Consider the following 57,359-nt stretch of genomic DNA (forward strand, 5'->3'; position numbering starts at 1 on the left):
TCCAAAGTCCTTGCAATTGACTGATGTGAAGAATGCTGATACAGAAAAGGTGAACCAGGCGTGAAGACGATTAAACTGACACATCCGCACTCTTTAAACAGTACTGAACTTCCACCGCTTGCGATGGCCCTTGGCTATTTTGACGGGGTGCACCGCGGGCATCAGGAAGTCATCACCGCTGTCAGGAAACTGGCTGATGAAAAAGGATTGAAAAGTGCGGTCATGACGTTTGATCCCCATCCTTCGGTGGTGCTTAGAAAAAATACGCAGCATGTAGAAGCCATTACGGCAGTTTCGGACAAAATCGAACTGATCGAGGATCTGCAGATCGACTATCTTTTTATCGTGAATTTTTCAGAAGCTTTTGCCGCTCTTTTGCCGCAGGAGTTTATTGACCAGTATATTATCAATCTAAATGTGAAACATGTGGTAGCCGGCTTTGATTACTCCTACGGGAGACTCGGAAAAGGCACAATGGAAACCATGCCGTTCCACTCGCGCAGCGCTTTTAACCAGACAGTGATCAGCAAGCAGACAGACCGCGACCGCAAAATCAGTTCCACCCTTATCAGGGAGGTTCTGAGAAACGGAGACGTTGAATATGCCTGCACGCTTCTGAACAGGCCGCACAGGGTAAAAGGAACCGTTATTCACGGGGATAAGCGCGGAAGAACAATCGGCTTCCCGACAGCCAATATCGAGCTTGACAATGCTTATATCATTCCCCCGACAGGTGTGTACGCTGTTCAGTTCGAACTCGACGGGGAACGCTATAACGGAGTCTGCAACATTGGCTACAAGCCAACATTTTATGATGATAAAAAACTCAAGCCCAGCATAGAAGTTCATATTTTCGAGTTTAATAAATCGATATATGGGAAGAATGTAGCTATATTCTGGTATAAACGGATCAGGAGCGAGCAGAAATTCGGTTCAATTGACGAACTGATTACGCAGATTGGAAAAGATAAAGCTTCCGCTGAGCAATTTTTTCAGAAACTGCAAGATTAATGCTTGCCTTCTGGCCGGAATAATAGTATTCTAATACTTGTAACTTTTATAACCATTGCTTGGCAAAACGATTCACCAACGTTTGCTCGGTAATTGGGGTTTTTAAATGAAGGAGGTGAATAGGATGGCAATCACTCAAGAACGTAAGAATGAAATTATCGCTGAGTACAGAACACATGATACGGACACTGGTTCTCCAGAGGTTCAAATCGCTATCCTAACTGAGGATATTAACAATCTTAACGGACATTTGCGTGTTCACAAGAAAGACCACCACTCACGTCGCGGTCTTTTGAAAATGGTAGGTAAACGCCGTAATCTTTTGACGTACCTGCGCAATAATGACGTAACTCGTTATCGTGACCTGATCAACAAGCTTGGTCTACGCCGATAATCTTTTGAAAAAGCGGGAGAAATTCCCGCTTTTTTAGTGTACGAAAATAAAAATATCAGGATTTGCACGTGATCTATTTACATACCGGAATAACATTGATATGTTGAATTTAAATCGTTCATAATAATACATACATGTATGTTGTGACATATGATGAGAGGAGTTCATTTTTATATGGGACAAGATAAACAAGTGTTCTCCATTGACTGGGCAGGCAGAGAACTGACTGTTGAAGTCGGCCAGCTTGCAAAGCAGGCAAATGGAGCGGCCATGATCCGCTACGGAGATACTGCCGTACTGAGCACGGCAACTGCATCAAAAGAACCTAAGACTGTCGACTTTTTCCCGCTGACTGTCAACTACGAGGAGCGTCTTTACGCTGTCGGTAAAATTCCGGGGGGCTTTATTAAAAGAGAAGGACGTCCAAGCGAGAAAGCGATTCTTGCAAGCCGCCTGATTGACCGTCCCCTTCGTCCTCTGTTTGCAGACGGATTCCGCAATGAAGTTCAGGTTGTCAGCATCGTCATGAGTGTGGACCAGGACTGTTCATCTGAAATGGCAGCCATGTTCGGATCTTCTCTGGCACTGACGGTATCAGACATTCCGTTTGAAGGCCCGATTGCAGGCGTTGTAGTCGGCCGTGTGGACAGCCAGTTTGTGATTAATCCAACAGTAGAGCAGATGGATAAAAGCGATATCCACCTCGTTGTTGCCGGAACGAAGGATGCAATCAACATGGTTGAAGCAGGTGCAGATGAAGTGCCTGAAGAAATCATGCTTGAAGCGATCATGTTCGGCCATAATGAGATTAAGCGCCTCATTGCTTTCCAGGAAGAAATTGCTGCAGCTGTAGGAAAAGAAAAATCGGAAGTAAAGCTTTACACACTTGATGCAGAGCTTGAAAAAGGCATTCGCGAAATGGCTGAGAAAAATCTGCTTTCAGCAATTCAGGTTCAGGAGAAGCATGCCCGCGAAGAAGCAATCAATGAAGTCAAAAAAACAGTGGTTGCACACTTCGAAGAGCAGGAAGCTGAAGCTGACACTTTAAAGCAGGTAAAAGAGATTCTTTCTAAATTAGTGAAGCAGGAAGTCCGCCGCCTGATCACAGAAGACAAAGTGCGCCCGGATGGCCGTAAGGTTGATGAAATCCGTCCTCTTTCTTCTGAAGTCGGCATGCTTTCCCGGACACACGGTTCCGGCCTGTTTACCCGCGGACAGACTCAGGCTCTGAGCATCTGTACATTAGGTGCACTTGGCGACGTTCAAATACTTGACGGCCTTGGCCTTGAAGAGACGAAGCGTTTTATGCACCATTACAACTTCCCTCTGTTCAGCGTAGGGGAAACAGGATTTATGCGCGGTCCCGGACGCCGGGAAATCGGACACGGCGCACTTGGCGAAAGAGCCCTTGAACCTGTGATTCCGTCAGAAAAGGACTTCCCTTATACAGTCCGTCTCGTATCAGAGGTTCTGGAATCAAACGGTTCTACCTCACAGGCAAGCATCTGTGCTAGCACGCTTGCCATGATGGATGCCGGTGTGCCTCTGAAAGCACCTGTAGCAGGTATTGCGATGGGTCTTGTCAAATCAGGAGATCATTATTCGGTTCTTACTGATATTCAGGGCATGGAAGATCACTTAGGCGACATGGACTTTAAAGTGGCCGGAACTGCAAAAGGTGTTACCGCACTTCAAATGGATATCAAAATTGACGGACTTTCCCGCGAAATTCTTGAAGAAGCGCTTCTGCAGGCTAAAAAAGGCCGCATGGAAATCCTTGAGTCAATGCTTGCAACGATAAAAGAGCCGCGTACAGAGCTTTCGCCATATGCACCAAAAATTCTGATGATGGCCATCAATCCTGATAAAATCCGTGATGTCATTGGACCAAGCGGAAAACAAATCAATAAAATCATCGAAGAAACTGGCGTGAAGATTGACATTGAACAAGACGGAACAGTCTTCATCTCTTCAACAAACGAAGAAATGAACCAAAAAGCGAAACAGATTATTGAAGACATTGTCCGCGAAGTAGTCGTAGGACAGCTGTACTTAGGTAAAGTAAAACGCGTTGAAAAATTTGGTGCGTTCGTTGAAATTTTCAATGGCAAAGACGGTTTAGTACACATTTCTGAACTTGCAGAAGAGCGCGTCGGAAAAGTTGAAGATGTTGTTAAAATCGGTGATGAGTTGCTTGTCAAAGTAACTGAAATTGATAAACAGGGTCGCGTCAACCTTTCAAGAAAAGCCGTTCTCCGTGAACAGAAAGAAAAAGAAAAGCAAAATTCTTAACGTGTAGAAGCCAGAATATCGAGTCTGGCTTCTTTTTTCTTTTTTGCGTCAATGCGCTAATTAGGCTGAGCAAGGCGATTCCGCATTTCTGGTGTCCAGCTCCATCGCCTAGCTCCTCGGCCAGAACGGCTCCGATGTAAAAAGCAAAACCGGCTTTTTTCATCGGATCCTTTTCTGTCCTTCGGAGCTGAGCAAGGCGATTCCGCATTTCTGGTCTACCTAGTCCCCCTCATACATACTTTCTAGTAAAAAGGGGGAAGACAAACATGAAGAGGTTCCGTTTGCTTGGGATAATCATGCTGATGCTGCTGACAGCAGCTGTCATACATAATCCGTTTACGTCTGCATATGTAACGACGATGAAACAGGAAAACGTCGCTGCTGTTAAGCAGCAGGATGAATTGTATGAAACGATTGCAGCCAAAATGAAAGACCATGAAAAGCCTGCCCAGGATGCAGTCATACATACCGTCTGGAAAGCTACACCGGGCTATAACGGGCTGTCTGTAGATGCAGAAGCCTCGTACCGGAAAATGAAAAAAAATGGCGTCTTTGATGAAAAGCTTCTTGTTTATAAACAAGTCAGCCCCCGGATTCACTTGAACGATCTGCCTCCAGCGCCTATTTACAGAGGCCATCCGGATAAGCCGATGGTTGCTTTTCTGATTAACGTTGCATGGGGAAATGAATACTTGCCGGACATGCTGCGCGTTTTAAAAAAGCATGGGGTAAAAGCTTCTTTTTTTCTCGAAGGAAGATGGGCTGAACAGAATCCTGACCTGGTCGCACAAATTTCAGCCGGAGGCCATGATATCGGCAACCATTCCTATTCCCATCCTGATATGGCCAGACTGACTTCAGACGAAATGAAGAGGCAGATAGCAAGGACTAATGAAATCATCAAAGGGCAGACAGGAAAACAGCCTGTCTGGTTTGCGCCGCCAAGCGGAAGCTTCAGGCAGGAAACCATTGAAGCAGCCGCAGAATATAACATGAAAACCGTCCTCTGGACCGTAGATACGATTGACTGGCAAAAGCCTGCGCCGAATGTTTTAGTTGAACGTGTCATGAAAAAAGTCCATAATGGGGCTATGATTCTCATGCACCCGACAGAATCTTCTTCAAAGAGCCTGGAAACGCTGATCACATCCATTAAGCAAAAGGGCTACAGCTTTGGAAATGTAACGATGCTGATGGACGAAAAGCGGATGCCGGCACCTGAATGATGACAGAGGAGTGCATAATGCGGATCCTTGGAAGCATTGATAGGAGGAACAAGCTTGATAAAAAAATATACATGCCAAAACGGCGTAAGAGTTGTGCTCGAAAATATTCCCCATGTGAGATCAGTTGCGATAGGGGTATGGATCGGCACGGGATCAAGAAATGAAAATGAAAAAAACAACGGCATTTCACACTTTCTGGAGCACATGTTCTTTAAAGGGACAAAAACAAGATCAGCACGGGAAATTGCTGAATCCTTTGACAGCATCGGCGGACAGGTAAACGCTTTTACTTCTAAAGAATACACCTGCTATTACGCCAAAGTGCTTGATGAGCATTCAGATTTCGCGCTCGAAGTGCTTTCTGACATGTTTTTCAACTCCACTTTTGATGAGATTGAACTTAAAAAAGAGAAAAACGTCGTTTATGAAGAAATTAAAATGTATGAAGATACGCCTGATGATATCGTTCACGACCTTCTCAGCAGGGCTACCTACGGCAATCATCCCCTGGGATATCCGATTCTCGGAACGGAAGAAACTCTTGCAAAGTTTGAGAGCGACACATTAAGAGACTATATGGAGCAATACTATACTCCTGAAAATGTGGTCATTTCTGTTGCCGGAAATATTTCTGAGAGCTTCATTAAAGAAGTTGAAAAACAGTTCGGATCATTTGAAACATCGAAAAAAGGAACTGAAATTTCAGCTCCTGCCTTTATGACCGAGAAACTAGCACGTAAAAAAGATACCGAGCAGGCTCACCTTTGTATCGGTTTTGACGGCCTTCAGGTCGGACATGAAAAGATTTATGACCTGATCGTGCTGAACAACGTGCTTGGAGGCAGCATGAGCTCGAGACTCTTCCAGGATGTAAGAGAGCAAAAAGGTCTCGCATACTCCGTGTTCTCATACCATTCATCCTATCAGGATAATGGAATGCTGACCATTTATGGAGGCACGGGCCGGGCGCAGCTTGACGTCCTGTTTGAAACCATTCAGGAAACGCTTGAGGTCCTCAAAAGAGACGGCATTACGCAAAAAGAGCTGACAAACAGCGTAGAGCAAATGAAGGGCAACCTCATGCTCAGTCTTGAAAGCACAAACAGCCGCATGAGCCGAAACGGCAAAAACGAGCTCCTTCTCGGACGCCACAGAAGCTTGGATGAAATGATTGAAAAAATTAATGAAGTAACAGCTGATAACGTAAATGCTCTTGCAAAACAGCTGTTTACAGATGAGTATTCCGTTGCGCTCATAAGCCCTGACGGAAAGCTTCCGTCTTCTCTTCGTTAACTTCCCGGACCTGCCTTCAAAGCAGGTCTTTTTTGTGTGTGAGGGGATATATATGTTAAAAAGGAGGCTTCCTGAACATGAGACTGAGCGAGCTGAGCGGAAAAGAGATCGTCGATGTTAAGAGGGCGGAAAGACTAGGCATTCTGGGGCAGACCGATCTTGAAATCAATGAAAAAACCGGACAAATAACCGCCCTTGTGATTCCGTCTGTAAAATGGTTCGGATTCAGAAAACAAGGTGACGAAATAAGAGTTCCGTGGACCCACATTAAAAAGATTGGCTCAGATATGATCATTCTGGACATAGAAGATCATCAGATTAAGCTTCTTGAGTAAAAGCGATCGCTGCAGATCGCTTTTTTTTATGCGCTCAGGCCGCCAATTAATGCTCCTAAGACTATCACCCTGCATGGCGTTTTGACATAAGATGCTTAAGTAAGTTCACTATGAGTTTATTTATTTGAATATAGACATCGCGAAAAAGTAGGTGAAAGGGTCGTATGTTAACAGGACTTAATATAGCAGTCATTGGGGGAGATGCCCGGCAGCTTGAGGTGATCAGAAAGCTTACAGAACTGGATGCAAAACTGTTTTTAATCGGTTTTGATCAGCTGGACCATGGCTTTACCGGTGCCGCAAAGCTTAAGCTTGCCGAACTGCGGTTTGAAGAAATAGATGTGATCATTTTGCCTGTTCCCGGAACAAACCTTGAAGGCCATGTCGATACCATTTTCTCTAATGAAGAAGTCGTGCTTACGGAGGAGCTTATTGCAAGGACGCCTCCGCACTGCGTCATTTATTCCGGCATCAGCAATTCATACTTAAACGGAATAATTCAGGATACGAAAAGAGAGCTGGTTCAGCTGTTTGAACGGGATGATGTGGCCATTTATAATTCCATTCCTACCGTAGAAGGAACCATCATGATGGCCATACAGCACACGGATTTTACCATTCACGGTTCGAAAATAGCCGTTCTCGGACTCGGACGCGTAGGCATGAGTGTAGCACGGACATTTTCAGCTTTGGGGGCTAAAGTAAAAGTCGGAGCCAGAAAATCATCGCACATTGCACGAATTATTGAAATGGGGCTGCAGTCCTTTAAGCTTGAAGATCTTGAGAAGGAAGTAACAGATGCCGATATTTGCATCAATACGATTCCCCATCAGATTGTAACGGCAAAAGTAATTTCAAAGATGCCTCCTCACACACTGATCATCGACCTTGCTTCAAAGCCGGGCGGCACGGATTTTAAATATGCTGAGAAAAGAGGTATTAAAGCACTGCTTGCACCGGGACTTCCGGGGATTGTCGCCCCAAAAACAGCCGGTCAGATTGTTGCGAACGTCCTCGCATCATTGCTTTTAGAGGAGTTTTCTAAACGAAAGGGGCCATCATCATGAAAGTACAAGGCAAACGCATCGGATTCGGCCTTACTGGTTCACACTGCACCTATAACGCTGTTTTTCCGCAGATAAAACGGCTGATTGACGAGGGAGCGGATGTGATGCCTGTCGTTACTAACACGGTAAAAATGACAAATACAAGATTTGGCGAGGGAGCCGAGTGGATCAAAAAAATCGAGGAGCTTACAGGCCACAAAGCCATTGATTCCATTTTAGGAGCTGAGCCTCTTGGCCCGAAGATTCCTCTGGACTGCATGGTTGTCGCGCCGATGACAGGCAATTCCATGAGCAAACTCGCAAATGCAATGACAGAATCTCCTGTCCTTATGGCAGCAAAAGCAACTCTCAGAAATCATAAACCGGTTGTTCTCGGCATTTCAACAAATGACGGTCTTGGACTGAACGGTGCAAATTTAATGAAGCTGATGGCTGCCAAAAATATTTTTTTTATACCGTTTGGCCAGGATGCACCATTTCAAAAGCCGAACTCGCTTGTTGCTAAAATGGATCTGCTTTTGGAAACAGTAGAGGCAGCACTTGAGCATACACAGTTTCAGCCGGTCATTATTGAAAAATTCCGGGATGACGAATAAGCCTCTTCCTGCTAGAATAGAAGGCAAGAAAAATCATGGTTGTATAATGCATACACCTGGTCTATGATAAACTAATACACAATATGATATGAAGTTATTCCGGAAACCGCCGGATATTCGCGGAAGGGGCTATGATTGATGAGTACAAATGGTTATCACGTTGCTGTCCTCGGTGCAACAGGCGCTGTAGGCCAGCAAATGCTAAAAACGCTTGAAGAACGGAACTTTCCGGTATCAAAGCTGACGCTGCTGTCGTCAGAACGGTCTGCAGGCAAAAAAGTCCTCTTTAGAGGAGAAGAACATATTGTTCAGGCTGCATCTCCCGAAAAATTTGAAGGAGTTCAAATTGCTCTTTTCAGCGCTGGCGGAAGCATTTCCAAAATTTTTGCTCCTGAAGCTGTGAAGCATGGTGCAATCGTTGTGGACAATACGAGCGCATTCCGCATGGCTCAGGATGTTCCTCTTGTTGTGCCTGAAGTAAACGAAGAAGACTTAAAATCGCATAAAGGCATTATCGCTAATCCCAACTGCTCAACGATTCAAATGGTTGCTGCGCTTGAGCCGCTGAGAAAAGCTCACGGATTAAACAAAGTAATCGTATCCACTTACCAGGCAGTTTCAGGATCAGGCGCTGCTGCGATTGAAGAGCTGAAAACACAGTCAGAGGCGATTCTTTCCGGAAAGGATTTCACACCGGAAATCCTTCCTGTTAAAGGCGATAAAAAACATTTTCAGATTGCATTTAATGCGATTCCGCAAATTGATAAGTTCGAAGACAACGGATTTACGTTCGAAGAAATGAAAATGATGAACGAAACAAAAAAAATCATGCATATGCCGGAGCTTGAAATTGCTGCAACATGCGTAAGGATTCCGGTCGAAACCGGACACTCTGAATCTGTCTATATTGAACTTGATTCTGATCATGTTGGAGTGTCTGAAATCCGCGAGCTTTTAAAAGAAGCTCCTGGAGTAACGCTTCAGGATGACCCAAGTGCACAGCTGTATCCGATGCCTGCTGATTGTGTCGGCAAAAATGATGTGTTTGTAGGGCGTATCCGAAAAGATCCGGACCGTGCAAACGGCTTCCATTTATGGATTGTGTCTGATAATCTTTTAAAAGGCGCTGCATGGAATTCTGTGCAAATTGCAGAAAGCCTTGTTCAGCTGAAGTTAGTATAAGAAGGTTCAGGAGAGAGCAAGGGTACATAATGCCTGCTCTCTTCTCTTACGTATAGAGTCGGGGTGTTAGGATGAAATTGATCGTACAAAAATTCGGCGGGACGTCAGTAAAAGACGATCACGGCCGGAAAATGGCTTTGAATCATATAAGAGAAGCGTTAAAGGAGCAGTATAAAGTGGTCGTTGTCGTCTCGGCAATGGGCAGAAACGGTGATCCGTATGCAACAGATTCCCTTTTAAATCTGCTTTACGGAGGCAGTGCATCGATTTCAAAGCGCGAACAGGATATGCTCCTATCGTGCGGGGAAACGATATCTTCCGTCGTATTTACGAGCATGCTGAAGTCAGAAGGCATTGCAGCTGCCGCTTTAAGCGGGGCGCAGGCCGGCTTTTTAACAAATGAAGACTTTACAAATGCAAAAATTCTCGACATGAAATGCGAACGCCTGAGAAGAGAGCTTGACCGTCACGATGTGGTTGTCGTCGCAGGTTTTCAGGGAGCGGCAAAATCCGGTGACGTCACAACAATCGGCAGAGGTGGAAGCGACACATCTGCAGCTGCACTTGGAGCAGCTCTGGATGCAGAATTCATCGATATTTTTACAGATGTAGAAGGGGTTATGACGGCTGATCCAAGAATTGTTGAATCCGCAAAGCCGCTGACCACGGTCACGTATACGGAAATCTGCAATCTTGCTTATCAGGGTGCTAAGGTCATCCATCCAAGAGCGGTGGAAATTGCCATGCAGGCGAAGGTTCGAATCAGAATCCGCTCCACGTACTCATCCGGTCCGGGGACACTCGTGACCTCCCATCATTCTGAAAAGCTCGGCAGCGACCTGCAGGAAAGGCTGATTACCGGCATCGCCCACGTTCCGAATGTGACACAGCTGAACGTTACGGCGAAAGAGGGACAGTACGAGGTGCAGACAGAAGTATTCAAAGCAATGGCGCGCGCCGGCATCAGCGTCGACTTTTTCAACATTACACCAAGCGCAGTCATTTATACGGTTTCTGAGGAAGTAACGGATGAAGCAGTAAGAATACTGAAAAGCATGGGATATGCCCCTGCTGTTAAACGCCACTGTGCCAAAGTTTCCACAGTTGGCGCCGGCATCGCAGGAGTACCCGGAGTGACAGCGAAAATTGTGACGGCCCTGTCGGAAGAAGGCATTCAAATTCTCCAGTCGGCAGATAGTCATACAACGATTTGGGTATTAGTAAAAGAGGAAGATATGATCAGCGCCGTCAATGCTCTGCATAGCGCATTTGATCTGTCTGAATAAAAGACAGAAACTTAGAAAGAAGAAGAGGAGTGGCACAATGATTGACTTTGGCAGTATTTCAACAGCCATGGCAACACCATTTGACAAAAACGGCAACATTGACTTTCAGAAGACTACCCAGCTTGTTGATTACCTGATCAATAATGGGTCAGATTCACTTGTTGTGGCAGGAACGACAGGAGAATCTCCTACTCTGACATCCGAGGAAAAAATCGCACTGCTTAAGCATGTCGTTCAAGCTGCCGGCGGCAGAATTCCTGTTATTGCAGGTACAGGAAGCAATAACACCAAGGACTCCATTGATCTGACAAAAAAAGCGGAAGCAGCAGGCGCCGATGCCATCATGCTTGTCGCGCCATATTATAATAAACCAAGCCAGGAAGGCATGTATCAGCATTTCAAAACGATTGCAGCATCCACAAAACTTCCTGTTATGATCTACAACGTTCCCGGAAGAACGGTTGTCAGCATTTCTCCTGCTGTGATTGCAAGACTTGCTGAACTTCCAAATGTCGTTGCTGTAAAAGAAGCTAGCGGCGACCTTGAAGCGATGGCAGAAATCATTTCATCAACGCCTGAAGATTTTGCTGTTTATTCAGGAGATGACGGATTAACTCTTCCAGCACTTGCAATTGGAGGCAGAGGGGTAGTCTCTGTAGCGTCTCATATCATCGGAAATGAAATGCAGGAGATGATCTCCGCATTCAGAAGCGGTGAAACTGTGCGTTCAGGTGCTATTCACAGAAAACTGCTGCCGGTTATGCAGCAGCTGTTTAAAGCGCCAAGCCCTGCACCTGTGAAAACGGCTCTTCAGCTGAGAGGCCTTGACGTCGGACCCGTCAGACTACCGCTTTTGGCGCTCACTGAAAGTGAAAGAAACGAACTTATTGCCGTCCTGTCTAAAATAAAATAAGCATGAAAAGATCGAGTCTGTAACCAGGACTCGATCTTTTTTGGGTCTTTTCGCAGAGTCTGCTGCTTCAATCATGAAGATTTCGTCTGCGCGTCAGATTATTTCCTTGTATTCCAATTCTTTCTTCAGTTATAATAGGCATTAGTTGTATTGGACGGGTTCAGGGAGGATTACCAATTGAATAAACAGACAGAAACCATCAAGATCATTGCCCTAGGCGGAGTTGGAGAAATAGGCAAGAACTTGTATGTCATTGAAATCGATCATAACATCTTCATCGTCGACGCTGGATTGATGTATCCAGAAGCCGGGATGCTGGGGATTGATATGGTCATTCCTGACATTACATACTTGCGGGAAAATGCAGATCGGGTAAAGGGCATCTTTTTAACCCACGGTCACGACGAGAATATTGGCGGAGTTTTCTATGTTCTCAGACATTTGTCCATACCGGTTTACGGAACGAAACTGACTCTTGCACTGGTTTCCCAGAAAGTAAAAGAACTTAACCCTAAGCAAAAAGCAGAATATGTCGAAGTTGATTCATCAACTGTTCTGGATTTTGAAGGAGTCAAGGTTTCTTTCTTCAGAACCATACACAGCATACCTGACTCTGTCGGTGTCTGCTTCCATACTTCACTTGGAGCGATCGTGCACACAGGTGACTTTAAATTTGATACAACTCCTGTTTTAAATGCACGCTCTGATTTAGGGAAAATGGCCATGATCGGCGAAGAAGGCGTTCTTTGTCTTCTTTCAGACAGCACAAATGCAGAAAGACCCGGGTTCACAGCCTCTGAAACAGGCGTTGGACAAGAGATATCGGACGCTATGTACAGTGCAAAAGGCAGAACAATTGTTGCCATCTATGCATCGAATATCAACCGGATTGTTCAAGTCATTCATGCAGCCGCTGAAAATAACAGAAAGCTTGTCCTGCTTGGAAACTCAATTAAAAATGTTTATGAAATGGCAGAAAAATTAGGATACATCACCGAAAGTGAGAATATCATCATACCCGTCCAAGAGATCGATACCTATCCTAAGCATGAGGTTGCCGTCCTTACTACAGGTCATCAGGGAGAACCGTTAACAGTTCTTAACCGCATGGCAAAAGGCGCCCATAAACAATTAAAAATTGAAGCAGAAGATACAGTTATTATTTCTGCAACTCCAGTACCGGGAAATGAGCTCCATTTTTCAAAGACAGTTGATTTGCTTTACCGCGCAGGAGCAAGCGTAGTATTCGGCCAAAAACAGATTCATGTATCAGGACATGGAAGCCAGGAAGAACTGAAACTAATGCTGAACATCATGAAGCCGAAGTATTTCATGCCTGTCAATGGCGAGTTTAAAATGCAGAAAGCTCATGCGAAGCTTGCCGTATCTGCAGGAATTGAAGAAGAAAACATCTTTCTTGTTGAAAAAGGCGATGTGGTCGAATTCAGCGATCATAAAGCGAAATCTGTTTCGAAGGTTCCTGCAGGAAACGTTCTGATTGACGGCCTTGGAGTCGGAGACATTGGAAACATCGTTCTCAGAGACCGGAGACTTCTTTCACAGGACGGCATCCTGATTGTCGTCGTTACACTGGACAGAAGCAAAAAAACGATGATATCAGGACCTGAGATCATCTCAAGAGGCTTCGTCTACGTAAGAGAGTCAGAAGAGCTGATCCTAAAAGCATCGGGCATGGTAACGGAAATCGTTGAAAAAAGCATGCAGGGCACAGGCATCGAATGGTCAGCCCTCAAGCTTAACATCCGCGAATCGCTGAACCGCTTCCTCTTCGAACAGACAAAGCGCAGACCGATGATTCTTCCGATTATTATGGAAGTTTAATAAAAGTATATTTCAGCCATCTAATAATCCGAACTGGGTATAACTAGTTCGGATTTTTTCTGTGTTAAAGACTGTTTTACCTGAATATATTCAGTTGCTTAAAGCATTTATCAGTTATGGGCCTATATGTGATGCAGCTTTCCATCTGGTCCTTCATTTGCTGGGTCGTTCTCCTTAGTGCCTGTTTAATGGTTCTAAACTTCTTGGTAAGTGCCCTCAACCCGAGAATCCTTCTGCTTAATGGTTTTAATCTTCTTAATGAGTACCCCAACAGTGGACTGCAGCGGAAGGAACTTGACTCCTGCGGGATGAAGAGGGAATGGGAGACCCCGCAGGCTGGCCGAGGAGGCTCCCATCCCTCCCCGCGGAAAGCAAGTTCCTGGAGCGAAAGGGAACGGGTAAGACTTGAAATCTATATTCACCCTGGAGCAGAAAGGAACTGGAATTAACGGTAAATCAACGTTCACAGGATAAAACTATAAACATTCAAAACACGGCTTCCGCTTTACAGAAGAATGTTTTCCCCTCTTCCTGCTCATAATAAAAGCATTCATAACAGGAAGGAAGAATGCAGATGAACCGCTACATACAGGAAAATTCCGAACAAAATCCGGATAAACAGGACGGAAAAGAACCAAGTCTTGTCGAAAAAATCCAGCAGCTCGGATCAACAAACGTTCCTCAGCTCTCACAGGATTCACGAATACACTGCCTGACCATTATCGGACAGATTGAAGGCCACATTCAGCTGCCGCCGCAAAACAAAACAACGAAATATGAACACGTTATTCCGCAAATCGTCGCAATCGAGCAAAACCCTAAAATTGAAGGCCTCCTGATTGTGCTGAATACCGTTGGAGGGGATGTTGAAGCCGGCCTCGCAATCGCTGAGATGCTTGCTTCCCTATCAAAACCGACTGTATCCATCGTTCTTGGGGGAGGTCATTCCATCGGCGTTCCGATTGCCGTTTCCTGCGATTATTCATTCATTGCAGAAACCGCAACGATGACCATCCATCCCGTGAGGCTGACAGGCCTTGTCATCGGTGTCCCGCAGACGTTTGAGTATCTTGATAAAATGCAGGACAGGGTCGTGAATTTTGTGACAAAGCATTCGAATATCTCCGAAGAAAAATTCAAAGAGCTGATGTTTTCTAAAGGCAATTTAACCCGTGACATCGGAACAAATGTAGTCGGAAACGACGCGGTTCAGTACGGACTGATTGACGGAGTGGGCGGAGTCGGCCAGGCGATCATGAAGCTGAATGAACTGATAGGGAAGGATAAAGGCACTGAAGAGGAGAAGATGCTGCAATGATTTTATACACTTCTATGCCTGAGGAGCTTATTTTCCCGGCAGAGGCAAAAGAGTACAGCGCATTTTCCTTTGTTGAATGCAACGGCGTGCAAATGCAGGTGAGACAGACAGAAGGAAATGAATATGAAGTTGTCCGTATCCTCAGCACCAATCCGGAAGACTATTTAAATGAACAGTACTCGCCGGGACAAAAAATTACGATGTCATTCTCGTTTTCTCCATAATATGCTATACTTAAGCTACACAAACATGTCCGCAGCCCTCAGTTGGCTGCTTTCTTTGTTTGCAAGAGGGTTGAATGCCCTCAGCAAATTTTCTGCACAGGTGATAATGAAATGGCCAAACAAAAAAGAAGACAAAAGAAAAAGAATGACAACTGGCGCGAAACACTGAAATTTGAGCTGATTGGCCTCGGAATCCTTGCGATAGCGCTAATTGCGATATCAAGCCTTGGATTTGTAGGCAAGACGGTGGTTTACGTGTTCAGGTTTTTCATCGGCGAGTGGTTTATGGCCGCTCTAATCGGCATGCTGATCCTGGCGGGTTTTATCATGTGGAATAGAAGGTGGCCGCATTTAGTTTCAAGACAGATGGTCGGACTTTACTGTCTGCTTGCAGCCATTCTGCTGCTCAGTCATGTAACGCTGTTTCAAATGCTCACCAAAAAGGGAGCACTTACTTCTCCAAGTGTCATAACAAACACATGGGAACTGTTTTTCATGGAAGTAAACGGACAAATCAGAACGCCGGATCTTGGAGGGGGCATGATTGGAGCCATCCTTTTTGCAGCTTCCTTTTATTTATTTGCGGCAGCAGGTTCAAAAATTATTTCGTTCATACTGATTCTTGTCGGGATTGTTCTGATTACAGGAAGATCGCTTGGAACTACGCTCGGAAAAATAGCCGTGCCATTTTTCCGATTTATGAAAAATCAGGCCATTGCTTTTATGGAGGACATGAAGAATCTTCCGCAATCGATAAAAAATGCAAGACAGCAGGAAGAAGCAAAACCGAAGAAAACCAAAAAACAGCGCAGGCATGAGGAAGAAGACGATGCTGAGGAAGAAGAAGCAGAAATAGTACATGTAGAACCCATCATCTCAAGTTTCGCAGACAAAGATGAACGCGAGCCTGAGCCGGCTGTACATTTTCAGGAGGAAGCGAAGCCTGAACAGACGAGAACACCTAAAAAGAAGTCAGATGCAGATTCTTCAGAAGAATTGTCGGGACCTCCCATTACCTTCACAGAGGTAGAAAACAAGTCGTATGCACTTCCTTCACTTGACCTGCTTTCACAGCCGAAGGTGAACAGCCAGCAAACCGATAAGAAAAACATTTATGAAAATGCACGGAAGCTGGAAAAAACCTTTCAAAGTTTTGGGGTCAAAGCTAAAGTAACGCAGGTTCATCTTGGACCGGCAGTAACCAAGTACGAAGTCTATCCTGATGTTGGCGTAAAGGTAAGCAAAATTGTGAACTTAAGTGATGATCTTGCTTTGGCGCTTGCAGCGAAAGATATCCGGATAGAGGCGCCGATTCCAGGCAAATCAGCCATCGGGATAGAGGTGCCCAATTCCGAAATCGCCATGGTATCCCTCCGGGAGGTGCTTGAATCAAAAGCGAACGACCGCCCGGATGCCAAGCTTCTTATGGGTCTTGGCCGCGATATTTCAGGAGATGCTGTTCTTGCTGAAATGAATAAAATGCCTCACCTTCTCGTTGCCGGATCAACCGGAAGCGGAAAGAGTGTCTGCATAAATGGCATCATTACAAGCATTCTGATGAGAGCAAAACCGCATGAAGTAAAAATGATGATGATCGATCCGAAAATGGTCGAGCTTAACGTTTACAATGGCATACCCCATTTGCTCGCACCTGTTGTGACAGACCCGAAAAAGGCATCACAGGCACTGAAAAAGGTTGTAAACGAAATGGAGAGAAGATATGAACTGTTCTCTCATACAGGCACGAGAAACATTGAAGGATATAACGAATATATTCGCCGGTCAAACCTTGAAGAGGGAACGAAGAATCCGGAATTCCCGTATATTGTCGTCATCGTTGACGAGCTTGCGGATTTGATGATGGTTGCATCGTCTGATGTAGAGGACAGCATTACCCGACTGTCGCAAATGGCGCGTGCTGCAGGCATTCACCTGATAATCGCCACCCAGCGGCCGTCAGTGGATGTCATCACCGGTGTCATTAAAGCAAACATTCCATCAAGGATTGCCTTCAGCGTGTCTTCTCAGACCGATTCACGCACAATACTCGACATGGGAGGCGCTGAAAAGCTTCTCGGCAGGGGGGACATGCTTTTCCTTCCGGTTGGTGCATCCAAGCCTGTAAGGGTACAGGGAGCTTTTCTGTCCGATGAAGAAGTGGAAAAAGTCGTTTCGTACGTGATTTCCCAGCAGAGAGCGCAATACCAGGAAGAAATGATGCCGTCTGAAACAGCGGAAGTAAAAGAAGAAGTGAATGATGATTTGTATGATGATGCTGTTCAGCTCGTTCTTGAAATGCAGACGGCTTCTGTATCCATGCTGCAAAGACGGTTCCGTGTCGGCTACACTAGAGCGGCAAGACTGATTGATGCAATGGAAGACAGAGGCGTTGTCGGACCATACGAGGGAAGCAAGCCGAGAGAAGTCCTCATTTCAAAAGACCATTATGATGAAGTGAGTTCATAAAAGAAAGGCAGCCAATGCCTTTCTTTTTTTTGCTCTTTTTGATTTCAAAGTGAAATGGCAAACGGCAATCCAATCTAAAATAGGAAATAACGAATAGAAAATAACGAATCTTTTTTGTGAGCATTTCTCTATAAATGACGTACAGCTAGTGAGAAAGTGCTATCTCTTTTTCGACAAATTTATTAATTTTCTATTTATTTATTTTAAAATACATGGTATATTATTTTCGATTAGAGAAAGGGTATAACATCAGATGTCTGATCTCTTAATTGGAACGATTGGACGGAGGCTAAGTATGACTATTAAAACAGATAACCGTCATTTATATTTGCAGGTCATAGATCGAATTAAAGAAGATATTGAAAATGGAACATACGTAGAAAAAGAAAAGCTTCCTTCTGAATTTGAGCTTTCCAAAAAGCTTGGAGTAAGCCGCGCGACCCTCAGAGAAGCGCTCCGCATACTCGAAGAAGAAAACGTCATCATCCGCCGCCATGGTGTAGGGACGTTCATAAACTCCAAACCTCTCTTTACTTCAGGCATCGAACAATTGAACAGTGTGACTCAAATGATTGAACAGGCCAATATGCTGCCTGGCACCATTTTTCTTTCCTCACAAGTCAACAGTCCGACAGAAGAAGATGTTAAGCGGTTTAAATCCCGTGCAAGCGATGACATTTTTCTTCTTGAGCGGGTCAGAACAGCAAATGGAAAACCGGTCGTTTATTGTCTGGATAAAATTCCGAGGCATATTCTTCCGGCGTCGTTTATCCATGAACAGGAATCATTGTTTGAACTGCTTGATGAAGAAGCAGGACGCTACATTTCTTATGCGGTCACACACATTGAACCAATCGGTTACCACGAAAAGATTTCCCCAATTCTGGAATGTGATCCTGAAACCGCGCTGCTTTGCCTGAAACAAATGCATTTCGATGAAAACGATCAGCCCGTGCTGTATTCACTTAATTATTTCCGCGCAGACCAATTCAGCTTTCACGTTGTAAGAAAGCGCTTGTAAAAACGTTTGCAGCTATAAGGAGGTGGTTCCAAGGTCGAAGGTGTTTCAAAGTTCTTATAGCAAATGATTTTAAATGAATAATAGGGGGAAGAAAACGTGAAAAAACGCTTTGGTTTAACAATGTCGCTTGTCCTTGCTGCCGGTACTCTTCTAAGTGCATGCGGATCATCTGGAGAAAAAGACAATGCAGGTGAAGACAAAAAAGAAGGCTTCTCGGTTGCGATGGTAACGGATACAGGCGGTGTTGATGATAAGTCATTCAACCAGTCCGCATGGGAAGGCATCCAGTCATACGGTGAGGATAACGGGCTTAAAAAGGGACAAGGCGGATTTGACTATGCACAGTCTCAGAGTGACGCAGATTATGAAACGAACTTAAACAAGCTTGTCAGACAAAAATTTGATCTTGTTTACGGAATCGGATATTTGATGACTGATGCGATTACAAAAATTGCAGACCAGCAAAAAGATGCTAATTTTGCAATCGTTGACAGTGTAGTGGACAAGCCAAACGTAGCAAGCATCACATTCAAAGAGCATGAAGGCTCATACCTTGTAGGTGTAGCTGCCGGACTTTCAACAAAATCAAACAAAGTAGGATTTGTCGGCGGAATGGAAGGCTCACTGATCAAGAAGTTTGAAGTTGGTTTTGTTGAAGGCGTAAAAGCAGCTAATCCTGATGCAGAAGTCATTGTACAGTATGCAGGTACATTCAGCGATGCGGCAAAAGGACAGCAGGTTGCTGAAATTATGTACGGCCAGGGCGCTGACGTAATCTACCATGCAGCAGGCGGAGCAGGAAACGGCGTCTTCACTGCAGCTGTTGACTTAAAAACGAAAAGCCCAGATAAAGATGTATGGGTAATCGGTGTTGACCGCGACCAGCATGAGCTTGGAGAAGGCGACGGCTTCAACGTAACACTTACATCAATGGTTAAAGGCGTAGACGTTGCTGTTAAAGACCTTGCTGAAAAAGCTAAAGGCGGAGACTTCCCAGGCGGAGAAATCATTGAATACGGCCTGAAAGAAAATGGCGTAGGAATTGCTCCGACACAGGACAACCTTTCTGAAGATGTCATTGCTAAAGTAGATGAGTACAAGCAAAAAATCATCGACGGTGAAATTACTGTACCATTCGAATAAGCAGGAACCTATAACTCTGATAAAAAGGCTAGGCATATTCTAGCCTTTTTATTAGCCTGTAAAGTCGCCTGACTAAAAGTCTATAAGCTTCATGAGAGATTTATAGATTTTTAGTTGGTGATTTTCTAAAGCAATAAAAGGAGTCAATGAATAGAGAGAAAACATAAATTCCTGACATCAATCATCACAATCATCAATGAGCTTCATGGGAAAAGGAGTGATCATGTTGGAATATGTCATTGAAATGCTCGGAATCCGTAAAGAATTTCCGGGAATCGTTGCGAACGATAACATTAATCTTCAAGTGAAAAAGGGCGAAATCCATGCGCTGCTTGGCGAAAACGGCGCTGGTAAATCTACACTGATGAACGTACTGTTCGGTTTGTATCAGCCTGAAAAAGGCGAAATTCGCGTAAAAGGCAAACCAGTCAGCATTACAAACCCAAATATCGCGAATGATCTAGGAATAGGTATGGTACACCAACATTTTATGCTTGTCAATAATTTTTCTGTTACAGAAAATATTATTCTTGGAAACGAGCCGACTCAATCAGGAAAAATAAATTTAAAAGATGCTGAGAAGCAAGTGAAAGACATTTCTGAGAAATACGGGCTCGCTGTTAACCCTTCTGCTAAAATCAGTGATATTTCTGTCGGCATGCAGCAGCGTGTTGAAATTCTGAAAACGCTCTACAGGGGTGCGGAAATCCTTATTTTTGATGAACCGACGGCCGTTTTGACGCCTCAGGAAATCAAAGAACTGATCAGCATTATGAAAACGCTGATAAAAGAAGGCAAATCCATCATACTGATTACACACAAGCTGAAAGAAATTATGGAAGTCTGTGACCGTGTGACTGTCATAAGAAAAGGCGAAGGCATCGGCACTGTCAATGTAAGTGAGACAAACCCGAACGAGCTTGCATCTCTAATGGTCGGCCGCGAAGTTCTTTTTACGACTGAAAAGACGGAACCGAAACCTGCTGCAGAAGTTCTGAAAATAGAAAATCTGACAGTAAAAGACAGCCGGAACGTCACGGTTATTGACTCTTTGAATCTGTCTGTCAGAGCAGGGGAAATTGTCGGCATTGCTGGTGTCGACGGAAACGGCCAGTCTGAATTGATCGAATCCATCACCGGGCTCATGAATTCTGAATCAGGCTCCATTCTGCTTAATGGCAAGGAAATCCGTAATCAAAAACCGAGAAAAATTACTGAGTCAGGTGTGGGACACATTCCTCAGGACCGTCATAAACACGGACTCGTTCTGGATTTTCCAGTCGGTGAGAACATGGTGCTGCAAACATATTATCAAAAGCCTTTCTCTAAAAGAGGTGTTCTGAATTTTAAGGCAATTTACGAAAAAGCTGAGAAGCTGATTAAGGAATTTGATGTAAGAACACCCGGCAGTTCAACGCTTGCCCGTTCGCTTTCTGGAGGTAATCAGCAAAAGGCGATTATCGGACGCGAAGTTGACAGAGATCCGGATCTCCTGATCGCTGCACAGCCGACGAGGGGACTTGATGTCGGAGCGATTGAATTTATCCACAGACGCTTGATTGAGCAGCGGGATAAAGGAAAAGCGGTCCTTCTCCTTTCTTTTGAGCTTGAAGAAATTATGAACGTCAGTGATAAAATTGCCGTTATTTATGAAGGGAAAATCGTTGCGATTGTGAATCCGAAAGAGACAACTGAACAGGAACTTGGTTTGCTCATGGCAGGAAGCAGCCGCAGGGAAGCAGGTGCCACAACATGAATTTAACACGCTATTTCAACATCATTGTACCCGCCATTGCGGTTTTGCTTGGTCTAATTTGCGGTGCAGTCATTATGCTTATAACCGGATATGATCCGGTTGCAGGATACGCAGCTTTATGGAACGGTATATTCGGCGAAACGTATTACATCGGCGAAACAATCCGCCAGCTGACTCCTTATATTCTTGCAGGTCTTGCTGTTGCTTTTGCTTTCAGGACAGGTCTGTTCAATATCGGAGTAGAGGGACAGCTGATTGTTGGCTGGTTTGCAGCTGTATGGGTCGGGGTAGCATTTGAGCTGCCGAAGATCATCCACCTGCCGCTGGCAATACTCGCTGCAGCTCTTGCAGGGGCGCTTTGGGGATTCATTCCGGGTCTTTTAAAAGCCCGGTTCAAAGTGCATGAGGTTATTGTAACGATTATGATGAACTATATTGCGCTTTATTTAACGAACCATTTGATTCAGTATGTTCTTTCAGATAAAGGGGATAAGTCAGAAACCATCTTCGCGTCTGCTTCACTCAGCTCGCCCCTTTTTCAGGAACTAACGGATTATTCAAGAATGCATTACGGGATATTCCTTGCATTAATCGGTGCTCTTGTTATGTGGTTCCTGCTTGAGAAAACGACGAAGGGCTACGAGCTCAGATCTGTAGGCTTTAACCAGAATGCCGCACAGTATGCAGGAATGAACGTCAGCAGAAACATTATCCTGTCCATGGTTATTTCCGGTGCATTTGCAGGGATAGCCGGAGCAATGGAAGGTCTTGGGACGTTCCAGTATGTATCTGTGAAAAATGGATTTACCGGCGTAGGATTTGACGGAATCGCTGTTGCGCTACTGGGAGGAAATACTGCAATCGGCATCATTTTCGCTGCAGCGCTTTTCGGCGGACTGAAAGTCGGGGCGCTGAATATGCCGTCTGAGGCAGGAGTTCCATATGAGCTTGTTGAGATCGTCATCGCTCTGATCATCCTGTTTGTTGCTTCAAGCTACTTTATCCGCTGGATACTGCTGCGTTTCAAAAAGGAGGGGAAATAAGTGAGCATACTTCACGTGTTAGAACTCATCATCCCAACGGCTTTATTTGTTGCTGCTCCGCTTATTTTCACGGCACTTGGAGGCATGTTCAGTGAACGTTCAGGCGTTGTCAACATCGGTCTTGAAGGATTAATGGTCATCGGAGCATTTGTCGCCATCGTATTCAATCTGACATTTGCCGATCAGTTCGGGGATGCAACACCGTGGCTTTCTATTCTTGCAGCGCTTGCAGCAGGTGCTCTGTTGTCTGTGCTTCATGCAGTAGCATCCATCACATTCCGGGCAGATCAAGTAGTAAGCGGGGTTGCCATAAACTTCCTTGCTATCGGCCTGGCTCTATTCTTAGTAAAGCTTTTTTATGATAAAGGCCAGACAGACCGGATTACAGAAAGCTTCAATAAAATCGACATCCCAGTATTAAGTGATATCCCGGTTATCGGACCTCTTTTCTTCTCAAATGGCTATATCACAACGTATATTGCCATCTTCACGGCTTTTGCTGTTTGGTTTGTTATGTACAAAACGCCGTTTGGACTGCGCCTCCGTGCTGTCGGTGAGCATCCAATGGCGGCAGACACGATGGGAATTAACGTTACGAAGATGCGCTATATCGGAGTCATTCTGAGCGGTGCGTTCGCAGGTGTGGGCGGAGCCGTTTATGCAACCATTATTGCCCGCGACTTCAGCCACGCAACAATCAGCGGCCAGGGCTTCATGGCGCTTGCTGCCCTGATCTTCGGAAAGTGGCATCCGCTTGGCGCCATGGGAGCGGCCATCTTCTTCGGACTGGCACAAGGTTTGAGCGTTATCGGAGGACAGCTTCCTCTTCTTGAGGACATTCCGACCATGTATCTTCTGATCACACCTTATGTGCTCACTATTCTTGCGCTCACAGGATTCATCGGACGCGCAGATGCACCGAAGGCACTTGGAACACCTTATGAAAAGGGTAAAAGATAGGAACAAAAGTGCAAGTGCCCTGATTTGTTCTGACAGAGGATCTGGGCGCTGGAGCTGGACGGGGATAACTTTGTCATGTCATCCACAGTCTTATACTTTTTTAAAATCCTAAACCGAACAACAATAGCGGTCCCGCCACACGGCGGGGCCGTTTTTGCATGAATGCAAATTCTGGACAGCGGCACACTAATGGCAGTAAGGCGGGATATCATTTCCTTAATTATCCTAAAGTTGATATAATTACTAGAATGGTTCCATACGCTAATGTAGAAAACAGGTAAAAATATAAGAGAAACTGCTTGTTAGGAGGGTCATTATGAGTTATTTAACTGAACAAATCGAAACAATCAACGGCTTGACGCTTCATACCGTTCAAACGGATAAATTTAAGACAAATTCACTTGTATTTAAAATGCTTGCCCCGCTTAATGAAGAAGACGTGACATTCCGCGCGCTCCTTCCTTATGTCCTTCAAAGGGGGACAAAAACGTTTCCGACAAGCACAGAACTCAGAAAGCACCTTGATGAACTTTACGGTGCAACACTTTTTGTGGACCTGTCGAAAAAAGGCGACCATCATATTATTTCCATCCGCATTGAAGTTGCCAATGAACGCTTTTTGTCAGATCAGACTCCGCTTCTTGAAAAAGCGATGAAGCTACTGTCTGAGATTGTGCTTTCTCCTGTTGTAAAAGATTCCTCCTTTCCGGATGAGATCATTACTCAGGAAAAACGGACGCTTAAGCAGCGGATCCAGGCGGTCTATGACGATAAAATGAGATATTCCAATTTGAGGCTTGTACAGGAAATGTGCAAAGATGAGCCGTACCGCCTTCATGTGAACGGAGAGATTGACCATCTTGACCGCATTACATCCGGGAGCCTTTATGAGTACTATAAAAAAGCATTAAAAGAAGACAAAATGGACCTCTACGTTACCGGTGACGTCTCGAAGGAAGAGGTAAGCAAGTATACAAAGCAGTTTTTTGTGTTTGGTGAGAACGCCCACAAATCAGCTGAGAAATCCATCACCGAAAAAAGACAGTCTGAACCAAATGAAGTGATTGAAAAGCAAGACGTGAAGCAGGGCAAGCTGAATATCGGCTACCGCACCCATTGTACTTACGGGGATAAAGAATACTATGCACTTCAGGTTTTTAACGGGATTTTTGGAGGGTTTTCCCACTCAAAGCTGTTTATTAATGTCCGCGAAAAAGAAAGTCTCGCTTATTATGCCGCCTCAAGAGTCGAAAGCCACAAGGGACTTCTGATGGTCATGTCAGGCATTGAATTTGCAAACTTCGAACGGGCCGTAACCATCATTAAAGAACAAATGGAAGCGATGAAGAACGGTGATTTTGAAGAGAAGGAAATTGATCAGACAAAAGCGGTTATAAAAAATCAGCTTCTTGAAACAATTGATACGTCATACGGAGCTGTAGAAGTGCTGTATCACAACGTCATTTCAAACATTGACGAGCCTTTTGACAAGTACCTGGATGGAATCGAGCATGTAACAAAAGAAGATATTGTTGCAGCTGCGGGGAAAATTGAACTTGATACGGTGTACTTCTTAACGGGAAAGGAGGAGGCTTAAATGGCAAAATCCATAAAGTTTGATCAGCTGCAGGAAGAGCTGTTCTATGAAAAAATGCAGAATGGCCTGAACGTGTATGTTCTCCCTAAAAAAGGATTCAATAAAACCTATGCGACGTTCACTACGAAATATGGTTCGATTGACAATGAATTTGTGCCCCTTGATCAAAAGGACATGATTTCTGTTCCGGACGGAATCGCTCATTTTCTTGAGCATAAACTTTTTGAAAAAGAAGATGGAGATGTTTTTCAGGATTTCAGCAAGCAGGGAGCCTCTTCAAATGCCTTTACATCGTTTACAAGGACAGCTTATTTATTTTCAAGTACTTCAAATGTTGAGAAAAACCTTGAAACCCTTGTTGATTTTGTTCAGGATCCCTACTTCACGGAAAAATCTGTCGAGAAAGAAAAAGGCATTATCGGCCAGGAGATCAACATGTATGACGATAATCCCGACTGGCGTCTGTATTTCGGGCTCATTCAGAACATGTTCCACAAGCATCCGGTCGGGATCGACATTGCCGGGACAGTAGAGTCAATTTCTAAAATAACGAAAGACCTTCTGTATGAGTGCTATCACACGTTTTATCATCCAAGCAATATGCTGCTGTTTGTCACAGGCCCTGTTGATCCGGAAAGCATTCTGTCGCAGATCCGGGATAATCAGGACAAAAAAGACTTTAAGCCGCCGGCTGAGATTAAACGGGCAGAAGTGAATGAGCCTGATACGGTCGCCAAAGCTTCGGAAAAGCTGAAAATGAATGTGCAGTCTTCAAAATGCCTTGTCGGACTGAAAGCAAAGCAGGCTGACCGCTCAGGGGAAGAGCTGATGAAGCACGAGCTGTCCATGAACCTCATTTTGGATATGGTGTTTGGAAAAAGCTCTGAGAAGTATACGGAACTGTATGAAAGTGGTCTGATTGATGATACATTCAGTTATGATTATACAGAAGAAAGCGGGTTTGGCTTTGCCATGATCGGCGGCGATACAGACCGTCCGGATGAGCTTGCAGACGAAATTAAGGAGACGCTGCTCAAGGCTAAGCGCGAAGGTATACCTGCAGATCGTCTTGAAAATGCCAAAAAGAAAAAAATCGGCTCTTTTCTGAGAGCAATTAATTCACCGGAGTACATTGCAAACCAGTTCACACGCTATTCATTCAATGAAATGAATCTGTTTGATGTTGTACCTGTTCTTGAGCAATTGACAAACGATGATATCCATTCTACGCTGAATGAAGTGGTCGAAGAAGCGCTGTTTTCTGTCTGCCAGGTTGTACCGAAATAAACATCCTTTTTGAGGGTGTTTTTTTCTCGGTCAAGATAAGAGGAAAGAGGAGAACGATGAAAAAAACGGCATTGATTACGGGAGCAAGCGGAGGAATCGGTCTCGCGACAGCAAGAAAGCTTGCTTCTGAAGGATATGATTTAATCTTGCATTATTACCGGAACAAAGAACCTCTGGAGAGGCTTAAGGAGGAGCTGCCTGTACAATGCAGGATTGTACAGGCAAATCTGTCGCACCCAACAGGACCTGACACGCTTATGGAACAGGAAATTGCTGCAGACCTTCTTATATTGAACAGCGGAAAGAGCCGGTTTGGCCTGATGACTGATCTGAATGATGATGAAATTGATGAACTCGTTCAGCTTCATATCACAAGCCCCTATAAAATTGCACAGAAGGCAATCCCTTCAATGGTGCGCAATAAAAGCGGAAATATTGTAGTGATCACGTCGATATGGGGTGAGATTGGCGCCTCATGCGAAGTGCTCTACAGTATGGTGAAGGGCGGGCAAAACTCGTTTGTAAAAGCCTTGGCGAAAGAGCTTGCTCCATCAGGCATCAGGGTAAATGCGGTATCTCCCGGTGCAGTCAAAACGAAGATGCTCGATGAATTTTCAGAAGAAGAGCTGGATGATTTAAAAGAAGAAATACCCCTTGGACGGCTCGGGCGGCCGGAAGAAATTGCGGATGCTGTATCTTTTGCTGCGTCAGAGCGGGCAAGCTACATAACCGGTCAGATTCTTTCGGTTAATGGAGGCTGGCACGTGTAAATTTTTCGTTCCGTTTCCGCATAAATTCATGAAGCAAAGACAAACTAACACTGTATTCCATTTAATTAGGAGGGGTTAGAATGTCTGTTTTAGATAACTGGGATCAGTGGAAAAACTTCCTCGGCGACCGTCTGCACCATGCTGAGGGCGACGGAATGAAACAAGAAGCTGTAGGCGACCTTGCTTATGAAATCGGCGATTACCTTGCAAAACAGGTAGACCCGAAAAATGATCAGGAAAAAGTTCTTGCAGATCTTTGGAGCGTTGCTTCTAAAGACGAGCAGCATGCCATTGCGAACATGATGGTAAAACTTGTCCAAAATAACGGCACAAGATAAGAGGGGACGCAGGTCCTCTCTTTTTTTTCTGCCTTTTCTTCAAAGATCAGACGCCTTTGTAGGTCTCAGTACCCTTTTTTTATTGTCAAGGAATTATTCTTTCCTCTTTTGGCAAAATGCTTTATGATATGGATATAGGTGCGACAGACCTTGTTTTGAAGGGGGTCCATAATTGGATATGCAGGAATGGTATTTAGAATATGAAATTCAGAAAAACCGTCCCGGGCTCCTCGGTGACATATCATCGCTTCTCGGGATGCTTTCCATTAATATCGTGACGATAAACGGTGTGGACGACAGCCGGAGGGGACTGCTGCTTAAATGCACGAATAACGAGCAGATTCAGCGGCTTGAATCCATTTTAAATACGATGGACCATATTAAAGTGACAAAATTAAGAAAACCGAAACTGAGGGATACACTTGCTGTCCGTCACGGAAGATACATACAAAGAGATGCGGATGACAAAAAAACGTTCAGGTTTGTCAGAGATGAACTTGGCCTGCTTGTTGATTTCCTTGCAGAGCTGTACAAGCAGGAAGGGCATAAGCTGATTGGAATCAGGGGCATGCCGAGAGTAGGGAAAACCGAATCTATTGTGGCATCAAGCGTGTGTGCGAATAAAAGGTGGCTTTTTGTGTCGTCCACATTGCTCAAGCAAACGATCCGCAGCCAGCTGATTGCGGATGAATACAGTGTGGACAATGTGTTTATCATCGACGGGATCGTGTCGACCCGCAGAGGCTCTGAGAAGCATTTGCAGCTTGTCAGGGAAATTATGCGGCTTTCAGCAACAAAAGTAGTGGAGCACCCTGATATGTTTGTGCAAAATACAGAGTATACACTAGATGATTTTGACTATATAATTGAACTTCGGAATGACCCGGATGAAAAGATTACATATGAGGAAGCAGCAGGGCCTCAAATGTTCGATGAATCGAGTTTTTCCGGGTTTGATTTTTAGAAGATATGGAAGGTGTTATGGTTGAGTGAATTAGGAAATCGACTGAAACAGGCGAGAGAAGAGCGGAAACTAAGTCTTGACGATCTCCAGGCAATAACAAAAATACAGAAGCGCTATCTGCTCGGCATAGAAGAGGGAAACTACGGCATGATGCCGGGAAACTTTTATGTGCGTGCCTTTATTAAGCAGTATGCAGAAGCGGTCGGTCTTGATCCGGAGAAAATTTTTGATGAATACAAAAATGAAATTCCAATTGTTCACACAGAGGAGACGATTGAGCTCTCCCGCGTGAAAACACATAAAGAGCTGCCGAAATCAGCATCAAAAGTTCTTGAATTCCTGCCGCGCATTCTGATTATAGCGGTCGTCATTCTTGCTGCGGTCATCATCTGGATTACTGTTCAAAACAAGCCGGATTCATCAGGACAGGCAGATCAGCCAAAGCAGACATCAAGCGGAGAAAATGAATACGATGCCATTGAAAGTCCTGAAGAGCCTAAGCCGAAAGAAACAGATACAGGCAGCGCTCCTGCCAAGGAAGAAAAGCCGGCTGAAGAAAAACCTGCCGAACCGGCTTCTGAAATCGTATTTAAAGAAACAGCCGGCCGGAAAGCTGTTTATGAATTAACGAAAGCAGAGCAGTTCAAGCTTGATGTGACCTCATCCGGGACAACCTGGATTGAGATCCGCAACGCATCCGGCAAAAAGTTTTTCAGCGGCATGCTGAATAAAGGCAAAACCGAGTCTCATGACTTTACAAATGAAACGGAAGCTTTCATTGTCATCGGAAATGCATCCGCTGCCCAGATCAAAGTAAACGGCAAACCCGTTGAATACAAGATTGATCCGAAAAAAACAGTGAGACAAGATATGCAAATCGTATATACTAAGGAATAAAGTCATCTATGAGATGGCTTTCTTTCATTCTTTTTGTCTTAGTGTACATACATTAACGTTTTGGAGGAAAACACATGAACTTGCCAAATAAGATAACCATTTCAAGAATTCTTTTAATCCCGGTATTTATGGTGATTATGCTTGCGCCATTTGACTGGGGAACCCTGTACGCAGGAGAGACCTCAATTCCTGTCACTCATTTAGCAGGCGCCATCCTGTTTATCATTGCTTCAACAACTGACTGGATTGACGGCTATTATGCCCGGAAGCTGAACATGGTCACAAACCTCGGCAAATTTCTTGATCCGCTCGCTGATAAGCTTCTTGTATCAGCCGCACTGATTATCTTAGTGGAGCTTGGTCTTGCCCCTTCCTGGATTGTCATTATTATTATCAGCCGTGAATTTGCAGTGACCGGTCTTCGTCTTGTACTTGCAGGAGAAGGAGAAGTCGTTGCTGCGAATATGCTCGGTAAAATTAAAACATGGGCACAGATTATCGCCATCTCTGCTTTGCTGCTGCACAATATTCCGTTTTCCTATCTGTCTCTTCCTTTTGCAGATATAGCGTTATGGGTTGCATTATTTTTTACTGTTTATTCCGGTTGGGACTATTTCGCCAAAAACAAGGCTGCCCTTCTTTCTTCAAAGTAAAACACGCAGAGGAGAATGCACATGGCTACAAAAACAGAGATTATTGCGGTTGGATCTGAATTGCTGCTCGGGCAGATTGTCAATTCAAATGCCCAGTTCATCTCTCAGCAGCTTGCAGAGGACGGGATTAACGTCTATTACCATACAGTTGTGGGAGATAACCCGCGCAGGCTTGAGCAGGCAGTAAAAACAGCACAGGAACGTTCAAATATCATCGTGTTTACTGGAGGTCTCGGTCCGACCAAGGACGACCTCACAAAAGAAACCATCGCAAGCATGCTCGGGCGAAAACTCACAACAGACGAGGAAGCGCTGCGCAGCATCGAAGATTATTTTGTGAAAGTAAACCGCCCCATGTCAGAAAACAATAAAAAGCAGGCCCTTGTCATTGAGGGCTCTGATATTCTGAAAAATGAACATGGCATGGCCCCGGGGATGGCCATTCAAACAGACGGCATCATCTATATGCTTCTTCCCGGGCCTCCAAGTGAAATGAAGCCGATGTTTCTGAAATTCGGACTTCCTTTTTTCAGAAAAGCACTTGGCAGAAACGATAAAATCATCTCAAGAGTTCTCCGTTATTTCGGAATAGGGGAATCCCAGCTTGAAACGGATATTCAGGATCTTATTGACGGACAATCAAACCCCACAATTGCTCCTCTTGCAGGAGACGGGGAAGTGACGTTAAGACTGACAGCACGGCACCAGAATGAAGCTGAAGCTGTCAAACTGATAAACGATGCTGAAAAGGCGATAAACGAAAGAGTCGGCGCGTTTTTCTACGGTTATGATCAGACGACACTTGCAGAAGAGCTATTAAGGCATCTGAGGCAGCGGGGAATGACCATTTCTGCAGCCGAAAGTCTGACAGGAGGGCTGTTTTCAGATCAGCTTACAGCAGTTAAAGGCACTTCAGACGTTTTTAAAGGAACGATTGTGTGCTATACAAATGAAGTGAAGGAATCCATGCTCGGAGTATCGAAAGAAACGCTTGAAGAGCATGGTGCAGTCAGCGGGCAATGTGCGCTTGAAATGGCAGAGCAGATCAGAAAGCTGACAGGGAGCGATATCGGGATAAGCTTTACAGGTATAGCGGGCGAAGAGCCTGTTGAAGGAAAGAAGCCGGGCACTGTTTATATAGGTCTTGCCGTAAAGGGCAGACAGACAGAGGTGCATCAGCTCCTGCTTGCAGGAAGCAGGAACGGCATACGCAAACGAACAGTAAAATACGGCTGCCATCTAGCAGTAAAAGCTTTAACAGAAAATACAGCGGAATAAGCTGTATTTTTCTTTTTGTCCATTTTCTAATTCTGCACGGGCGGCTGCGCAAATCATCCATTCAGAAATGCAAAATAGGATTTTACGTGTTTAAAAGAATCCAAATTTCTCTTTTCAATAAGGGGAAAAATGAATTTTGCCATCCATTTCAATGTGCAAAAAAACGAATAAATGTTCGCTTTTTGCTTGTCAAACAGATAAAATAAAGGTATATTATTAATAGGTTAATAACTAAAGGAGGAAACTCAGTGAGCGATCGTCAGGCTGCCTTAGATATGGCACTTAAACAAATAGAAAAACAATTTGGTAAAGGTTCAATTATGAAACTCGGTGAACAGACCGACCGTAAAATCTCTACATCCCCAAGCGGTTCGCTTGCGCTGGATGCGGCTCTTGGAGTCGGCGGCTATCCGCGCGGAAGAATTGTTGAAATTTACGGACCTGAGAGCTCAGGTAAAACAACTGTTGCCCTTCATGCCATCGCTGAAGTACAGGCTGCAGGGGGACAGGCTGCATTTATTGATGCTGAGCATGCCCTTGATCCTGTATATGCCCAGAAGCTTGGTGTCAACATTGATGAGCTTCTTCTTTCCCAGCCGGATACAGGCGAGCAGGCGCTTGAAATTGCCGAAGCGCTTGTCCGAAGCGGAGCTGTAGACATTCTGATTGTCGATTCAGTGGCTGCCCTTGTTCCTAAAGCGGAAATTGAAGGAGAAATGGGAGATGCACACGTAGGTCTGCAGGCGCGTCTTATGTCACAGGCGCTACGCAAACTCTCAGGTGCAATCAGCAAGTCAAAGACCATTGCCATTTTCATCAACCAGATCCGTGAAAAAGTCGGTGTCATGTTCGGAAACCCTGAAACGACGCCAGGCGGACGCGCTCTTAAATTTTATTCTTCTGTCCGTCTTGAAGTGCGCCGTGCAGAAACACTTAAACAGGGAAATGAAATGGTCGGAAACAAAACGAAAGTAAAAGTCGTCAAGAACAAGGTTGCTCCTCCATTCCGTGTGGCAGAAGTTGACATCATGTACGGAGAAGGCATTTCCAAAGAGGGAGAGATCATCGACCTTGGAACGGAAAGCGATATTGTTCAAAAGAGCGGCTCATGGTATTCATATAATGATGAGCGCCTGGGACAGGGAAGAGAAAACGCAAAGATCTTCCTTAAGGAGAACCCGGCCATCCGCCTTGAGCTTCAGGAGAAAATCCGCAGCCACTACGGATTAGACGGTGACGCTGCTGTACCTGAAGAACAGGATGAACTGAATTTGCTCGAAGACTAAAAAAAGGGGCGTCCGCGCCTCTTTTTTGTATATTTTTGAATAAATGTTGGCAGAATGGTTGAAGTAAATGGGCGGAACTCCTGACTTTTCCTGTTTAAGAAATGTCAGGCAATGCCTGAAAATTCATAATTGCACTGAAAACGCCAGAATGACAGGCTTGACAAGAAAAATTCACACATTTACAATTGAGAAGTAATATTATTTTGTTAGAACTTTTTGCGAGGCACTATGAAAGCAGATGTTGACCTGCAGAACGGATTGCTGCGAGGTCTCCATGAAACCCTTAAGCTTTGTGCTGTATATTGAAGAATGTATGCAATGTACATGCCGACACTTAAATCTAGCAAGAAACAAGTTCATAGCAAGAGGAGGTGAAATGATGGATCCCATTACAATGATCATCTCCATTTTGCTTGGCCTAATCGTCGGTGCAGTTGTTGGCTATTTTGTTCGTAAATCCATTGCAGAAGCGAAGATTGCCGGTGCTAAAGGCACAGCTGAGCAGATTCTTGAAGATGCAAGGCGTGATGCAGAAGCAACGAAAAAAGAAGCGCTTCTTGAAGCAAAGGATGATATTCACAAGCTTCGCACAGAAGCCGAGCAGGAAATTCGTGAGCGACGAAATGAGCTGCAAAAACAAGAAAATCGCCTGTTACAAAAAGAAGAGAATCTAGACCGCAAGGATGAATCTTTGGACAAGCGCGAGAACATGCTTGAGAAAAAGGAAGATTCTCTGAATGAAAGACAACAGCATATTGAAGAGATGGAAAGCAAAGTGGACGAGATGGTGCGGAAACAGCAAGCTGAGCTTGAGCGCATTTCCAGCTTAACCCGTGAAGAGGCTAAGCAGATCATTCTTGAAAAGGTTGAAAATGAGCTTTCTCATGATATCGCCGTAACCGTTAAAGAAAGCGAAAATCGTGCGAAAGAAGAAGCGGATAAACGAGCGAAAGAAATCCTTTCCCTTGCTATCCAGCGTTGTGCAGCCGATCATGTGGCTGAAACAACGGTATCCGTCGTTAACCTGCCAAATGATGAAATGAAGGGACGCATCATTGGCCGTGAAGGACGAAATATCCGAACACTTGAGACCCTGACAGGTATCGACCTGATTATTGATGATACTCCGGAAGCCGTTATTCTTTCCGGATTTGACCCAATTCGCAGGGAAACAGCAAGAATCGCATTGGACAAACTTGTGCAGGATGGACGCATTCATCCAGCGCGAATTGAAGAAATGGTTGAAAAATCCCGCCGTGAAGTGGATGAGTACATCCGCGAAGTGGGCGAACAGACAACCTTTGAAGTTGGCGTTCACGGACTTCACCCTGACTTGATCAAGATCATGGGCCGTCTGAAGTTCAGAACGAGCTACGGTCAAAATGTCCTGAAGCACTCCATGGAAGTTGCCTACCTCTCCGGCCTCATGGCTGCAGAGCTTGGCGAAGATGTTACATTGGCAAAACGTGCAGGCTTGCTGCATGATATCGGTAAAGCAATCGACCATGAGGTAGAAGGAAGCCATGTTGAAATCGGTGTGGAACTTGCTACTAAGTACAAGGAGCATCCGGTTGTCATCAACAGTATTGCTTCTCACCATGGCGATCAGGAACCGACTTCCGTTATTGCGGTTCTGGTTGCGGCAGCAGATGCTTTATCTGCAGCACGTCCGGGCGCAAGAAGCGAAACGCTTGAAAATTATATCCGCCGACTTGAAAAACTTGAAGAGATTTCTGAATCGTACGAAGGTGTTGAAAAATCCTTCGCCATTCAGGCAGGCCGTGAAGTTCGCATCATGGTTAAGCCGGATACGATCGATGATCTTCAGGCTCACCGTCTGGCACGTGATATCCGCAAGCGGATTGAAGAAGAGCTGGATTACCCAGGTCACATTAAAGTAACAGTCATTCGTGAAACAAGGGCTGTTGAATATGCAAAATAAAGCGATGCCTCCCGCATCGCTTTATTTTTTGCCCGGAACTGAAATACAGGGGCCTATTTTCAGAGATCTAAGCCAAACTAAAGAAAAAGACATATTTGCAGAGAGAAGGTTTTACAGCATGAAACTATTATTTGTCGGAGATGTCGTCGGCTCACCGGGCCGGGACATGATTAAAGAATATTTGCCAAAGCTTAAAAAGAAGTTCAGACCATCCTTGACGATCGTAAATGGAGAGAACGCTGCTCATGGAAAAGGACTCACACAGAAAATCTATCATGAGCTGATTCAGGCGGGAGCACAGGTCATTACGATGGGGAATCACACGTGGGATAAACGGGAGATTTTTGAATTCATTGAAGAGGTTCCTCATTTGATCCGCCCTGCCAATTTTCCTGAAGGGACACCAGGCGAAGGCATTACCTATATTAAAGCGGATGGCAAAGAAGTTGCTGTGATTAATCTTCAGGGCCGGACCTTTCTTGCTCCGATTGACTGTCCGTTTAAAAAAGCGGATGAGCTGATTGAGGAAGCTCGAAAACGCACACCTATTATCTTTGTGGATTTCCATGCTGAAGCTACAAGTGAAAAGCAGGCGATGGGCTGGTATCTGGACGGAAAGGCATCAGCTGTTGTCGGAACCCATACACACGTTCAGACGGCAGATGAACGGATTCTTGATCACGGGACTGCCTTTATTACAGATGTCGGCATGACAGGACCGTATGACGGCATACTCGGAGTTGAGCGGGAAGCTGTCATCAAACGTTTTTTAACAAGTCTGCCCGTCCGTTTTGAAGTAACGGAAGGCAAGGCGCAGCTGAGTGCAGTTGTAGTCGATATCAATGATAAAACAGGTAATGCATCAAAGATTGAACGGATTTTAATTAATGATGATCACATGTTTTTTGAATAGATCATTTATTTTGAAATTTTAGAAAAAATAAACGAACAAGCAGGAATACTCTTTCCCTCTAGTGAATATAGTATCAATGGAATGACTGTATAAGAGGTTTAGAAGGCTCATAAAGGGGATGAGCCCTCTGAACAGATCCGGTAATACACGATCCAATGTACATTCACGATCTATTGAAAACAAGGGGGATTCTAGAAATGGAAATATTAAAAGTTTCAGCAAAGTCCAATCCTAACTCCGTAGCGGGGGCTCTTGCAGGCGTTCTGCGGGAAAGAGGAGCTGCCGAGATACAGGCCATTGGCGCAGGCGCCCTTAATCAGGCCGTAAAAGCTGTAGCCATTGCCAGGGGATTTGTTGCCCCGAGCGGCGTTGACCTGATCTGCATACCCGCCTTTACGGATATTCTCATTGATGGTGAAGAGCGTACTGCGATAAAATTAATTATTGAGCCTCGTTAAATAGAGAAGAGTACAGCCTGTTTGCGGGATACGCAAGCAGGCTTGTTTTTTCATAAATAAGGCCTTGCCGGAGAAGAGTTGATTTCTTGTGCGTATCTTTGATGCTCATTGTGATCTGCTGTATAAGCTTTGGAAAGATCCTGAAAAGAGCGAATGGAACGATTTGAATCTTCACGTAACCATTGAGAAGCTCTTCAGATTTGGAGCGAAAATTCAGTGCTTTGCTATTTTTGTGCCAGTAGAGGCAGTTAATAAAAAAGAATGCGCGCTTGCACAGGCTGCCATTTTTCACGAGCGCATTCTTGAACGCTATGGAAAAATCAGGCTGATCAAAACAAAGCAGGATGCAGACCTCCTGAAGGAAGATGAAATCGGGGCCATCCTGACGCTTGAAGGATTGGAGCCCATCGGCCATGATCTTCAAATGCTGTCTGTTTTTTATCATCTGGGGGTAAGAGCAGCCGGGCTGACCTGGAATTTTGCAAACCTGCTTGCAGACGGCGCACTCGAAACAAGGAATGCGGGACTTACCTTTTTTGGAAGGCATGCTGTTTCAAAACTGAATGCGTATAAAATGTGGACGGACGTTTCCCATTTGTCTGAGAGAAGTTTCTGGGATGTCATTGAACTGGCGGATTATCCGGTAGCAAGCCATTCCAATTCCTACGCTCTCTGTCCGCACCCGAGGAATTTAAAAGAAGATCAGCTGAAGGCGGTCGCTGATAAAAAGGGAATGATCGGGATTACATTTGTTCCGCAGTTTACGGCGTCCCATGCACAAGCCGGCATGAAGCACATATTGAATCATCTTGATTATATTCTTGGCATTGTAGGGGAAGATGCGGTAGGATTCGGTTCGGATTTTGACGGAATTGACGAAACAGTAGAGGGGCTTGAAGGATATGAGCAATATCCTTATCTCGTAAACACGCTTCTGAGGCACTATTCTGAAAGACAGACGGAAAAATTTCTTTGCCTCAATTTTATCAATGCGATTTCATTCTGACACAATAGATGGAAGATTTGAAAAAATCAAATAAATTCGCGACAAAAACAGGTTTATTTGCCTGAAACGCTTGTTTTTTTCTCTTTATCGTTCTACAATTGTAACGTTTAGTACATAATCTGACGAAGTGTATCAGCTCTAAACAGGGCAAAAAATATATGAGTGTTTCTTAAGAAGGGGTGTAAGGCACATGATCAGTCAACTTTCATGGAAAGTTGGAGGACAGCAGGGCGAAGGTATTGAAAGTACAGGTGAAGTCTTTTCAATTGCTTTAAATAGAATGGGATATTATTTGTATGGGTACCGCCATTTTTCATCCCGAATTAAGGGCGGCCACACGAACAATAAAATTCGTGTAAGCACAACCCAAGTCCGAGCTATATCCGATGACCTTGATATATTAGTAGCTTTTGACCAGGAAACGATTGATGTGAATGTGTATGAGCTTCGCAAAGGCGGGCTTGTGATTGCAGATTCGAAATTTAATCCGTCTATTCCGGATGACTGCAGCGCTGTCCTTTATTCTGTACCATTTACAGAGATTGCAACAGAGCTTGGAACGTCTCTGATGAAAAACATGGTAGCGATAGGTGCAACAAGTGCGGTTCTTGACCTTGGAACAGAACAGTTTCAGAATGTTGTTCAGGAGATCTACGGAAGAAAAGGCCAGCAGATTGTCGAGAAGAACCTTGAGGCCATTGCAAAAGGCTCAAGTTACATGAAACAGGAGCTGCAGTTTGACCGCGATGATCTGTACCTTGAAAAAGCAGACGGAAACAAGCGCATGTTTATGATCGGAAATGATGCCATTGCACTCGGTGCTGTAGCAGGCGGGGCCCGGTTTATGGCTGCCTATCCGATTACTCCGGCTTCTGAAATTATGGAATACTTAATTAAAAAGCTGCCTGATTTTGGCGGAACGGTCATTCAGACTGAGGATGAAATTGCCGCATGTACAATGGCGATCGGAGCAAACTATGCCGGAACACGGACACTGACTGCTTCAGCAGGGCCTGGACTGTCATTAATGATGGAGGCAATCGGATTATCCGGTATCACGGAACAGCCGCTTGTCATCGTGGATACGCAGCGCGGAGGCCCAAGTACAGGTCTTCCGACTAAGCAGGAACAGTCAGATCTGATGGCCATGATTTACGGAACACACGGGGAGATCCCTAAGATTGTGATGGCGCCAAGTACGGTTCAGGAAGCTTTTTATGATACCATCGAAGCCTTCAACCTTGCAGAGGAATACCAGTGTCCGGTCATCCTTCTCACAGACCTCCAGCTGTCACTGGGCAAACAGACGGTCGAACCGTTAGACTATGATAAAATTCAGATCCGCCGCGGCAAACTCGTTCAGGAAGAACTTCCGGAAATCGAAAACAAAGGCTATTTCAAACGCTTTGAAGTGACAGATGACGGCGTTTCTCCGCGTGTTCTGCCAGGTATGAAGAACGGCATTCACCATGTGACAGGTGTTGAGCATGATGAGACAGGAAAGCCTTCAGAAGTGGCAACGAACCGGAAAGCCCAGATGGACAAACGCCTCAGAAAGCTTTCAGCCATGAGGTTTGATACGCCTGTACATCAGAATCTGATTCACCCTGAACCAGATGTTTTATTTGTCGGCTTTAACTCAACAAGAGGAACAATCGAAGAGGCAATGGTCCGCCTTGAAAAGGACGGCGTGAAAGCAAATCACGCTCATGTCCGCCTTCTTCATCCATTCCCGGCAGATGAAATGCTTCCGCTTGTTAAGGCAGCAAAAAAAGTCGTAGTAGTCGAAAACAACGCGACTGGCCAGCTTGCCAGCCTGATCAAAATGAATGTCGGCCATGCAGAGAAAATTTCCTCGATCTTAAAATACGATGGAAATCCGCTCTTGCCGCATGAAGTTCATTCAAAATGCAAGGAGTTGTTCTAAATGGCGACATTTAAAGAATTTCGGAATAATGTAAAACCAAACTGGTGTCCGGGATGCGGAGACTTCTCCGTGCAGGCTGCCATTCAGCGGGCTGCCGCAAATGCAGGCCTTGAGCCGGATCAGCTTGCCGTTGTATCAGGCATCGGATGTTCCGGACGTATTTCAGGATATATCAATGCCTATGGGTTCCACGGCATTCACGGCCGTTCCCTCCCGATTGCCCAGGGTGTTAAAATGGCGAATAAAGATTTGACGGTTATCGCCTCCGGCGGTGACGGCGACGGGTTTGCCATCGGCATGGGACATACCATTCATGCCATCAGAAGAAACATTGATGTCACATATATCGTGATGGACAATCAGATCTACGGCCTGACAAAAGGCCAGACATCACCGCGAAGCGATGTCGGATTCAAAACGAAGAGTACACCTAAAGGGTCCATAGAATCTTCTCTTTCTGTTATGGAAATGGCTCTTACAGCAGGTGCAACGTTTGTGGCCCAGAGCTTTTCAACCGACTTAAAAGACTTGACAGCCATAATTGAAGCGGGAATTAAACATAAAGGCTTCTCGCTGATCAATGTATTCAGCCCTTGCGTAACGTACAACAAAATCAACACGTATGACTGGTTCAAGGAAAATCTCACAAAGCTTGCAGACATCGAAGGATATGATCCTTCTAACCGGATGCAGGCCATGCAGACGCTGATGGAGAAAAACGGTCTTGTAACAGGACTGATTTATCAGAATGCCAATCAGCCGTCCTATCAGGAGCTCGTTCACAATTACAGCGATGAGCCGCTTTCTCATGCAGACCTGAAAATCAGCGAAGAGAAGTTTAACGAACTTCTTGCCGAATTTATGTAAGCCAGAAAACGTCTATCTCCGGATAGGCGTTTTTTAAATTGAAAACTAAATGATTCTGGTCAGATTAAACGCGCTTATAAAACTTTTTCCGAAATTTTTTCCGGGTGTGTTCATGTGTCTTTTTGGAGAGGACACCCATCTTTACACTGCTTTTCAAGGATGATAAACTTCAACTATGATAACGTATAAAGCAGTTTTTTAAGCAGGGAGTGTTCATTGTGAATGGAAAAATGAAAGCGGTTGTGAAGCATCACAGAGGATTTGGAGCCGAGCTGAAAATGGTGGATATTCCTCAGATTAACGATCACGAAGTACTGATTAAAGTAAAAGCTACGTCCATCTGCGGGACAGATGTTCATATTTATACGTGGGATGCCTGGTCGGAAAGCCGTGTTAATCCTCCATATGTTTTTGGCCATGAATTCTCCGGAGAGGTTGCGCAGGTTGGAAGCAAAGTCACAAACGTTGAAGTTGGAGATTTTGTTTCTGCTGAAACGCACCTTGTATGCTACGAATGTCCGCAATGTCTTACAGGAAACTATCATATCTGTAAAAATACAAAGATTATCGGCGTCGACACAGATGGCTGTTTTGCAGAATACGTGGCGCTTCCGGCAGTTAACCTCTGGAAAAATCCGAAGGAAATGCCGTTTGATACAGCGTCCATACAGGAGCCGATGGGAAATGCCGTACATACTGTCCTTGCTGGTGATGTAGCAGGCAAAAGCGTCGCTGTTATTGGCTGCGGTCCGATCGGCATCATGGCAGCAGGCGTTGCAAAAGCTGCAGGAGCATCCCAGGTGATTGCGCTCGATTTAAATGACTACAGGTTGAATCTTGCAAAAGAAATGGGAGCAACAGCCGTCATCAATTCTAAAAATGAAGATCCGCTTAAGAGAATCAGCGAATTGACCGATGGAAACGGCGTCGATGTCGTGTGCGAAATGTCCGGCCACCCGGCTGCGATGGATCAGGGGTTCAAGATGGTGACAAACGGCGGCCGAGTGTCCATTTTAAGTCTCCCGGTCCGGCCTGTAGAGATTGATGTGACGAATGATATTGTATTTAAAGGTATAACCGTACAGGGCATAACAGGCAGAAAAATGTATGAAACATGGCAGCAGGTTTCGCGTCTTTTAAAATCAGGGCAGGTTGATGTCACGCCGCTGATTACCCATCACTTCCCGCTTGAAGACTTTGAAAAAGGCTTCAATTTAATGATCGAAGGAAATTGTGGTAAAGTCGTATTACATCCTTAAACATGAACTGGAGGGGCTATGATGAAAGGGTTTGAATACTTACAGGCAGAACTTGATGAAATGAAACAAAGCGGGACGTTCCGTAAATTGATTCCTCTGGAATCCGATCAAAAGTCAAAAGTCGTGATCGGAGGAAAAGAACTGATTCAGCTTTCTTCAAACAACTATCTTGGGCTCACCACACATCCAAGACTTGTAAAAGCATCAGTAGAAGCTGCCCAAAAATACGGGGCCGGAACCGGTTCGGTCAGAACAATTGCAGGAACATTTTCCATGCATGAAGAGCTTGAGCAAAAGCTTGCCGAGTTTAAGCATACGGAAGCAGCGCTTGTGTTTCAGTCCGGTTTTACAACAAACCAGGGCGTGCTGTCTTCTATTCTGACAAAAGAAGATGTGGTCATTTCTGATGCTTTAAACCATGCATCCATCATCGATGGCATCAGACTGACTAAAGCAGCCCGCAAAGTGTATAATCACGTGGATATGGCTGACCTTGAACGCGCACTGAAAGAATCAGCAGACTTCCGTGTCCGCATCATTGTAACGGACGGTGTTTTCTCAATGGACGGCAATATCGCTCCGCTTCCGGAGATTGTCGAGCTCGCTGAAAAATATGACGCCCTCGTTATGGTTGACGATGCGCATGCTTCAGGTGTACTCGGCAAAAATGGCCGCGGCACAGTTAATCATTTTGGTCTTGACGGACGTGTACATATTCAGGTGGGAACATTAAGCAAAGCGGTAGGAGTTCTTGGCGGATATGTCGCAAGTACACGAACGCTGATTGACTACCTTATTCAAAAAGGACGCCCGTTCTTATTCAGCACATCTCATCCTCCTGCTGTCACAGCAGCATGCATGGAAGCAATCAATGTATTGCTTGAAGAGCCTGAGCTGATTGACAAGCTTTGGGAGAACGCGAAGTTTTTCAAAAAGGGTCTTGAAGATCTTGGCTTTGACACCGGGAAAAGCGAAACTCCGGTTACGCCTGTCATTGTCGGTGATGAAGCGCTGTCTCATCAATTCTCTGATAAACTGAGAGAATACGGCGTCTTTGCTCAGGGAATCGCATTCCCTACAGTTGCAAAAGGGCAGGCCCGCGTCCGGACGATTGTCACAGCTGAGCACTCAACCGAAGAGCTTCAGCAGGCACTGGACATTTTTGAAAAAGCGGCAAAAGAGCTGAACATCCTTAATTAATCGAAAAGAGAGGCTCGAAGCCTCTCTTTTTTTGCCGCAGTCAGAAGCCCTGCTTTTCTTTTTTTTCTCAATCATTTACTATAGATGTATGTCCTTTCTGAATATTTTATTGTTTTGTTCTTTAAGAACAGATATACTATAAAATTGGTATACTCTCACCCTGAGTGAGACGGTTTGAAAGGCCTGAAAGGAGACTGTTTTACATGAACGAAAAGCAGCGTCTGGAAAGCTCGCAGGTAACGCCTTCGGACAAAAAATCCGAGAAGGATTACAGCAAGTATTTCCAGGCCGTGTACATGCCTCCTTCTTTAAAGGATGCTAAAAAACGCGGTAAAGAAGAAGTGAAATATCAAAATGATTTTAAAATCTCAGAAGAATTCAGAGGCCTCGGCAACGGAAAGAAATTCCTGATCAGAACGTACGGCTGTCAAATGAACGAGCACGATACGGAAGTAATGGCCGGGATTTTTACTGCACTTGGATATGAAGCAACAGCCGCAGCAGAAGATGCTGATGTGATTCTTTTAAATACATGTGCCATCCGTGAAAATGCAGAAAACAAAGTGTTTGGCGAAATCGGCCACTTAAAAGCGCTAAAACGCGAAAGACCGGGCCTGCTGATCGGCGTCTGTGGATGCATGTCCCAGGAAGAATCGGTTGTTAACCGGATTATGAAAAAGCATCAGCACGTGGACATGATCTTCGGCACACATAACATTCACCGCCTGCCGAATATTCTTAGCGATGCCTATATGTCCAAAGAAATGGTCATTGAGGTCTGGTCTAAAGAAGGCGATGTGATTGAAAATCTGCCGCGCGAGCGCAAAGGCAAAATAAAAGCATGGGTCAACATTATGTTCGGCTGCGATAAGTTCTGCACATACTGCATCGTTCCGTACACCCGCGGAAAAGAACGCAGCAGACGTCCGGAAGAAATTATTCATGAAGTTAGACAGCTTGCAGCAAGCGGCTATAAAGAAATTACCCTGCTTGGGCAGAACGTAAATGCATACGGCAAAGATTTTGAAGACATGGAATACGGACTTGGCGATCTGATGGATGAAATCCGCAAGATTGACGTAGCCCGTGTCCGGTTTACAACAAGTCATCCGCGCGATTTTGATGATCATTTGATCGAGGTCCTTGCAAAAGGCGGAAATCTTCTTGATCATATCCACCTTCCTGTACAGTCTGGAAGCTCGGAAGTGCTGAAGCTGATGGCGCGCAAATACGACCGTGAAAAGTATATGACACTCGTCAAGAAAATCAAGGAAGCGATTCCAACGGCTTCTTTAACAACGGATATCATCGTCGGATTCCCGAACGAAACAGATGAGCAGTTTGAAGAAACGCTCTCTATGTACCGCGAAGTGGAATTTGACAGTGCGTACACGTTCATTTACTCTCCGCGTGAAGGAACGCCTGCAGCAAAAATGCAGGATAATGTTCCGATGGAAGTGAAAAAAGCACGCCTGCAAAAACTGAACAAACTGGTTAATGAGATCTCAGCGAAAAAAATGATGGAATATGAAGGGCAGGTTGTGGAAGTCCTTGTTGAGGGCGAAAGCAAAAACAACCCTGAAGTGCTTGCCGGGTATACATCAAAAAGCAAGCTTGTAAACTTCAGAGGTCCAAAATCAGCCATCGGCGAGATTGTAAAAGTGAAAATTACGAAAGCAAAAACATGGTCTTTAGACGGGGAAATGGCAGAAGAAGCAATAGAGGTGAAATAGGGGGATGACAGTGTATACTAAAGAAGAAATCGTGGCCAGAGCACGTGAATTGGCGCAAATGGTAGCTGATACAAAGGAAGTTGAGTTCTTCAAAAAAGCAGAAGCTCAAATTAACGAAAATCAGAAAATCCGCGAAAAAGTAGCAAGCATTAAAAGCCTTCAAAAACAGGCAGTCAATTTTCAGCACTACAGCAAGCAGGAAGCTCTTAAACAAGTAGAAGACAAAATTGACAAACTTCAGGAAGAGCTCGATGAACTTCCGATCATTCAGGAGTTCAAGGAATCTCAAGTTGAAGTAAATGATCTGCTCCAGCTGATCGCTGTTACAATATCAAATCAAGTAACAGACGAAATTATCCGCACGACAGGCGGAGACCTTCTGAGCGGGGAAACAGGTTCAAAAGTGAATAACTCACCCGGCTCAGCTTGCAGCAGCTGAAAAAATGTCCTTTCTGTGAAAACAGGAAGGACATTTTTTTAATTCAATTTTCAATTTAAATCATGTTCTAAATAATCATATAGGCTATTCAATTAAGGTTAATTGAACAAAAAAGAACTGAAACAGTACGATTTCATTGAAAAAACCGTAAAAATCTCTAACAAAACTATGTTCCAAATAATCATATATAAAACCGCAGCCAGCAAAGGCCAAACCCGCCTTTGCTGAAAACCTCTACTAAAATGAACAGCTGTATCATATTTATAGGACGAACAAGATTTTATCCTATATGCCTGCAACACAGCGGGAATTGGGTTTTCTTTTAAACTTTTAGGCACATTTCTGGGCGTACACGCATAGAATGAAGTATACCGATTCATGTATTGGCGGTACCTATTATTTATTCCTTTTAAGCAGCAGCACAAACCATACTAGCCCAGCATAGGATTAAATGAAGATGATTGAGGAGGGTATGTACGAATGGCTGAATACAGAGAAATAATCACGAAAGCGGTAGTTGCGAAAGGCAAAAAGTTTACTCAATCCACCCACAGCATTGCTCCTTCGCAAAAGCCGACAAGCATTCTGGGCGGCTGGCTGATCAACCATAAATATGATGCAAAAAAGGTTGGGAAAACAGTCGAGGTAGAAGGTACTTATGACATCAATGTCTGGTATTCGTATGCAGACAATACGAAAACAGAAGTTGTCACAGAAAAAGTTTCATATGTTGACGTCATTAAGCTGAAATATAAAGATAACAACTTTCTTGACGATGAACATGAAGTGATTGCAAAAGTGATGCAGCAGCCTAACTGCATGGAGGTTAACATTTCTCCTAACGGCAGCAAAGTTGTCGTTTCAGCTGAGCGTGAATTTTTGGCAGAGGTTGTCGGGGAAACAAAAGTGGTTGTTGCCATTAACAACGAAGGCTTTGTTGAATCAGATGAGGACTGGGAAGAAGACCTTGACGATGAATTCGAAGACCTGAATCCTGAATTTCTTGTAGGCGGAGACGAAGAGTAAGAGGAAACTGGGGAGAATTATCTTCCTGGTTTTTTCTTTGGCAAAAACTCGGAGCTTCTAGTATTCCCCAAACCAAAATTACTGGCATCTATGCTATAATTAAGGTTGTTTTGAAACGCAAGGTTAATGGGGGATTACAATGGCAGCATATACGCCGATGATACAGCAATATTTAAAGATAAAGGCAGAGTATCAGGATGCCTTTTTATTTTTTCGCCTTGGCGACTTTTATGAAATGTTTTTTGAAGATGCAAAGAAAGCATCTGCTGAACTTGAAATTACACTGACGAGCAGAGACGGAGGCAGTGCCGACAGAATTCCTATGTGCGGCGTTCCATATCACTCTGCACCAGGATATATTGAAACATTGATTGAGAAAGGCTACAAAGTGGCCATTTGTGAACAGACGGAAGACCCTAAACAGGCTAAAGGTGTTGTGCGCAGGGAAGTCGTTCAGCTGATCACACCGGGAACAGTCATGAATGGCAAAGGCCTTCAGGAAAGAGAAAACAATTACATAGCATCTGTATCCGAGTTCTCATCCTGCTACGGATTTGCTGTCACGGATCTGTCTACCGGAGAAAATCAGGTTACTCTTTTAAACGGATTTGATGAAGTGATCAGTGAGATGTATTCACTGAATGTCAGAGAGCTTGTCGCAGATCCTGACTTTCCGCAGGACGTACTGAAAAAGGTGACAGAGAGATCGAAAGTGACAATCTCTTTTCAGTCTGCAGAAAAATGGGACGCTTTTGCCCCCATTATGGACCACCTGACAGATGACCGGCTGAAAGAGACATTTGGCAGGCTGTGCACTTATCTGCAGAAAACGCAGAAAAGAAGTCTCGATCACCTGCAAAAAGTAAAAGTGTATAAGCTTAAGGATTTTATGAAGATTGATATCTATTCAAAAAGAAATCTTGAATTGACAGAAACGATCCGTTCCAAAGGTAAGAAAGGATCGCTCTTATGGCTGCTTGATGAGACGAAAACGGCTATGGGCGGAAGGATGCTGAAACAATGGATTGACAGACCGCTGCTGTCTAAAACGGAAATAGAAAGCCGTCTCGATACGGTTCAGACGCTGCTGAATCACTATTTTGAACGCGAGGATCTCAGAGAGAAACTGAAAGAAGTGTATGATCTTGAACGCCTTGCAGGCCGAGTCGCTTTCGGCAGCGTCAATGCAAGAGATTTGATTCAGCTTAAAAAATCACTGCAGCAGGTTCCTGCTATTAAAGAAGTTTTATCCGGGATAAATCACGCTGCGCTTCGTGAAATGGAGCACAAGATTGATCCATGCACAGAGCTGTGTGAATTGCTTGACACTGCCCTTGTTGAAAACCCGCCTCTTTCGATAAAAGACGGAAACATTATGAAGGACGGGTTTCATGAACAGCTTGATCAATTCAGGGATGCAAGCAGAAACGGGAAGTCATGGATCGCGGAGCTTGAACAGCAGGAGAGGGTCCGCACTGGCATCAAATCACTGAAAATCGGATACAATCGTGTGTTCGGATACTATATTGAGGTAACCCGGGCAAATGCTCATTTACTTGAAGAGGGAAGATATACACGCAAACAGACACTTACGAATGCTGAACGGTTTATCACTCCTGAACTCAAGGAAAAAGAAACACTCATTCTTGAAGCAGAAGAAAAAATGGTTGATATCGAATACCAGCTGTTTACTGAACTGAGAGAACAGGTCAAACGCTTTATTCCAAACCTGCAGTCTCTAGCCAAGTGCATCAGCGAACTGGACGTCCTGCAGTGTTTTGCTGTGATCAGTGAAAAGCGCCATTACACAAAACCTCTGTTCTCAGATGGCGAACTGTTCATCAAAGACGGAAGACACCCGGTTGTTGAGAAAGTGATGAATTCACAGGAGTATGTTCCAAACGACTGCTATTTCTCGAACGATCGCGGCATGCTTTTGATTACGGGTCCGAATATGTCCGGTAAAAGCACATATATGAGACAAGTTGCCCTGACGAGTATTCTTGCGCAAATCGGCTGTTTTGTTCCGGCTTCAGAGGCGGTGCTTCCGGTCTTTGACCAGATTTTCACAAGAATTGGAGCTGCAGATGATTTAATATCAGGACAAAGTACATTTATGGTCGAAATGCTTGAAGCCAAAAATGCGATTGTCCATGCAACCGGCAAAAGCCTGATTCTCTTCGATGAGATCGGCAGGGGAACATCCACATATGACGGCATGGCATTGGCCCAGGCAATTATTGAGCATATTCATCACCATATTGGAGCAAAAACACTTTTTTCCACGCACTATCATGAGCTTACAAGTCTTGCAGATGAACTGCCGATGCTTCAAAACGTTCATGTATCGGCAGTTGAAGAGAATGGAAAAGTTGTGTTTCTTCATAAAATTAAAGAAGGTCCTGCAGATAAAAGCTACGGAATTCATGTTGCAGAACTGGCAGAACTCCCACAGAACCTGATCAAGAGGGCAAAAGAAATTCTTGAAGGACTGGAGGGGGAACAAACGGTCAAAGCTCCTGCTGCCGTTCAGGAAAAAAGGGAAACCTTTGAAAAAACGGATGATGCCCAGCTGTCTTTCTTCAGTGAGCAGCCGGCCAGAAAAGAAAGCGGCAGACAGGCTCCAAAAAAAGATCTTCTTGTACTTGAGCAAATCCGGGCCATCAATCTGCTTGAAATGACGCCGCTTGATGCAATGAATGAGTTGTATCAGCTGCAAAAAAAATTAAAATAGCTGGAAGGTGAATAGGATGGGGAAAATAGTCCGCCTAGACGATTCACTGTCAAATAAAATTGCTGCCGGTGAAGTAGTAGAGCGTCCGGCTTCTGTCGTAAAAGAACTGGCAGAAAACAGCATAGATGCCGGAAGCACCGTGATTGAAATTCAAGTGGAAGAAGCCGGCCTTGCAAAAATCCGTATTATCGACAATGGGGAAGGCATTCAGCCTGAAGACTGCCTTAATGCTTTTCACAGGCATGCAACAAGCAAAATCAAAGATGAGAATGACCTGTTCCGCATCAGAACACTTGGTTTCCGCGGAGAAGCTCTTCCGAGTATCGCGTCCGTATCGCATATTGAGCTTAAAACAAGCACAGGTGACGGAGCGGGAACACGAATGGTTCTAAAAGGCGGAAAAGTGGAAGTGCACGAATCAGCCTCAAGCAGAAAAGGCAGCGACCTCACTGTCTCGAATCTGTTTTTCAATACTCCTGCACGGCTGAAATATGTAAAGACGGTTCATACAGAGCTCGGGAATATAACAGATGTTGTGAACCGGCTGGCGCTGTCCAATCCAAATGTATCGTTTAAGCTGACTCATAACGGAAAGCAGCTGCTTCATACGAGCGGCAACGGGGACGTGCGCCAGGTCGTGGCAGGCATATACGGACTTCCGATTGCCAAAAAGATGATTCCAATTCACCTGCAGTCACTTGATTTTGAAGTAAAAGGTTTTATCTCTCTTCCGGAAATAACAAGAGCTTCCAGAAACTACATTTCTACGATTGTTAATGGCAGATTCATTAAGAATTATCCGCTAGTAAAAGCGATTCAGCAGGGGTATCATACGCTTTTGCCGATTGGACGGTTCCCTGTCGTTTTTCTTGAAATACAAATGGATCCGATACTTGTGGATGTTAATGTGCATCCTGCCAAGATGGAAGTGCGCCTCAGCAAGGAAGCTGAATTGAATGAACTGATAACAAGCGGAATCAAACAAGCATTTTCAAAAAAACAGCTGATACCGGATGCCGCACTGCCGAAGCGAAAAGAAAAAGCACCGGAAGAACAGCAAAGCTTTACATTCAGCCACGTCAAAAAAGACGAACCCATTTTACCGGCGAGGAAAGCAGAATCACAGGCCGTCGCCTTTCAAGTAAAAGAGGATTTTCCTATTGCTGTGGAAAAGGCAGCAGACTATTCCTCCGAACCTGCTGATGAAACTCTGACGATAACAGAGGAAGCGGCAGTGGAGGAGGAGTACACAGACCGGGGCGCAGATCATTCAAACACTGAATCCCTTATTCCGGTCCTTTATCCAATCGGCCAAATGCACGGCACATATATCCTCGCCCAAAATGAGAACGGACTCTATATAATTGATCAGCATGCTGCACAGGAACGGATTAATTATGAATATTATAAAGAAAAAGTGGGACAGGTCGCTTCAGAAGTTCAGGAGCTCCTCGTTCCCATCACGCTGCATTACTCAGCGGATGAAGCAGTCATTTTGACAGAGAAAATGCCTGAACTTGCCCAGGTCGGAATTTTTCTGGAGCCTTTTGGAGGAAACAGCTTTATCGTCCGGTCACACCCTCAGTGGTTTCCAAAAGGAGAAGAAGGAAGCATCATAGAAGAAATGATACAGGAAGTCCTTGATCATCGGCAGGCAGACGTTAAAAAAATCAGAGAAGAAGCGGCCATCATGATGAGCTGCAAAGCAGCGATAAAAGCAAACCATCATCTCCGACAGGATGAAATATTTGCGCTGCTTGAAACCCTGAGAAAAACGGCAGATCCTTTTACATGTCCCCACGGCAGGCCCATTATCATTCATCATTCCATTTATGAAATGGAAAAGATGTTTAAGCGCATTATGTGAAACAAGCCCCGCACTGATCTGTGCGGGGCTTGTTTTCGTCATTAGAACCTATCTGCAAAAAATCCTGAAAAATCACTTTTGTCCAGCAGAATCCCAAAAAAGAAACCGGCATAAATAATAGCTGAAAATCCGCAGTATTCCGTTACTGGGTCTGTTTTAGGCATGGAAGAGCAAATCATCATTTTCTATCCCCCTCATTGTTACGACCTCGGGGGCAGCCACTTATCCAGAAATTCAGGCAGCTGGCCTTCTGAAATGGTTACCCCCGTGTGTCCTTTTTTACTTAACATAAACGTCTTATCCTTGCTTGCAGCATGTTCCATGATGGGACTGCTCTGTCTGACTGACACAAGCTGGTCACTTTCTCCGGAGATCACAAGAAGATTGCAGGAGATGTTTTTAAGCTCAGCTTTTTTGTTTTTGATTGTGAGCTCTCCGCTGATCAAACTGTTTTCTTTAACTAATTTTAAAACCACGTCTTTTACAAAAGCACCCGGCATCGGGAGATAAGAATTCGCCCATTTATTAAACCTCATCCATTTCTGCATATAGGCTTCATCATCTGTTTTCCCTAAAAGAGCAAGGTAGGGTGTAAAGTATACGGGAGATGTAAGCAGCCTCATGCCGGCTTTTACACGGGCTGCAGAGATTAAAGTATTCCATTCTCTCATCTGTTCAATATCAGTCTCATCCGCAGCTCTTAATGCAGCCAGCCATTTATCATAAAGGTGGGTTTCTTCAAAATCCACGGGAGCAGTGTAAAGGATCAGGTTCTTTATCTTTAGGTCTGTTACAGCAGCAAATATCGCCGCAAGCGTGCCTCCTAAACAATAGCCAATGACCGTCAAACTCTCTGCCCGGGAGTGAAGAAGCGTTCTTTTTGCTGCTTTTTGAATATACTTCGCAACATAATCCTCCAGCGTGTCATCTTTATCTTCATATCCTGGTTCTCCAAATTCAAGCAAGTAAACGTCAAAACCGGCTTGGATGAAAGAGGCAATCACGCTCTTTCCAGGAAAAAGGTCCAGAATATCCGGACTGTTTACAGGAGAATAAATGAGAAAAAGAGGAGTTTGATAGTTTCTCACCGCAGGAGGATAATGCCACAGAGTGATTTTATTTAACTGCCATACAGGGGTTTTGCTCAAGCCTGTCGGACTGATATGAGTCACTTTATGCAGAGCTCCTCTCTATTTTTTTTTGTTTTTAGCAACTAAATTTCTCATTTCATCAAGTTTTGAATCGATCTCCAGAAGTTTCTCTTCAATGGAATCGATTTTTTCTTCTGTTCTAACGACGAGTTTGGATGTATTTACTGTATCTTCATTGCCGGGAATTTTTTGTGCAGGAATCAGGATGCCGAATAATTTCTGCAGATCAGGGTTTTTTTGAGTGTTTGCCAGTATTCGGGTTAAATCCGTGTTATTAAGTTTTGCCTTTATGGTCTGATTGAGGTTTGACTCTAACTGAAAGCCTGCCTTTTTAACCAAGTCACTCAGTTGCAGGTTTTTCTTTTTTTGCATTTGATTTCCTCCTTCCCTTAATCGTAATGAGAAAATACAGGTGAAGCCACCTGTATTTTCAATGCTGCAGAGAAAGGCAGATTCTCTTTGTTGCTGAATCTTATTAATAGAGTATGTTCGACAAAAAATATAGATTGGGTTAATAAATCATGATTTTCGCCAATTTTTAAGGAATAAAGACATAACCGTTCAGCAGAAAAAATCGAAAAATGTGTTTTTGCAGGAGGTTATATCCCCATACAGATAATCCTGCTGAGAATATGATGGAGTAAACAGGAAGGAGAGATGGTCATGATCAACCGTAAAACAACGGATCTGTTTGTCAAAATGCTACTCGACAAATATGGATTGGAAACTAAGCTGAAAGCTATTCCGGAGGATAAGAAAAAACCTCTTAGAGACATGGTCACTGAATTAAATGGTCAAGTTGAGGATTTCCTCAATAATTTAAAATCCAAAACTGAGAAAGGGGGGAAATAATATGGGAAGAAACAGAGTGATTATGTCTAATTGCCGCCATGAAGAAGAAGTTGCTGGCGAAATGGACATGAGTATGGGCGGAAGCGGCCTTGGATCTGCAAATGGCGTATCTGAAAGAGCAAGACAATCTGTTCGCGCAGGCCAAAGATCATCTGAGAGAATCAGCATTGTCGATTCTACAGATGTAAACGTATTGACAATTGATGTTCAGGCTGCAATTGCACTTCAAGCTGCTATTCAGGCTGCCATCGTACTCATTGTCAGACTTTCTTTCGCTGATGATATTGAGCGGGCTGATCAGTTCAGTGAAGAGTTATTCCAGTTTGCAAGCATTGATCAAGTAAATGAGCAGGAAATTCTCATCAAAGATTCTCACAACGTTAACGTTGGAGCGCTTGATCTTGATCTTGTTATTACAATTCAGCTGTTAATTCAAGTCTTGGCAGCTCTTGCACTAACCCTGGATATTCTGTAACTCTATGAGTTAGAAGAGGTGTCCCAATTATTGGGGCACCTTTTTACGCAAAAAGACCGGACAGCAGAGAGTCCGGTCTTTTTATAATGACTTTTAATCAAACTGGCTGCAGCTGCTCCCATACTTAATAACATCATAAATTGATCTGCCGTCAGACGAATGCGTCTCTGAATATTTAAATGGCAGAAGCGAAAAGAAAACAAAGTAAACAGAAAAATAGACAAATTGATAAAAGAAGATGTGCGGATTCAGCAGCCCTGCATGAATCATAGTATTTACGATAATGATGGAGGCCAGGTTAAAAATGGATCCTCCTGCATATACAAGGACGTGTGTCCATTTGCTTTCCCATCTCAATCGTTCGTACTGGCAAAAAGAGTCCAAAAAGTAGTATTGATTAATTTGCAGCTTTCCTACTCTGAGCAAAGATTTCCCTCTCCCTAACGTAAAAAAGGCCTTTCCTCCAAATATCCAAACAAAGACAAAGTGCCCAAGCTGATGAATGAAGGCAACGATGGGCAGAACAAAGAAGAAAGCCCAGAAGAAAGTGATCATATCCTCCAGCTGAAACAACGGGCATGCCCCTCTCAATTTAGAATTATTCTCTAATTTCCCTGTTTTTCTATGTTAAAACGGCAATTTGTGATATTTATGCGCCTTTGCTGCCTGATTTTCATACGTTGATAAAAAGCTTGAAAGGAAGCTGCTTTATGAAGGAAATGAATTTCCGGGAGCCTCTGCCATTTCCCCATGCACATTTTTATCAGGGCGTGACAGAGGAGCAGGAAGGTCACACGCATGCACTGCTTGGATTTTCAAAACCGCTCAACGGTACATCATTTGACAGGCATTACCACTATGTAGAAGGGGTTACGACGTTTGACAACAATCATTATCACCGCTTTTATGTTAAAACCGGACCGCCCATTCCCATGCTTGACGGCACTCACTATCATCTGTTTTATGGAAAGACTTACAGAAACTACACAGAAGGAGAGCCGACTCAGTTTGGAGGGGTTGTATACTCTCCGCAGCAGAAACAGGTTCATCAGCATTTGTTCAGCGGAAGAACAAGCGGTCCGATCGGATATTAATCCATCAAGGCCGTTTGAGCATGCTGATATTTGGAAATAATAAACTGGTGTTCAATGATTTAAAGTGATAAGATGTTGAAAAGCGGATATAAAGCAAGAAAGTGTGATTACAGGTTGAAGAAAGAAAAACTGCTCGTGATTATTGGACCGACTTCAGTCGGGAAAACAAAGTTGAGCATTGAGCTTGCCAAAAGGCTGAACGGTGAAATCATAAGCGGGGACAGCATGCAGATCTACCGCGGGATGAATATTGGGACGGCAAAAGTCACTCCTGAAGAAATGGATGGAGTGCGCCATCACCTGATTGATATTAAAAATCCTGATGAGTCATTTTCTTCGGCTGAATTTCAGGAATTAGCACGTCCGCTCATTACTGATATTCATTCAAGAGGCAAGTTTCCGATTATTGCCGGCGGGACAGGCATGTATATTCAGTCTGTTATCTATGATTATCAGTTTACAGAACAGGCAGCAGATCCTGAGTACAGGAAGATGCTTGAAGAAGAAGCTGCAGCCAGGGGCAATGAATTTATACACAAGAAATTGTCTGATGCAGATCCGGAATCAGCTCAAAGAATTCATCCGAATAATGTGAGGAGAGTCATCAGGGCTCTTGAAATCTTCCGCTGCACTGGCAAAACGATGACAGAGTTTTTAAACGAACAGGAGAAGGTGCTGCTCTACGACCTTGTCATTGTCGGGTTAACGATGGAACGAAGCGAGCTCTACAAACGTATTGATCACAGAGTTGATCTTATGATGGAGCAGGGGCTGCTTGCTGAGGCAAAACAGCTGCATGAAATTGGGGTCCGTGACTGTCAGTCTGTCCAGGCCATCGGCTATAAAGAACTTTTCGCCTATTTAGACGGCAAATCTTCTCTCGATGATGCAGTGGATCAGCTGAAACAGAACTCCCGCCGCTATGCGAAGCGCCAGCTTACATGGTTCCGCAACAAAATGGACGTGGAATGGTTTGATGTAAGCAGCCCGCATGATGCAAATGACAGATTCAATGAAATTTTCACTTATATAGCAGGAAAGCTTCAATTAAGCTAGAATACATAAAACATAGAGAAAAGAGGAGGACGAAACATGAAACAGACAGTCAATATCCAAGACCAATTTTTAAACTCAATGCGCAAAGAAAGTACATTTGTAACGGTGTACCTTCTGAACGGATTTCAGCTCAGAGGCCTTGTTAAAGGATTTGACAACTTTACAGTCCTGCTGGAAACAGAAGGCAAACAGCAGCTGATTTTCAAACATGCGATTTCAACGTTTGCGCCTCAGAAACATGTTTCCCTTGAAATAGAATAGACAGTCAAAATCAGCCTTCATATGCGGAGGCTGATTTTTTATTTGTCTTTTCCCTGAAGTCTTCTGATGATCAGGAAATGGATTTATTTCTCGGGAAAGCGCAGATTCCATCAATATTCAGCAATATTTTCTCCGTGGAAAAATAATTTCATCTTTTAGATGGGCATTTGTCACGATTTTGCCTCAAGCAACGTATAGTAATAAAAGAATGTGAGGTGAACATCTTTGGATCAAGCAGTCACATTTAAAAACAACGGGCAAATTAATGTGATTCTTAGCGGCCAGAAAAAGGTCTATCATGAGCGAATCAGCGAAACAGCCACATATGAACTGAAAATACCTAAAACAGAACCGCAGCATGCCATATTAAATGAAATTGAAGCAGAGCTGAATACGCTTGTAGGCATGGATGAACTGAAGCGGATGATTAAAGAAATTTATGCATGGATTTTTATTAATAAAAAGCGGGAAGAACAGGGGCTGAAAGCGGGAAAGCAGTCTCTTCATATGATGTTCAAAGGAAATCCCGGCACAGGGAAAACAACAGTGGCCAGATTGATCGGGAAATTATTTTTCCAGATGAATGTCCTCTCAAAAGGCCATTTGATTGAAGCGGAACGCGCAGATCTTGTGGGAGAATACATTGGACATACCGCACAGAAAACACGGGACCTGATTAAAAAATCTCTCGGAGGCATTCTTTTTATAGATGAAGCTTATTCCCTTGCCCGCGGGGGAGAAAAGGATTTTGGGAAAGAAGCCATTGACACTCTCGTTAAGCATATGGAAGATAAACAGCATGAATTTGTTCTTATACTAGCAGGCTATTCCAAGGAGATGGATCATTTTCTATCATTAAATCCCGGCCTGCATTCGAGATTTCCGCTCGTGGTAGATTTTCCGGATTATTCAGTTGAACAGCTGATGGAAATTTCAAAGCGCATGATGAAGGAAAGAGAATATTCATTCAGCAAAGAGGCTGAAATGAAATTCCGTGAGCATCTGAATGACATGAAAACAAACCTTGCCCCATCAAAATTTTCAAATGGCAGGTATGTCAGAAATATCATTGAAAAATCCATACGCTCCCAGGCAATGAGACTTCTTACAGCCAATCAATTGGGGCGGGACGAACTTGTCACGATCTTGAGTCAGGATCTGGTGATTAAGGAATAAGCAAATGTACGAAAAAAGCCGCGACTGCGGCTTTTTCTAATGGTGGATGGAGCGGTTTGGAAGCTGCCATTTGTTTGTATAAGAGAGAACTCTGCAAACAACGAGCAGAATAAACAGTGTATAAAGCTGAATAGGTGATTGGACGAGATCAAATCCGATAATAAGACCAGCTAGGACAGCCCACACTGCATAAATTTCTGATTTTAACACAAGCGGTTTTCTTCCTGCCAGCAAATCCCGGACGATTCCGCCGCCGCTTCCTGTGAGTACAGCAGCCACAACAACCGCACTGATCGGATGATTCATCTCTGCAGCATACAGCGCTCCTTGAATAGCGAATGCCGAAAGTCCGATCGCATCGGTGAAATTTCCCCACTTCTGCCAGTGTTTAAGCAGGTTATTGGGGAATAAAAAGACGGTCGTCATGGCAACAAGCGCTATTTGAAAGAGCGTTCCCTGTTCCCATAAAGCTGAAACCGGCACGCCAATGAGAAGATTTCTGATGGCTCCTCCTCCAAATGCAGTGACAATGCCAAGGATATACACCCCGAGAATATCATATTCCTCTTCCATCGCAACAATGGCGCCGCTCACTGCAAAAGCAATCGTGCCGATGATGCTTAATACTTCCCACGTCATATATGTATCCCCTTTTTCGCAGATGTGAACTATCATCAATTACAAGTACAGGGCTGCGGGAAAGCAGCCGTCTTGATTTTATATGTGTATCCGGTTTAATGCAATCCTTTTCTTTTAAAGTAGTCTTTGAAAGGTTCCTATGTGCGTAAAATCGTAAAGCATTAGTGGATTCTTTGTTTTTTTGGTATGATAAAGAAGCAAAATTATGAGTAAAAGGATGGTACCCGTTTGAAAGAGACAATGAATACCGGGAGTGAAAAAGTCATTCTGGTCGGATGCCAGCTCCCGAAGACAGAAGATGAAGCGTTCAGTTATACAATGAGCGAGCTTGCCTCCCTTACTAAAACAGCGAACGGAGAAGTGCTCGTCCAGCTGTCGCAGAAGAGAGAGCGCATCCACCCGGCAACGTACATAGGAAAGGGCAAAGTTGATGAACTGCTGGCTCTTTCAGAAGAGGTTGCGCCCGACTTAATTATATTTAATGATGAGCTTTCTCCAAGTCAGCAGCGGAATCTGTCGGCTGCCCTTGATGTGAAAATTATAGACCGCACACAGCTGATTCTTGATATATTTGCGACGCGTGCAAAATCAAAAGAAGGCAAGCTTCAGGTGGAGCTTGCGCAGCTTCAGTATCTTTTGCCAAGGCTGAGCGGGCAGGGAATCAATCTTTCAAGACAGGGCGGCGGAATCGGCACGAGGGGGCCGGGCGAAACGCAGCTTGAAACAGACCGAAGACATATTAGAACACGCATACATGAAATTAAACTGCAGCTTGCTGCAATCGTCAGCCACCGTAACCGCTATCGTGAAAGAAGAAAGAAAAATCAGGCTTTCCAGGTAGCTTTG

Annotated in this window: 54 protein-coding genes (1 of these 54 only partly in view); 50 read left to right on the forward strand and 4 right to left on the reverse strand. The window is 44.4% G+C overall.

Features of this window, described 5'->3' with window-relative positions:
* From truB to mutL, 43 genes are all read left to right on the forward strand, one after another.
* Positions 1–24: the 3' end of a tRNA pseudouridine(55) synthase TruB gene (truB, locus tag ACTSEZ_RS05195; protein ID WP_369733140.1), read on the forward strand. It extends 888 nt beyond the left edge of the window; only the last 24 of its 912 coding nucleotides appear in the window; its start codon lies beyond the left edge, outside the window; the stop codon is at positions 22–24.
* A 36-nt stretch (positions 25–60) separates the two neighbouring features.
* On the forward strand, positions 61–1,011 hold the full coding sequence (gene ribF / locus ACTSEZ_RS05200) for a bifunctional riboflavin kinase/FAD synthetase (RefSeq protein WP_369733141.1): 951 nt from the start codon (positions 61–63) through the stop codon (positions 1,009–1,011).
* A gap of 124 nt (positions 1,012–1,135) precedes the next feature.
* Positions 1,136–1,405, forward strand: a complete 270-nt coding sequence (rpsO, locus tag ACTSEZ_RS05205; RefSeq protein WP_029281245.1) for a 30S ribosomal protein S15 — start codon at positions 1,136–1,138, stop codon at positions 1,403–1,405.
* A 174-nt stretch (positions 1,406–1,579) separates the two neighbouring features.
* On the forward strand, positions 1,580–3,697 hold the full coding sequence (gene pnp, locus ACTSEZ_RS05210; RefSeq protein ID WP_369733142.1) for a polyribonucleotide nucleotidyltransferase: 2,118 nt from the start codon (positions 1,580–1,582) through the stop codon (positions 3,695–3,697).
* 266 nt (positions 3,698–3,963) lie between these two features.
* Positions 3,964–4,923, forward strand: a complete 960-nt coding sequence (locus ACTSEZ_RS05215; RefSeq protein ID WP_369733143.1) for a polysaccharide deacetylase family protein — start codon at positions 3,964–3,966, stop codon at positions 4,921–4,923.
* Between the two features lie 54 nt (positions 4,924–4,977).
* A complete protein-coding gene (locus ACTSEZ_RS05220; protein WP_029281240.1) occupies positions 4,978–6,216 on the forward strand; it encodes a M16 family metallopeptidase in 1,239 nt (412 codons plus the stop codon).
* A 77-nt stretch (positions 6,217–6,293) separates the two neighbouring features.
* The gene (locus tag ACTSEZ_RS05225; protein WP_029281238.1) at positions 6,294–6,551 is read left to right on the forward strand and encodes a YlmC/YmxH family sporulation protein; all 258 of its coding nucleotides are present in this window, start codon (positions 6,294–6,296) and stop codon (positions 6,549–6,551) included.
* A 164-nt stretch (positions 6,552–6,715) separates the two neighbouring features.
* On the forward strand, positions 6,716–7,618 hold the full coding sequence (gene dpaA / locus ACTSEZ_RS05230) for a dipicolinic acid synthetase subunit A (RefSeq protein ID WP_369733144.1): 903 nt from the start codon (positions 6,716–6,718) through the stop codon (positions 7,616–7,618).
* Positions 7,615–8,214 carry a dipicolinate synthase subunit B gene (gene dpaB / locus ACTSEZ_RS05235; RefSeq protein WP_369733145.1) on the forward strand — a complete coding sequence of 200 codons (600 nt, stop codon included), beginning with the start codon at positions 7,615–7,617 and terminating at the stop codon, positions 8,212–8,214. The genes dpaA and dpaB overlap by 4 nt, the downstream gene beginning before the upstream one ends.
* Before the next feature lie 138 nt (positions 8,215–8,352).
* The gene (gene asd, locus ACTSEZ_RS05240) at positions 8,353–9,396 is read left to right on the forward strand and encodes an aspartate-semialdehyde dehydrogenase (RefSeq protein WP_369733146.1); all 1,044 of its coding nucleotides are present in this window, start codon (positions 8,353–8,355) and stop codon (positions 9,394–9,396) included.
* A gap of 71 nt (positions 9,397–9,467) precedes the next feature.
* Entirely contained in the window at positions 9,468–10,682 is a 1,215-nt protein-coding gene (gene dapG, locus ACTSEZ_RS05245) for an aspartate kinase (protein WP_369733147.1), read from the forward strand.
* A 40-nt stretch (positions 10,683–10,722) separates the two neighbouring features.
* Complete coding sequence (dapA, locus tag ACTSEZ_RS05250; RefSeq protein ID WP_369734053.1) at positions 10,723–11,595, forward strand: 4-hydroxy-tetrahydrodipicolinate synthase; 873 nt, start codon at positions 10,723–10,725, stop codon at positions 11,593–11,595.
* Between the two features lie 177 nt (positions 11,596–11,772).
* Entirely contained in the window at positions 11,773–13,437 is a 1,665-nt protein-coding gene (locus ACTSEZ_RS05255; protein ID WP_369733148.1) for a ribonuclease J, read from the forward strand.
* A gap of 574 nt (positions 13,438–14,011) precedes the next feature.
* Positions 14,012–14,755 (forward strand): ClpP family protease, encoded by a 744-nt coding sequence (locus ACTSEZ_RS05260; RefSeq protein ID WP_369733149.1) that lies wholly within the window; start codon positions 14,012–14,014, stop codon positions 14,753–14,755.
* Positions 14,752–14,979, forward strand: coding sequence for a YlzJ-like family protein (locus ACTSEZ_RS05265; protein ID WP_029281222.1), 228 nt, complete (start codon positions 14,752–14,754; stop codon positions 14,977–14,979). The genes ACTSEZ_RS05260 and ACTSEZ_RS05265 overlap by 4 nt, the downstream gene beginning before the upstream one ends.
* A gap of 111 nt (positions 14,980–15,090) precedes the next feature.
* Positions 15,091–17,445, forward strand: coding sequence for a DNA translocase FtsK (locus ACTSEZ_RS05270; protein ID WP_369733150.1), 2,355 nt, complete (start codon positions 15,091–15,093; stop codon positions 17,443–17,445).
* 295 nt (positions 17,446–17,740) lie between these two features.
* Positions 17,741–18,466 (forward strand): GntR family transcriptional regulator, encoded by a 726-nt coding sequence (locus tag ACTSEZ_RS05275; RefSeq protein WP_369733151.1) that lies wholly within the window; start codon positions 17,741–17,743, stop codon positions 18,464–18,466.
* 96 nt (positions 18,467–18,562) lie between these two features.
* Positions 18,563–19,609 carry a BMP family lipoprotein gene (locus tag ACTSEZ_RS05280; protein WP_369733152.1) on the forward strand — a complete coding sequence of 349 codons (1,047 nt, stop codon included), beginning with the start codon at positions 18,563–18,565 and terminating at the stop codon, positions 19,607–19,609.
* Between the two features lie 226 nt (positions 19,610–19,835).
* Positions 19,836–21,365, forward strand: a complete 1,530-nt coding sequence (locus tag ACTSEZ_RS05285; protein ID WP_369733153.1) for an ABC transporter ATP-binding protein — start codon at positions 19,836–19,838, stop codon at positions 21,363–21,365.
* Positions 21,362–22,408, forward strand: coding sequence for an ABC transporter permease (locus tag ACTSEZ_RS05290; RefSeq protein ID WP_029565636.1), 1,047 nt, complete (start codon positions 21,362–21,364; stop codon positions 22,406–22,408). Before ACTSEZ_RS05285 ends, ACTSEZ_RS05290 begins: the two co-directional genes overlap by 4 nt.
* A 6-nt stretch (positions 22,409–22,414) precedes the next feature.
* Positions 22,415–23,368, forward strand: coding sequence for an ABC transporter permease (locus ACTSEZ_RS05295; RefSeq protein ID WP_369734054.1), 954 nt, complete (start codon positions 22,415–22,417; stop codon positions 23,366–23,368).
* A gap of 316 nt (positions 23,369–23,684) precedes the next feature.
* Positions 23,685–24,965, forward strand: a complete 1,281-nt coding sequence (gene yfmF, locus ACTSEZ_RS05300) for an EF-P 5-aminopentanol modification-associated protein YfmF (protein ID WP_369733154.1) — start codon at positions 23,685–23,687, stop codon at positions 24,963–24,965.
* Positions 24,966–26,252: an EF-P 5-aminopentanol modification-associated protein YfmH gene (yfmH, locus tag ACTSEZ_RS05305; protein ID WP_369733155.1), complete on the forward strand. Its 1,287-nt coding sequence runs from the start codon at positions 24,966–24,968 to the stop codon at positions 26,250–26,252.
* Positions 26,253–26,308: 56 nt separating this feature from the next.
* Positions 26,309–27,022 (forward strand): elongation factor P 5-aminopentanone reductase, encoded by a 714-nt coding sequence (ymfI, locus tag ACTSEZ_RS05310; RefSeq protein ID WP_369733156.1) that lies wholly within the window; start codon positions 26,309–26,311, stop codon positions 27,020–27,022.
* Between the two features lie 80 nt (positions 27,023–27,102).
* A complete protein-coding gene (locus ACTSEZ_RS05315) occupies positions 27,103–27,360 on the forward strand; it encodes a DUF3243 domain-containing protein (RefSeq protein WP_029281204.1) in 258 nt (85 codons plus the stop codon).
* Between the two features lie 178 nt (positions 27,361–27,538).
* Entirely contained in the window at positions 27,539–28,324 is a 786-nt protein-coding gene (locus ACTSEZ_RS05320) for a YmfK family protein (RefSeq protein WP_369734055.1), read from the forward strand.
* Between the two features lie 21 nt (positions 28,325–28,345).
* Positions 28,346–29,221, forward strand: coding sequence for a helix-turn-helix domain-containing protein (locus tag ACTSEZ_RS05325; RefSeq protein WP_369733157.1), 876 nt, complete (start codon positions 28,346–28,348; stop codon positions 29,219–29,221).
* A gap of 74 nt (positions 29,222–29,295) precedes the next feature.
* Positions 29,296–29,874 (forward strand): CDP-diacylglycerol--glycerol-3-phosphate 3-phosphatidyltransferase, encoded by a 579-nt coding sequence (pgsA, locus tag ACTSEZ_RS05330; protein WP_369733158.1) that lies wholly within the window; start codon positions 29,296–29,298, stop codon positions 29,872–29,874.
* 15 nt (positions 29,875–29,889) lie between these two features.
* The gene (locus ACTSEZ_RS05335) at positions 29,890–31,152 is read left to right on the forward strand and encodes a competence/damage-inducible protein A (RefSeq protein ID WP_369733159.1); all 1,263 of its coding nucleotides are present in this window, start codon (positions 29,890–29,892) and stop codon (positions 31,150–31,152) included.
* Positions 31,153–31,400: 248 nt separating this feature from the next.
* Entirely contained in the window at positions 31,401–32,438 is a 1,038-nt protein-coding gene (gene recA, locus ACTSEZ_RS05340; RefSeq protein WP_369733160.1) for a recombinase RecA, read from the forward strand.
* A gap of 379 nt (positions 32,439–32,817) precedes the next feature.
* The gene (gene rny, locus ACTSEZ_RS05345) at positions 32,818–34,380 is read left to right on the forward strand and encodes a ribonuclease Y (protein WP_029281192.1); all 1,563 of its coding nucleotides are present in this window, start codon (positions 32,818–32,820) and stop codon (positions 34,378–34,380) included.
* A 118-nt stretch (positions 34,381–34,498) separates the two neighbouring features.
* Positions 34,499–35,293, forward strand: a complete 795-nt coding sequence (ymdB, locus tag ACTSEZ_RS05350) for a 2',3'-cyclic-nucleotide 2'-phosphodiesterase (RefSeq protein WP_282034557.1) — start codon at positions 34,499–34,501, stop codon at positions 35,291–35,293.
* Positions 35,294–35,490: 197 nt separating this feature from the next.
* Complete coding sequence (gene spoVS / locus ACTSEZ_RS05355) at positions 35,491–35,751, forward strand: stage V sporulation protein SpoVS (RefSeq protein WP_029281188.1); 261 nt, start codon at positions 35,491–35,493, stop codon at positions 35,749–35,751.
* Positions 35,752–35,839: 88 nt separating this feature from the next.
* A complete protein-coding gene (locus ACTSEZ_RS05360) occupies positions 35,840–36,757 on the forward strand; it encodes a dipeptidase (RefSeq protein WP_369733161.1) in 918 nt (305 codons plus the stop codon).
* Between the two features lie 190 nt (positions 36,758–36,947).
* On the forward strand, positions 36,948–38,684 hold the full coding sequence (locus tag ACTSEZ_RS05365; protein ID WP_369733162.1) for a 2-oxoacid:acceptor oxidoreductase subunit alpha: 1,737 nt from the start codon (positions 36,948–36,950) through the stop codon (positions 38,682–38,684).
* On the forward strand, positions 38,685–39,551 hold the full coding sequence (locus ACTSEZ_RS05370; protein ID WP_369733163.1) for a 2-oxoacid:ferredoxin oxidoreductase subunit beta: 867 nt from the start codon (positions 38,685–38,687) through the stop codon (positions 39,549–39,551).
* A gap of 218 nt (positions 39,552–39,769) precedes the next feature.
* Positions 39,770–40,810, forward strand: a complete 1,041-nt coding sequence (gene tdh, locus ACTSEZ_RS05375) for an L-threonine 3-dehydrogenase (RefSeq protein WP_369733164.1) — start codon at positions 39,770–39,772, stop codon at positions 40,808–40,810.
* A gap of 21 nt (positions 40,811–40,831) precedes the next feature.
* Complete coding sequence (locus ACTSEZ_RS05380) at positions 40,832–42,010, forward strand: glycine C-acetyltransferase (RefSeq protein WP_369733165.1); 1,179 nt, start codon at positions 40,832–40,834, stop codon at positions 42,008–42,010.
* A 203-nt stretch (positions 42,011–42,213) separates the two neighbouring features.
* Complete coding sequence (gene miaB / locus ACTSEZ_RS05385) at positions 42,214–43,743, forward strand: tRNA (N6-isopentenyl adenosine(37)-C2)-methylthiotransferase MiaB (protein WP_369733166.1); 1,530 nt, start codon at positions 42,214–42,216, stop codon at positions 43,741–43,743.
* Positions 43,744–43,747: 4 nt separating this feature from the next.
* A complete protein-coding gene (locus ACTSEZ_RS05390; RefSeq protein ID WP_369733167.1) occupies positions 43,748–44,182 on the forward strand; it encodes a YlbF/YmcA family competence regulator in 435 nt (144 codons plus the stop codon).
* Between the two features lie 480 nt (positions 44,183–44,662).
* Entirely contained in the window at positions 44,663–45,208 is a 546-nt protein-coding gene (gene cotE / locus ACTSEZ_RS05395) for an outer spore coat protein CotE (RefSeq protein WP_369733168.1), read from the forward strand.
* 139 nt (positions 45,209–45,347) lie between these two features.
* Entirely contained in the window at positions 45,348–47,942 is a 2,595-nt protein-coding gene (gene mutS, locus ACTSEZ_RS05400) for a DNA mismatch repair protein MutS (protein WP_369733169.1), read from the forward strand.
* Positions 47,943–47,958: 16 nt separating this feature from the next.
* Positions 47,959–49,809: a DNA mismatch repair endonuclease MutL gene (gene mutL / locus ACTSEZ_RS05405; protein WP_369733170.1), complete on the forward strand. Its 1,851-nt coding sequence runs from the start codon at positions 47,959–47,961 to the stop codon at positions 49,807–49,809.
* Between the two features lie 200 nt (positions 49,810–50,009).
* Here the strand turns inward: mutL and ACTSEZ_RS05410 are convergent, their stop codons facing one another.
* Both ACTSEZ_RS05410 and ACTSEZ_RS05415 read right to left on the reverse strand, forming a co-directional pair.
* Positions 50,010–50,981, reverse strand: a complete 972-nt coding sequence (locus ACTSEZ_RS05410) for an alpha/beta fold hydrolase (RefSeq protein ID WP_369733171.1) — start codon at positions 50,979–50,981, stop codon at positions 50,010–50,012.
* An 18-nt stretch (positions 50,982–50,999) separates the two neighbouring features.
* Entirely contained in the window at positions 51,000–51,332 is a 333-nt protein-coding gene (locus ACTSEZ_RS05415; protein ID WP_369733172.1) for a hypothetical protein, read from the reverse strand.
* Positions 51,333–51,623: 291 nt separating this feature from the next.
* On the opposite strand from ACTSEZ_RS05415, the gene ACTSEZ_RS05420 reads away from it, so the two are divergent.
* Complete coding sequence (locus ACTSEZ_RS05420; RefSeq protein WP_369733173.1) at positions 51,624–51,812, forward strand: hypothetical protein; 189 nt, start codon at positions 51,624–51,626, stop codon at positions 51,810–51,812.
* Position 51,813: 1 nt separating this feature from the next.
* A complete protein-coding gene (locus tag ACTSEZ_RS05425) occupies positions 51,814–52,287 on the forward strand; it encodes a spore coat protein (RefSeq protein WP_369733174.1) in 474 nt (157 codons plus the stop codon).
* A gap of 93 nt (positions 52,288–52,380) precedes the next feature.
* On the opposite strand, the gene ACTSEZ_RS05430 is transcribed toward ACTSEZ_RS05425, so the two are convergent.
* Positions 52,381–52,860 (reverse strand): hypothetical protein, encoded by a 480-nt coding sequence (locus ACTSEZ_RS05430; RefSeq protein ID WP_369733175.1) that lies wholly within the window; start codon positions 52,858–52,860, stop codon positions 52,381–52,383.
* A 137-nt stretch (positions 52,861–52,997) separates the two neighbouring features.
* Here ACTSEZ_RS05430 and ACTSEZ_RS05435 point away from each other — a divergent pair, with 137 nt between their 5' ends.
* The 4 genes from ACTSEZ_RS05435 to spoVK all read left to right on the forward strand — a co-directional run bounded on the left by ACTSEZ_RS05435 (position 52,998) and on the right by spoVK (position 55,874).
* Entirely contained in the window at positions 52,998–53,381 is a 384-nt protein-coding gene (locus ACTSEZ_RS05435; RefSeq protein ID WP_369733176.1) for a YmaF family protein, read from the forward strand.
* A gap of 114 nt (positions 53,382–53,495) precedes the next feature.
* Entirely contained in the window at positions 53,496–54,437 is a 942-nt protein-coding gene (miaA, locus tag ACTSEZ_RS05440) for a tRNA (adenosine(37)-N6)-dimethylallyltransferase MiaA (RefSeq protein WP_369733177.1), read from the forward strand.
* Between the two features lie 36 nt (positions 54,438–54,473).
* Positions 54,474–54,698, forward strand: coding sequence for an RNA chaperone Hfq (hfq, locus tag ACTSEZ_RS05445; protein WP_029281151.1), 225 nt, complete (start codon positions 54,474–54,476; stop codon positions 54,696–54,698).
* A 225-nt stretch (positions 54,699–54,923) separates the two neighbouring features.
* Positions 54,924–55,874, forward strand: coding sequence for a stage V sporulation protein K (gene spoVK, locus ACTSEZ_RS05450; protein ID WP_369733178.1), 951 nt, complete (start codon positions 54,924–54,926; stop codon positions 55,872–55,874).
* Between the two features lie 36 nt (positions 55,875–55,910).
* Here spoVK and ACTSEZ_RS05455 read toward each other — a convergent pair whose 3' ends face one another.
* Positions 55,911–56,513, reverse strand: coding sequence for a trimeric intracellular cation channel family protein (locus ACTSEZ_RS05455; RefSeq protein WP_369733179.1), 603 nt, complete (start codon positions 56,511–56,513; stop codon positions 55,911–55,913).
* Between the two features lie 240 nt (positions 56,514–56,753).
* Here ACTSEZ_RS05455 and hflX point away from each other — a divergent pair.
* On the forward strand, positions 56,754–57,359 hold a 606-nt coding region (gene hflX, locus ACTSEZ_RS05460), incomplete at its 3' end, for a GTPase HflX (RefSeq protein ID WP_369734056.1).

This window comes from Metabacillus mesotrionivorans (assembly GCF_052171315.1).
GTDB lineage: Bacteria > Bacillota > Bacilli > Bacillales > Bacillaceae > Bacillus_P.

What these genes read in the sequence shown, in the direction of transcription:
- ACTSEZ_RS05225 (WP_029281238.1), top strand. Translation starts at nt 6,294, where the DNA reads ATGAGACTGAGCGAGCTGAGCGGAAAAGAGATCGTCGATGTTAAGAGG.
- ACTSEZ_RS05435 (WP_369733176.1), top strand. Translation starts at nt 52,998, where the DNA reads ATGAAGGAAATGAATTTCCGGGAGCCTCTGCCATTTCCCCATGCACAT.
- ACTSEZ_RS05390 (WP_369733167.1), top strand. Translation starts at nt 43,748, where the DNA reads ATGACAGTGTATACTAAAGAAGAAATCGTGGCCAGAGCACGTGAATTG.
- hfq (WP_029281151.1), top strand. Translation starts at nt 54,474, where the DNA reads ATGAAACAGACAGTCAATATCCAAGACCAATTTTTAAACTCAATGCGC.
- mutL (WP_369733170.1), top strand. Translation starts at nt 47,959, where the DNA reads ATGGGGAAAATAGTCCGCCTAGACGATTCACTGTCAAATAAAATTGCT.
- ACTSEZ_RS05365 (WP_369733162.1), top strand. Translation starts at nt 36,948, where the DNA reads ATGATCAGTCAACTTTCATGGAAAGTTGGAGGACAGCAGGGCGAAGGT.
- ACTSEZ_RS05370 (WP_369733163.1), top strand. Translation starts at nt 38,685, where the DNA reads ATGGCGACATTTAAAGAATTTCGGAATAATGTAAAACCAAACTGGTGT.
- miaB (WP_369733166.1), top strand. Translation starts at nt 42,214, where the DNA reads ATGAACGAAAAGCAGCGTCTGGAAAGCTCGCAGGTAACGCCTTCGGAC.
- rny (WP_029281192.1), top strand. Translation starts at nt 32,818, where the DNA reads ATGGATCCCATTACAATGATCATCTCCATTTTGCTTGGCCTAATCGTC.
- rpsO (WP_029281245.1), top strand. Translation starts at nt 1,136, where the DNA reads ATGGCAATCACTCAAGAACGTAAGAATGAAATTATCGCTGAGTACAGA.
- ACTSEZ_RS05275 (WP_369733151.1), top strand. Translation starts at nt 17,741, where the DNA reads ATGACTATTAAAACAGATAACCGTCATTTATATTTGCAGGTCATAGAT.
- yfmH (WP_369733155.1), top strand. Translation starts at nt 24,966, where the DNA reads ATGGCAAAATCCATAAAGTTTGATCAGCTGCAGGAAGAGCTGTTCTAT.
- ymdB (WP_282034557.1), top strand. Translation starts at nt 34,499, where the DNA reads ATGAAACTATTATTTGTCGGAGATGTCGTCGGCTCACCGGGCCGGGAC.
- ymfI (WP_369733156.1), top strand. Translation starts at nt 26,309, where the DNA reads ATGAAAAAAACGGCATTGATTACGGGAGCAAGCGGAGGAATCGGTCTC.
- yfmF (WP_369733154.1), top strand. Translation starts at nt 23,685, where the DNA reads ATGAGTTATTTAACTGAACAAATCGAAACAATCAACGGCTTGACGCTT.
- pnp (WP_369733142.1), top strand. Translation starts at nt 1,580, where the DNA reads ATGGGACAAGATAAACAAGTGTTCTCCATTGACTGGGCAGGCAGAGAA.
- spoVS (WP_029281188.1), top strand. Translation starts at nt 35,491, where the DNA reads ATGGAAATATTAAAAGTTTCAGCAAAGTCCAATCCTAACTCCGTAGCG.
- ACTSEZ_RS05415 (WP_369733172.1), bottom strand. Translation starts at nt 51,332, where the DNA reads ATGCAAAAAAAGAAAAACCTGCAACTGAGTGACTTGGTTAAAAAGGCA.
- asd (WP_369733146.1), top strand. Translation starts at nt 8,353, where the DNA reads ATGAGTACAAATGGTTATCACGTTGCTGTCCTCGGTGCAACAGGCGCT.
- ACTSEZ_RS05335 (WP_369733159.1), top strand. Translation starts at nt 29,890, where the DNA reads ATGCACATGGCTACAAAAACAGAGATTATTGCGGTTGGATCTGAATTG.
- ACTSEZ_RS05425 (WP_369733174.1), top strand. Translation starts at nt 51,814, where the DNA reads ATGGGAAGAAACAGAGTGATTATGTCTAATTGCCGCCATGAAGAAGAA.
- dapG (WP_369733147.1), top strand. Translation starts at nt 9,468, where the DNA reads ATGAAATTGATCGTACAAAAATTCGGCGGGACGTCAGTAAAAGACGAT.
- ACTSEZ_RS05215 (WP_369733143.1), top strand. Translation starts at nt 3,964, where the DNA reads ATGAAGAGGTTCCGTTTGCTTGGGATAATCATGCTGATGCTGCTGACA.
- ACTSEZ_RS05380 (WP_369733165.1), top strand. Translation starts at nt 40,832, where the DNA reads ATGAAAGGGTTTGAATACTTACAGGCAGAACTTGATGAAATGAAACAA.
- cotE (WP_369733168.1), top strand. Translation starts at nt 44,663, where the DNA reads ATGGCTGAATACAGAGAAATAATCACGAAAGCGGTAGTTGCGAAAGGC.
- mutS (WP_369733169.1), top strand. Translation starts at nt 45,348, where the DNA reads ATGGCAGCATATACGCCGATGATACAGCAATATTTAAAGATAAAGGCA.
- ACTSEZ_RS05265 (WP_029281222.1), top strand. Translation starts at nt 14,752, where the DNA reads ATGATTTTATACACTTCTATGCCTGAGGAGCTTATTTTCCCGGCAGAG.
- ACTSEZ_RS05260 (WP_369733149.1), top strand. Translation starts at nt 14,012, where the DNA reads ATGAACCGCTACATACAGGAAAATTCCGAACAAAATCCGGATAAACAG.
- ACTSEZ_RS05455 (WP_369733179.1), bottom strand. Translation starts at nt 56,513, where the DNA reads ATGACGTGGGAAGTATTAAGCATCATCGGCACGATTGCTTTTGCAGTG.
- ACTSEZ_RS05290 (WP_029565636.1), top strand. Translation starts at nt 21,362, where the DNA reads ATGAATTTAACACGCTATTTCAACATCATTGTACCCGCCATTGCGGTT.
- ACTSEZ_RS05420 (WP_369733173.1), top strand. Translation starts at nt 51,624, where the DNA reads ATGATCAACCGTAAAACAACGGATCTGTTTGTCAAAATGCTACTCGAC.
- pgsA (WP_369733158.1), top strand. Translation starts at nt 29,296, where the DNA reads ATGAACTTGCCAAATAAGATAACCATTTCAAGAATTCTTTTAATCCCG.
- ACTSEZ_RS05320 (WP_369734055.1), top strand. Translation starts at nt 27,539, where the DNA reads ATGCAGGAATGGTATTTAGAATATGAAATTCAGAAAAACCGTCCCGGG.
- ACTSEZ_RS05270 (WP_369733150.1), top strand. Translation starts at nt 15,091, where the DNA reads ATGGCCAAACAAAAAAGAAGACAAAAGAAAAAGAATGACAACTGGCGC.
- dpaB (WP_369733145.1), top strand. Translation starts at nt 7,615, where the DNA reads ATGAAAGTACAAGGCAAACGCATCGGATTCGGCCTTACTGGTTCACAC.
- ACTSEZ_RS05315 (WP_029281204.1), top strand. Translation starts at nt 27,103, where the DNA reads ATGTCTGTTTTAGATAACTGGGATCAGTGGAAAAACTTCCTCGGCGAC.
- dpaA (WP_369733144.1), top strand. Translation starts at nt 6,716, where the DNA reads ATGTTAACAGGACTTAATATAGCAGTCATTGGGGGAGATGCCCGGCAG.